Annotated in this window: 46 protein-coding genes; 22 read left to right on the forward strand and 24 right to left on the reverse strand. The window is 69.6% G+C overall.

The features are described from left to right. Positions 1–179: 179 nt before the first annotated feature. Entirely contained in the window at positions 180–524 is a 345-nt protein-coding gene (locus E4V01_RS22330; RefSeq protein WP_135299880.1) for a hypothetical protein, read from the reverse strand. Between the two features lie 720 nt (positions 525–1,244). Between E4V01_RS22330 and E4V01_RS22335 the strand changes: the two genes are divergently transcribed. Both E4V01_RS22335 and E4V01_RS22340 read left to right on the forward strand, forming a co-directional pair. Beyond that, entirely contained in the window at positions 1,245–1,472 is a 228-nt protein-coding gene (locus tag E4V01_RS22335) for a hypothetical protein (protein WP_060770421.1), read from the forward strand. Between the two features lie 308 nt (positions 1,473–1,780). Further along, positions 1,781–2,053: a hypothetical protein gene (locus E4V01_RS22340; protein ID WP_060770422.1), complete on the forward strand. Its 273-nt coding sequence runs from the start codon at positions 1,781–1,783 to the stop codon at positions 2,051–2,053. A 121-nt stretch (positions 2,054–2,174) separates the two neighbouring features. On the opposite strand, the gene ilvA is transcribed toward E4V01_RS22340, so the two are convergent. Together ilvA and E4V01_RS22350 are read right to left on the reverse strand one after the other, a co-directional pair. Next, positions 2,175–3,707, reverse strand: a complete 1,533-nt coding sequence (gene ilvA, locus E4V01_RS22345) for a threonine ammonia-lyase, biosynthetic (RefSeq protein ID WP_060770423.1) — start codon at positions 3,705–3,707, stop codon at positions 2,175–2,177. A gap of 102 nt (positions 3,708–3,809) precedes the next feature. Continuing rightward, positions 3,810–4,385 carry a PilZ domain-containing protein gene (locus E4V01_RS22350; RefSeq protein WP_060770424.1) on the reverse strand — a complete coding sequence of 192 codons (576 nt, stop codon included), beginning with the start codon at positions 4,383–4,385 and terminating at the stop codon, positions 3,810–3,812. A 451-nt stretch (positions 4,386–4,836) separates the two neighbouring features. On the opposite strand from E4V01_RS22350, the gene E4V01_RS22355 reads away from it, so the two are divergent. Both E4V01_RS22355 and E4V01_RS22360 read left to right on the forward strand, forming a co-directional pair. Continuing rightward, entirely contained in the window at positions 4,837–5,055 is a 219-nt protein-coding gene (locus E4V01_RS22355) for a SlyX family protein (protein WP_060770425.1), read from the forward strand. A 35-nt stretch (positions 5,056–5,090) separates the two neighbouring features. Next, complete coding sequence (locus E4V01_RS22360) at positions 5,091–5,399, forward strand: porin (protein ID WP_083530863.1); 309 nt, start codon at positions 5,091–5,093, stop codon at positions 5,397–5,399. Between the two features lie 21 nt (positions 5,400–5,420). Here E4V01_RS22360 and dksA read toward each other — a convergent pair whose 3' ends face one another. The 3 genes from dksA to E4V01_RS22380 all read right to left on the reverse strand — a co-directional run bounded on the left by dksA (position 5,421) and on the right by E4V01_RS22380 (position 8,504). Then, positions 5,421–5,840: an RNA polymerase-binding protein DksA gene (dksA, locus tag E4V01_RS22365; RefSeq protein ID WP_060770427.1), complete on the reverse strand. Its 420-nt coding sequence runs from the start codon at positions 5,838–5,840 to the stop codon at positions 5,421–5,423. 269 nt (positions 5,841–6,109) lie between these two features. Further along, complete coding sequence (locus tag E4V01_RS22375; protein WP_135299881.1) at positions 6,110–7,129, reverse strand: hypothetical protein; 1,020 nt, start codon at positions 7,127–7,129, stop codon at positions 6,110–6,112. Position 7,130: 1 nt separating this feature from the next. After that, positions 7,131–8,504, reverse strand: a complete 1,374-nt coding sequence (locus E4V01_RS22380) for an MBOAT family protein (protein ID WP_135299882.1) — start codon at positions 8,502–8,504, stop codon at positions 7,131–7,133. A gap of 341 nt (positions 8,505–8,845) precedes the next feature. On the opposite strand from E4V01_RS22380, the gene E4V01_RS22385 reads away from it, so the two are divergent. Next, positions 8,846–9,136, forward strand: a complete 291-nt coding sequence (locus E4V01_RS22385) for a GCG_CRPN prefix-to-repeats domain-containing protein (RefSeq protein WP_060770430.1) — start codon at positions 8,846–8,848, stop codon at positions 9,134–9,136. Between the two features lie 45 nt (positions 9,137–9,181). On the opposite strand, the gene E4V01_RS22390 is transcribed toward E4V01_RS22385, so the two are convergent. After that, complete coding sequence (locus E4V01_RS22390; protein WP_060770431.1) at positions 9,182–9,622, reverse strand: flagellar assembly protein FliX; 441 nt, start codon at positions 9,620–9,622, stop codon at positions 9,182–9,184. Positions 9,623–9,875: 253 nt separating this feature from the next. Here E4V01_RS22390 and E4V01_RS22395 point away from each other — a divergent pair, with 253 nt between their 5' ends. The 5 genes from E4V01_RS22395 (at position 9,876) to E4V01_RS25865 (ending at position 13,080) form a co-directional block, all read left to right on the forward strand. After that, positions 9,876–11,006 carry a flagellar basal body P-ring protein FlgI gene (locus tag E4V01_RS22395; RefSeq protein WP_060770432.1) on the forward strand — a complete coding sequence of 377 codons (1,131 nt, stop codon included), beginning with the start codon at positions 9,876–9,878 and terminating at the stop codon, positions 11,004–11,006. A 26-nt stretch (positions 11,007–11,032) separates the two neighbouring features. Further along, the gene (locus E4V01_RS22400; RefSeq protein WP_135299883.1) at positions 11,033–11,392 is read left to right on the forward strand and encodes a rod-binding protein; all 360 of its coding nucleotides are present in this window, start codon (positions 11,033–11,035) and stop codon (positions 11,390–11,392) included. After that, positions 11,382–11,861 (forward strand): hypothetical protein, encoded by a 480-nt coding sequence (locus tag E4V01_RS22405; protein ID WP_060770434.1) that lies wholly within the window; start codon positions 11,382–11,384, stop codon positions 11,859–11,861. The genes E4V01_RS22400 and E4V01_RS22405 overlap by 11 nt, the downstream gene beginning before the upstream one ends. A gap of 232 nt (positions 11,862–12,093) precedes the next feature. After that, the gene (locus tag E4V01_RS22410) at positions 12,094–12,726 is read left to right on the forward strand and encodes a hypothetical protein (protein ID WP_245517653.1); all 633 of its coding nucleotides are present in this window, start codon (positions 12,094–12,096) and stop codon (positions 12,724–12,726) included. Between the two features lie 177 nt (positions 12,727–12,903). Beyond that, positions 12,904–13,080 carry a hypothetical protein gene (locus tag E4V01_RS25865; protein WP_193763280.1) on the forward strand — a complete coding sequence of 59 codons (177 nt, stop codon included), beginning with the start codon at positions 12,904–12,906 and terminating at the stop codon, positions 13,078–13,080. A 226-nt stretch (positions 13,081–13,306) separates the two neighbouring features. Here the strand turns inward: E4V01_RS25865 and flgH are convergent, their stop codons facing one another. The 4 genes from flgH to flgF are packed head-to-tail and all read right to left on the reverse strand — an operon-like array spanning position 13,307 to position 16,737. After that, complete coding sequence (gene flgH, locus E4V01_RS22415) at positions 13,307–14,059, reverse strand: flagellar basal body L-ring protein FlgH (protein ID WP_060770436.1); 753 nt, start codon at positions 14,057–14,059, stop codon at positions 13,307–13,309. A 58-nt stretch (positions 14,060–14,117) separates the two neighbouring features. Further along, positions 14,118–15,164 carry a flagellar basal body P-ring formation chaperone FlgA gene (flgA, locus tag E4V01_RS22420; RefSeq protein ID WP_135299903.1) on the reverse strand — a complete coding sequence of 349 codons (1,047 nt, stop codon included), beginning with the start codon at positions 15,162–15,164 and terminating at the stop codon, positions 14,118–14,120. 14 nt (positions 15,165–15,178) lie between these two features. Continuing rightward, entirely contained in the window at positions 15,179–15,970 is a 792-nt protein-coding gene (gene flgG, locus E4V01_RS22425) for a flagellar basal-body rod protein FlgG (protein ID WP_060770438.1), read from the reverse strand. A gap of 26 nt (positions 15,971–15,996) precedes the next feature. After that, on the reverse strand, positions 15,997–16,737 hold the full coding sequence (flgF, locus tag E4V01_RS22430; protein WP_135299885.1) for a flagellar basal-body rod protein FlgF: 741 nt from the start codon (positions 16,735–16,737) through the stop codon (positions 15,997–15,999). 274 nt (positions 16,738–17,011) lie between these two features. Here flgF and fliL point away from each other — a divergent pair, with 274 nt between their 5' ends. The 4 genes from fliL (at position 17,012) to E4V01_RS22450 (ending at position 20,132) form a co-directional block, all read left to right on the forward strand. Next, positions 17,012–17,530: a flagellar basal body-associated protein FliL gene (gene fliL, locus E4V01_RS22435; protein WP_003606770.1), complete on the forward strand. Its 519-nt coding sequence runs from the start codon at positions 17,012–17,014 to the stop codon at positions 17,528–17,530. A 79-nt stretch (positions 17,531–17,609) separates the two neighbouring features. Next, positions 17,610–18,830, forward strand: a complete 1,221-nt coding sequence (fliM, locus tag E4V01_RS22440; protein ID WP_060770440.1) for a flagellar motor switch protein FliM — start codon at positions 17,610–17,612, stop codon at positions 18,828–18,830. 13 nt (positions 18,831–18,843) lie between these two features. Further along, complete coding sequence (locus tag E4V01_RS22445; RefSeq protein ID WP_135299886.1) at positions 18,844–19,338, forward strand: DUF6468 domain-containing protein; 495 nt, start codon at positions 18,844–18,846, stop codon at positions 19,336–19,338. Beyond that, positions 19,335–20,132 carry a MotE family protein gene (locus E4V01_RS22450; RefSeq protein WP_060770442.1) on the forward strand — a complete coding sequence of 266 codons (798 nt, stop codon included), beginning with the start codon at positions 19,335–19,337 and terminating at the stop codon, positions 20,130–20,132. Before E4V01_RS22445 ends, E4V01_RS22450 begins: the two co-directional genes overlap by 4 nt. A gap of 98 nt (positions 20,133–20,230) precedes the next feature. Here the strand turns inward: E4V01_RS22450 and E4V01_RS22455 are convergent, their stop codons facing one another. Beyond that, a complete protein-coding gene (locus E4V01_RS22455) occupies positions 20,231–20,731 on the reverse strand; it encodes a glutathione peroxidase (RefSeq protein ID WP_135299887.1) in 501 nt (166 codons plus the stop codon). Between the two features lie 332 nt (positions 20,732–21,063). Between E4V01_RS22455 and E4V01_RS22460 the strand changes: the two genes are divergently transcribed. The 3 genes from E4V01_RS22460 to E4V01_RS22470 are packed head-to-tail and all read left to right on the forward strand — an operon-like array spanning position 21,064 to position 23,650. Then, positions 21,064–21,774 (forward strand): invasion associated locus B family protein, encoded by a 711-nt coding sequence (locus E4V01_RS22460; protein ID WP_135299888.1) that lies wholly within the window; start codon positions 21,064–21,066, stop codon positions 21,772–21,774. 45 nt (positions 21,775–21,819) lie between these two features. Continuing rightward, on the forward strand, positions 21,820–23,061 hold the full coding sequence (locus E4V01_RS22465; RefSeq protein WP_135299889.1) for a lytic murein transglycosylase: 1,242 nt from the start codon (positions 21,820–21,822) through the stop codon (positions 23,059–23,061). Between the two features lie 4 nt (positions 23,062–23,065). Beyond that, positions 23,066–23,650: an NAD(P)H-dependent oxidoreductase gene (locus tag E4V01_RS22470; RefSeq protein WP_135299890.1), complete on the forward strand. Its 585-nt coding sequence runs from the start codon at positions 23,066–23,068 to the stop codon at positions 23,648–23,650. 6 nt (positions 23,651–23,656) lie between these two features. Here the strand turns inward: E4V01_RS22470 and E4V01_RS22475 are convergent, their stop codons facing one another. Next, the gene (locus E4V01_RS22475) at positions 23,657–24,052 is read right to left on the reverse strand and encodes a GFA family protein (RefSeq protein ID WP_135299891.1); all 396 of its coding nucleotides are present in this window, start codon (positions 24,050–24,052) and stop codon (positions 23,657–23,659) included. Positions 24,053–24,267: 215 nt separating this feature from the next. Continuing rightward, the gene (locus E4V01_RS22480) at positions 24,268–25,611 is read right to left on the reverse strand and encodes a dicarboxylate/amino acid:cation symporter (protein ID WP_060770448.1); all 1,344 of its coding nucleotides are present in this window, start codon (positions 25,609–25,611) and stop codon (positions 24,268–24,270) included. A gap of 311 nt (positions 25,612–25,922) precedes the next feature. Between E4V01_RS22480 and E4V01_RS22485 the strand changes: the two genes are divergently transcribed. Then, positions 25,923–27,800: an ATP-binding protein gene (locus E4V01_RS22485; protein ID WP_135299892.1), complete on the forward strand. Its 1,878-nt coding sequence runs from the start codon at positions 25,923–25,925 to the stop codon at positions 27,798–27,800. Beyond that, positions 27,797–29,149, forward strand: coding sequence for a sigma-54 dependent transcriptional regulator (locus E4V01_RS22490; protein WP_135299893.1), 1,353 nt, complete (start codon positions 27,797–27,799; stop codon positions 29,147–29,149). Before E4V01_RS22485 ends, E4V01_RS22490 begins: the two co-directional genes overlap by 4 nt. 13 nt (positions 29,150–29,162) lie before the next feature. On the opposite strand, the gene E4V01_RS22495 is transcribed toward E4V01_RS22490, so the two are convergent. From E4V01_RS22495 to E4V01_RS22530, 8 genes are all read right to left on the reverse strand, one after another. After that, on the reverse strand, positions 29,163–30,221 hold the full coding sequence (locus E4V01_RS22495; RefSeq protein ID WP_135299894.1) for a GGDEF domain-containing protein: 1,059 nt from the start codon (positions 30,219–30,221) through the stop codon (positions 29,163–29,165). Between the two features lie 155 nt (positions 30,222–30,376). Next, positions 30,377–32,941: an EAL domain-containing protein gene (locus E4V01_RS22500; protein ID WP_245517654.1), complete on the reverse strand. Its 2,565-nt coding sequence runs from the start codon at positions 32,939–32,941 to the stop codon at positions 30,377–30,379. Between the two features lie 334 nt (positions 32,942–33,275). Next, positions 33,276–34,748 carry an Asp-tRNA(Asn)/Glu-tRNA(Gln) amidotransferase subunit GatB gene (gatB, locus tag E4V01_RS22505; protein ID WP_135299895.1) on the reverse strand — a complete coding sequence of 491 codons (1,473 nt, stop codon included), beginning with the start codon at positions 34,746–34,748 and terminating at the stop codon, positions 33,276–33,278. A gap of 252 nt (positions 34,749–35,000) precedes the next feature. Then, on the reverse strand, positions 35,001–35,786 hold the full coding sequence (locus E4V01_RS22510; RefSeq protein WP_135299896.1) for a bifunctional 2-polyprenyl-6-hydroxyphenol methylase/3-demethylubiquinol 3-O-methyltransferase UbiG: 786 nt from the start codon (positions 35,784–35,786) through the stop codon (positions 35,001–35,003). Between the two features lie 31 nt (positions 35,787–35,817). Next, entirely contained in the window at positions 35,818–36,705 is an 888-nt protein-coding gene (locus E4V01_RS22515; protein WP_060770453.1) for a cation diffusion facilitator family transporter, read from the reverse strand. A 73-nt stretch (positions 36,706–36,778) separates the two neighbouring features. Beyond that, a complete protein-coding gene (locus E4V01_RS22520; protein ID WP_135299897.1) occupies positions 36,779–37,054 on the reverse strand; it encodes a hypothetical protein in 276 nt (91 codons plus the stop codon). A gap of 32 nt (positions 37,055–37,086) precedes the next feature. Next, on the reverse strand, positions 37,087–37,335 hold the full coding sequence (locus tag E4V01_RS22525; RefSeq protein ID WP_060770455.1) for a hypothetical protein: 249 nt from the start codon (positions 37,333–37,335) through the stop codon (positions 37,087–37,089). 66 nt (positions 37,336–37,401) lie between these two features. Continuing rightward, positions 37,402–38,862 (reverse strand): FAD-dependent monooxygenase, encoded by a 1,461-nt coding sequence (locus E4V01_RS22530; RefSeq protein WP_135299898.1) that lies wholly within the window; start codon positions 38,860–38,862, stop codon positions 37,402–37,404. 103 nt (positions 38,863–38,965) lie between these two features. Here E4V01_RS22530 and queA point away from each other — a divergent pair, with 103 nt between their 5' ends. Genes queA through tgt form a run of 3 tightly spaced genes read left to right on the forward strand, consistent with a single transcriptional unit; the run spans position 38,966 to position 42,070 of the window. Then, entirely contained in the window at positions 38,966–40,087 is a 1,122-nt protein-coding gene (queA, locus tag E4V01_RS22535) for a tRNA preQ1(34) S-adenosylmethionine ribosyltransferase-isomerase QueA (RefSeq protein WP_135299899.1), read from the forward strand. After that, positions 40,080–40,922, forward strand: coding sequence for an aminoglycoside adenylyltransferase domain-containing protein (locus E4V01_RS22540; RefSeq protein ID WP_135299900.1), 843 nt, complete (start codon positions 40,080–40,082; stop codon positions 40,920–40,922). The genes queA and E4V01_RS22540 overlap by 8 nt, the downstream gene beginning before the upstream one ends. Next, the gene (tgt, locus tag E4V01_RS22545; RefSeq protein ID WP_135299901.1) at positions 40,919–42,070 is read left to right on the forward strand and encodes a tRNA guanosine(34) transglycosylase Tgt; all 1,152 of its coding nucleotides are present in this window, start codon (positions 40,919–40,921) and stop codon (positions 42,068–42,070) included. The genes E4V01_RS22540 and tgt overlap by 4 nt, the downstream gene beginning before the upstream one ends. Positions 42,071–42,093: 23 nt before the next feature. On the opposite strand, the gene E4V01_RS22550 is transcribed toward tgt, so the two are convergent. Together E4V01_RS22550 and E4V01_RS22555 are read right to left on the reverse strand one after the other, a co-directional pair. Next, positions 42,094–42,351, reverse strand: a complete 258-nt coding sequence (locus tag E4V01_RS22550) for a hypothetical protein (protein WP_060770459.1) — start codon at positions 42,349–42,351, stop codon at positions 42,094–42,096. Between the two features lie 217 nt (positions 42,352–42,568). Continuing rightward, positions 42,569–43,636 carry a hypothetical protein gene (locus E4V01_RS22555; RefSeq protein WP_135299902.1) on the reverse strand — a complete coding sequence of 356 codons (1,068 nt, stop codon included), beginning with the start codon at positions 43,634–43,636 and terminating at the stop codon, positions 42,569–42,571. Positions 43,637–43,803 lie beyond the last annotated feature (167 nt).

Raw genomic sequence — 43,803 nt, forward strand, 5'->3', positions numbered from 1 at the left:
GATGCGCGCCCCCGTCCTCGTCGATCTGCGCAACGTCTACGCGCCGGAAGAGGCTCGCCGCCAAGGACTGCGCCATGTCGGCGTCGGTGCCCTGGCCCGCTTCGACTGATCCGGCCGTCGTTCGGTCGGTCTCCGGAACATCGTCCCGAAAGCCGGCAACCACCTTTCGGGATGATGCTCTAACGCGCCGCGCGGCGGGCGAGCAGGAGATGCATCCCCTGCGCCGCGAGCCCGCCGGCCAAAGCCGCGCCGCCCTTCACCAGAAAATCGATGAGCCGGCCATGCCGGCTCACGGTCAGGCCCTGTGCCGCCTCGAGCCCCCCGGCGAGGACCACGGCCGCGACGAGCGCCCATCCCCAGCGCCGCGGATACGAGAGCACGAGCAGGAAGCCGAACAGCGCGTAGGCGCCGGCCCGCTCCAGGGTCGGGGACGCCAGGACCGGACGCGCTTCGAGCGGCGAAAGCGTCACGGCGACGAGGCCGATGGCCACGACCCATGCCATCAGGCGAACAAGCGTCAGCATAGGATCTCGTGCGCGCAAGCCGGCACCAAGGTCAAGCAGGCCGGTCGCGCACGCCGCCGGAAGCCCGATGCCACCCATCAGCCTCACTCCACCGAAGCCGCGATCAGCGAGAAGATCAACCCGAGGGCAAGGTTGCCGGCGAGCAGGATCACGAACAGGGTCATGACCGCGTCACGCCGTGCAGGTCAGGACGATGTAGGGCCAGCGCGGAGGGCACGAGGTCCGTGGCGCCTCCGGCGCGCGTGTCGCGCTCCGGACATCGCCCCGCCCACCGACGGCACCGACATCCGCGGAGCGAGCCTCCGGTACGGCCCCACGCGCCGGCAGGCAGGGAACAATGCAGAATCCGATCAGGATGATCGAGGCGGCACGGGCGGCAACGACGATCTTCGGCATCTTTCCCCTCGCGACATCTCACGTTTCGCAGGAAGCTCGTTAGCCTTGGCTGTTTGCGGGGATGTTGCGTCGACTGTTGCGTCGAATGCACGGCCAATCGGATGCGGTGACGGGCAGGGCATCATGCGCTTCGCGGCCCAAAAATATCTTTGAGGATGCCCGCGGATACTTAAGTGCAAATGATGCCGGATATCCCTAATTTGGAGGATGCAATTGTCCCGAAACCGTTGCCTGCTACGTCCCGAGGGGCCGAGGCCGCAGTGAGACCGGGGCGCACAAAGGGGGCGCCGGCTGCGACGCGACGCCCCCGAGGGGGACGGGGTCATGGTGAGGAATGGGGCGGTTCATCCGCGCTGGGTCTTGCGCAGGGACGAGCGGCGGACCGGGCGATACGACGGCAACAAGGTGGTGCGGTGGATCGCACGCCCGACGCTGATGAAGGGGCGCAAGAAAGGATCGGCCACGGCCGACGCCGAGGACGGCACGGGAAGCTACGCGCCACCGTCCCGCCCGAACGGATACGGGGGCCTGCGGATCGTCTCCGACATGTGATGTGACGGGAGAGGCCGGGGGAATCGCCGAGTCCATCGGGCATGCGCTCGATTGCTCGCGCGAGGCCCCCGCCGCGAAATCACGCCACCGCCGTTCCGTACCTTGCAACCAAGGTCGGCATGCGATGCTCATGTCGGAGCCGACGGCAGACCGGGCCGGTTCTCGCAGCGGCTCCGGGAGGGTTTGCGCGAGATCCGTGAGGATTGACGCTGCACGCGAGCCGGGAATCTCTTGGCAAGGCCTTCGGCGCGGTACATGCTCGCCTTCGAAAGCCGCCGGACAACGCGGCGGCATCGGAGGGTCGTCCCATGCTCGCCGCCAACCGCTTGGTCAAATCGGCCTGGATCGCCGTCGATGTCACCAAGGAGCGCACCGAACGGGTGCTCGTGGTCGAAGCCTATATCGCCGTCAGTCCGCTGGAGAAGAATTTCGACGCCCACCGCTACGACAAGGTCGTGGAGGATGTGCGCCGCGTTCTCGCCGAGCATCCCGAGATCGACCGTGCCTCGATCCTGAGCATGCATCGGGATGCCGGCTGCACGGCCCTGTTCCGCAGCCAGCCCGCTCCCGCCACGGCGTGACGCGATCCGGTTCGCTCCGGTGGACCGGCAAAGGCCGACGTGACGAGAGCGAGCCGGGCGGGAAACACCCGGCGCATTGGTCACTGCCGGTCAGGCGGCCTTCGCTCCGTGCGACGGTGCGTCAGTGGCCGTGCGCTCCAATGCCGTTGTCGAGGAACAGCCGGTAGGCCGGGTTGTCGGTCTCGTCGACATAGGGATAGGCGAGCATTTCGAGGGCGGCGTCGAAGCGGGCGCGTTCCGCCGCCGGCACCTCGATCCCGGCGAGCACCCGTCCGTAATCGGCGCCGTGATTGCGGTAGTGGAACAGGCTGATGTTGAAGCCGTCACCGAGCGCTTCCAGGAACTTCATCAGCGCGCCCGGCCGCTCGGGGAACTGGAAGCGGTAGAGCCGCTCGTCGGCGAGCCCCGCCGCGCGCCCGCCCACCATGTAGCGGACATGCACCTTGGCCATCTCGTTGTCGCTCATATCGGCGACGCGGTAGCCGGCGCTCTCCAGGGCGGCGATCAAATCGCGCTTCTCGGGCTTGCCGCCGGGCAGGTTGATGCCGACGAAGATGCGCGCCTCGCTGCCTTGCGCGTAGCGGTAGTTGAATTCGGTGATCGCGCGGGGGCCGAGCGCGCCGATGAAGGCGCGGTAGGCGCCCGGCCGCTCGGGGATGGTGACGCCGAGCAGCACCTCGCGTTCCTCGCCGATCTCCGCACGCTCGGCGATGTGGCGCAGGCGGTCGAAGTTGAGGTTGGCGCCCGACGAGATCGCGACCAGCGGCCCGGCTCCGGGATTCCGTGCCGACCAAGCCTTGGCCCCGGCCAGACTCAGCGCGCCGGACGGTTCGGAGATCGCGCGGGTGTCGTCGAAGATGTCCTTGACGGCGGCGCACATCGCATCGGTATCGACGGTGATGACCCCGTCGAGATGCTCGCGGCAGAGCCGGAAGGTCTCCTCGCCGGCCTGCCGCACCGCGACGCCGTCGGCGAACAGGCCGACGCTCGGCAGCATCACCCGGTCGCCCGCCCGAAGCGCCTCGGACATGGTGGCGGCGTCGTCCGGCTCGACGCCGATCACCTTTGTCTCGGGGCGCAGATATTTCACGAAGGTGGCGATGCCGGCCGCCAACCCGCCGCCGCCGATCGGCACGAAGATCGCCTCGATCGGTCCGGTATGCTGATGCAGGATCTCCATGCCGATCGTACCCTGTCCGGCGATCACCTCGGGATCGTCGAACGGGTGCAGGAAGGTCAGGCCCCATTGCGCTTCGAGGCGCCGGGCCTCGGCCAGAGCCTCGTCGAAGGCGTCGCCGTGCAGGACGACCTCGGCGCCGCGGGCCCGGCAGGCATCGACCTTGATCGCGGGGGTCGTGCGCGGCATCACGATCACCGCCCGCACGCCGAGTTTGGCCGCGGCCAGCGCGACGCCCTGTGCATGGTTGCCGGCCGAGGCGCAGATCACCCCGCTCGCGAGCCGCTCCTGGGACAGCGAGGCCATCTTGTTGTAGGCGCCGCGCAGCTTGAACGAGAAGACCGGCTGCAGATCCTCGCGCTTGAGGAGGACGGGGCGGCCGAGCCGTTTCGTCAGGCGGGGCATCGGATCGAGCGGGCTCTCGATCGCCACGTCGTAGACGCGAGCGGAGAGGATCTTCTTGATGTAGTCGGTCACGGGCAGGCTTTCGGCCGCGTCATCGGGCAGGGCACGACCGGGACTTAGTCCTTCCGCGGCCGGGATGCGAGAGCGGGATACTCGGGGGAGGGGCGCGCACCGTCAGAGTCGGATCCCGGCATGGACTTGGCCCGGATCGAGAGGAGAGGCGAAGGCCGCGCCGATGCCGTCGCGGAAGATGCGCACCACCTGCGCGGCCGTGCCGCCGATGGTGATGCGCGCCCCGCGCGAGAGCGTGTGATCGAGGGCGAGCGCCGCGCCGGACGCCGAGATGTTGATGAGCCGCCCCGGCAGGACGCGGCCGTCTTCGAGGGTCACGAGCACGTCCTTGCGGGCCGGATTGATCCGCGGATGCGCCCGCGCCGCCTCGAAGGTCCGCCCCTGCTCGCGGGCCAGCGCCAGCAGGGCGCGGGCGACCTCGGCCGTCCGCTGCCGCGATGCCATGAGGCGGACGGCGAACAGGTTGTCGCCGCTGCTGACCACGCGGGCCTCGACTTGGCCGACATAGCGGATGCTGCAGGTGAGCGGCTCATCGACCGCCGGCTCGGAGGCCGAGCGGAAGGTGATGCCGGCCCGTGAAAGATCCTGGGTCACCGCGTAGAAGTCGGGCTGCCGCCGGCCCCAGCACAGCGCCGGGAGGAATACCGTATGGAGGTGGGAAGCTGGACGCTCGATCATGGTGCCGCGTGTCATCGTCGCACGACAATGGCCGCACGGCCCTGAACGGAAAACGCCGAAAATCCCTCGAATTTTTCCGAAAATTCCGCGGGCGAACCACCGGGCCAAGTGCTCGAATGTGAAGACGAACCGACTCGTCTTACCATCAGCCCGATCCTGCTCTCCCCACTGTCGAAGAAATTCGACTTCAGAGGATTTTGCTCAGTATCCTGCCTGAAATCGGCAAAGATTTATACGCGAAACTTCTATTGGATGACGAAAGCTGCGACACCACTACGAAGCGGGATTCGACATTGCGCTTTCCAGCGGGATGAATTCTGATCCCATCCGACAGCCATTCCAGGAGAGCATAACGCTCATGCTCAGATAGGAAGGCGAATGGGGAGTGGATCATCCGGCTCTCTCGTCAGGCCGGTTGTCAGGTGGCGGCCGCTCCGGGCATGGTCGGGCGATGAGCGACCCGCCGCCCGACACCGATCGCATTGCACGTCTCGAGATTCGGCTGACCGAGCAGGAGGCCGTGATCGAGGATCTGAACGCAGCCATCACCGCGCAGTGGACGGTGATCGACCGGCTCACCCGGCAGCTCGGCCGGTTGCAGGAGCAGGTCGAGGACAGCGCCTTCCGGAGCGCCAGTGGCGCGCCGGAGCCGCCGCCACCGCATTACTGAGGCGAGTTGGCCTCGTGCGGGCAGGGGAGAGCGTAATGCGGAGGGTGATGCGCTGCCTCGGCCTGTGCCTCGCACTGGTGCCGTTCTGCGCGGGCGCGTTCGAGCGCGCGCCGCACCCTTCCGAGGCACCGATGGAACCCTGTCCGAGCCAGGGGGCGGGCTTCTTCCGGATTCCGGGCACGGCGAGCTGCATTCGCCTGTCGGGCCGGGTAACGGCCGGTGCCGATATCGGCCCGCGCCGTAGCACCGTCCCCGTGCAGGGCCGCATCGCGGTCGAGACAAGGAGCGATTCCGCCCTGGGGCCCGTGCGCAGCTTCGTCCGGATCGAGGCGGGACAACGCTGAGGACCGCCGAAGCGCGCCGGATCAGTCGTCGCGATAGACGCGCTCGCGGCGCTCGTGGCGTTCCTGCGCTTCCAGCGACAGGGTCGCGATCGGCCGCGCATCGAGGCGCTTGAGCGAGATCGGCTCGCCGGTCTCTTCGCAGAAACCGTAGGAGCCGTCCTCCAGCCGGGCCAGGGCCGCGTCGATCTTGCTCGTCAGCTTGCGCTGGCGGTCGCGGGCGCGCAGCTCGATCGCCCGATCCGTCTCCGAGGAGGCGCGGTCGGCGATATCCGGATGGTTCTCGTTCTCGCTCTGAAGCGCGGTGAGAGTCCCCTGCGCCTCGCGCAGGATCTCGCTCTTCCAATTGAGCAGCTTGCGCCGAAAGTACTCGCGCTGCCGCTCATTCATGAAGGGCTCGCCGTCGGAGGGCCTGTAGCCGTCCTCGATCGTGACCTTCGCCATCGTCTTATCCTCGCGCTCCCTGCCGGTCAGCGGCGATCGTCGGCGAGGCTATAATCGAGCTGGGCAAGCTCTACAACGCGCGGATGCCGCCTCGCACCGTCGCGCGTGAAAAGCTCTCGCAATGCGGCAAAGACGACACGCTCAAGTGGCCCCCGACCCGACATCAGGTTGAGCCCGTGGGTCCGCGGCCGCAGGCGTGCGGGGAGCGCCGCCCTCGAACGCAAGGCATGCTCGACTTCGCCCGACCCACTTCCTTCCGGTTTCCCGGTTCAGGGCGCACCGCGCAGCCGGACGATGGCGGCGGCGATCTCGTCGGTCAGGGGGCGGGCGAGAGCGTGCCTGTAATGGGTCTGGTCGAAGAACAGGCCGGGATCGTGCAGGGCCGGCCGCTCAAGCCGCGCGTCGAGGAGCGCGCTGCGCCCGTGCCGTTGCAACGCCGCCGCCGCGGCGTTCCGGCACGCGGCCTCGGCGTGGGCACGCGGCGTGCCGGGCCGGGGGAGGCCGGCGGCGTAGACCGGCGGGAAGACCATGACCACGGCGGTCTCGGCCGGCAGCGCGGCAAGGGCATTGCCGAGACGGTCCGCGGCGGGAAAGTCCGGCCCTGCTTTGCCCGGAGCCGCCGCGTCGGGCGCCGGTGTTTCGCGCATGACGCGGAGGCGGTCGTCGTCGAGCGTGCCGCGCTTCAGGTAATCCAGCTCGTAGTCCCACCAGCCGTCGGCAACCGCCCGCTTGCGGCGCGCGCCGACGAGCCAGCCGATGCGGCCGACGACTTCCTGCGCCACGGAAAAGCGCAGGAGCCCCCGCAGATAGGCAAGCGGATCGGGGCTGTAGAGCCAGAACGGGAACGGCTTGTCGTTGGGCAAGGCCGGATCGTCGGTGCACCAGTACTCGTCCACCGAGAGGATCACGGCCTTCGGCGCCGGATGGTGGCGCAGGAACCAAACGAGCAGCGCGAGCTGCTCTCCGGGGCCGGTCGCGGGCACGGAGAGCTGCACGAAGGGAATGCCGGTCGCCGCCGTGAGCCGCGCGGGCTCGATCAGCTGGATGTGCGAATTGCCGAATACCGCGCCTGCGAAAGCCGGGTCGCGCCCGCGTGACGCGGCAGCGGTGCGTGGGCCCTGCGGACGCACGGCGCCGGCCGAGAACAGCGTCGAGCGCCCGCTGTCGTAGGGATCGATCAGGAAAGCGAGCGTGAGATATCCGGCGAGCAGGCCGATGGCGGTACGCAGGAACAGGCGCGCGAAGGCCGCCCAGTCCTGCCGCGCGAAGCTGCCGGAGGCGGGTACCATCTCAGAACTGGAAGTAGATGAATTCGTAGTTCGCATCGTCCCCGATCTTGAGGAGCACGACGACGAACAACAGGGCGAAGGCGGCCGCGAGCCAGCGGTTCGGCGGCAGCCGGTGCACGGCGGCCCAGGCGGTCGGGCCGATCATCGCGACGGCGGCGGCGATGAGAATCGTGCGCCACTTGAAGCCCGCCCCCGTGGGCGCCAACCCGAACAACCCCTTGTAGATCGCCAAGGCCGCCTCGAACGAGGATGCGCGGAACAGGACCCAGGTCAGGACCACGAATCCGGCCGTCAGCGCCCAGCCGAGGAGGTGCGGCAGCCGTCCGCCCGCCCGGCGCCAGAGCACGCCTGCCCCGAGGCCCACACCGTGCGCGGCGCCCCAGGCGACGAAGGTCAGCCCCGCCCCGTGCCAGAGGCCGCCGAGCGTCATGGTGGCGAAGAGCGCGCCGACCTGGACCGCGAGACCGCGGCGGTTTCCACCCATGGCGATGTAGAGATAGTCGCGCAGGAAGCGCGACAGCGTCATGTGCCAGCGTCGCCAGAAGTCGCGCAGCGAGGTGGCGCGATAGGGCACGTCGAAGTTCTGCGGCAGCACGATCCCGAACAGCAGCGCCAGTCCCAGCGCCATGTCGGTGTAGCCGGAAAAGTCGAAATAGATCTGGAAGGTGAAGCCGAGCGTCGCCTGCCACGCCTCGGCCATCGTCACCGCCTTGCCCGCGGCCGCCGCCTGGAACACGGGGTTGACGTAGACCGAGAGCGGATCGCCGAGGAACACCTTCTTGGAAAGCCCGACCGTCAGCAGCATCAGCCCGCGCCCGATCCGCTCGGCCGCGTCGGGACGCGCGTAGGGGCGCTCCTCGAACTGGTGCATGATCTCGCTCCAGCGCACGAGCGGGCCGGCGAGAACCTGCGGGAAGAAGGCGATGTAGAGGGCGTAGCGGGTCAACCCGAAGGACGGGGCGCGTCCCGCCCTCAGGTCCGTCAGGTACATGATGTGGTGGAAGGTGAAGAACGAGATCCCGAGCGGCAGGGCGAGGTCGATCCGCGGAAGATCGATGCCGGGGATCATGTCGGCGAGATCGGTGAGGAAGCCGAGATACTTGAAGGCGCCCAGCACCGCGAGGTTGCCGGCGAGCGCCACGGGGAACAGCCAGCCGGTGCGATCCCGCGGCAGGGCGCGGGCCACGAGCCAGTTCACGCCGATGGAGGCGAGAAGCAGCGGCAGGAAGCGCCAATCCCACCACGCGTAGAAGACGAAGGACAGCCCGACGAGAAGCGGCAGCCGCGCCTGCGGCCGATAGCGTTCGGCGGCGGCGTGAAGCAGCAGAGCGGCCGGCAGGAAGGCGAGCAGGAAAACGAAGGAGTTGAACAGCATCGCGGCGCGGACGATTCCCCTGACGATCCGGCGAGACCGGCGCGCGCCCGCTCACGCGGCCAGCCTTGTCGGGGATCGAAGCGCAACCGTCAATCGCGCCGAAGCGGCGCGTGGGCGCAGTGGGATCCTCCGCGCGCCCCCAAGGCTACCGTGAGGCGCCCAACGGAAGTACCGGCAAGCAACCAAGCTCCGCACCAAAATTGACCTCGATCTGTGCAAGGGCCGCCGGCAGTGGGCGTACAGCACCGCGATTGAGACGCGTCAGTCAGCTTCGGTTCATCGAGGCAGACCTAGCTTCCGGCATCGGCCGTATGGTCCGGCCGCAACGGAGAAATCGTACGATGACGCACGCGAAGGCGTTCGCATTGGCTGCGGTGATCGCCGGCAGCCTTGGTGTCGCGGGAAGCGCCCAGGCGGCGCCCTTCAGCCCAGCCCCTCTCGCGACGGACAGCGCGCTCGTGGAGCGCACCGCCGGCGGCTGCGGGCCGGGCTTCCACCCCAATCCCTGGGGCATCTGCCGCCCGAACTGGGGTCCGCGGCGCTACTGGGGCGGCCCGCCCCCCGGCTATTATCGCCCGCGGCCGCTCTACCGGCCCTACGGCTACTACCGCCCACGGCCCTATTACTGGTGATTGTACGGGCCGGACCTCGCAAAGGGGGTCCGGCCCTTTTCGTGTTCAGGCGCCGCGCGCCGCTTCGAGCTTGGCCAGTTCCACCGCCGCGCGCAGTTCGATCTCGGCCACCAGCCCGTCGAGGCGGGCGTCGCCGCTCTCCGCATTCCGCTCGGCGAGGCGGCCGGCGATGGCCTGAAGGTCGCGCGTCGCTACCCGTCCGCCGATCAGCGCGGCTTTCAGGCGGTCGAGCCCGTCGAGCAGGTCGTGCCCGCGCTGCACCGAGCGGCGGCGGCGCTCCTTCTGCGCGTCGGCCCCGTCCTGTCCCTGGAGCGTGAGGAGGGCATCGAGCCCGGTGAGCATGCCGGTCTGGCTCGCGCCCGCGGTCGCCGCCCGGGGCGTCTCTTCCGCTCCCGACGTTGGGGCGAAGGCGCCCGGCGCCGCGGCGCGGCGGGTGGCGTTGAGCGCACCCGCGGCGGCGGCGGCAAAGCGTGTGTCGACGCGCATGATGGTCCGAAACCTTTTCGCACCCGACGATGCACGGCGGGTTCCGATCTCCGAAGACATCGGCCGACAGGGTTAAGCGCGGGTAAACAGCCCGGCAGAAGCTGCCGGGGCGGCAGGAAACGCTCTCGTCCCCACGCCGCTCCGGCAGCACCAAAAAAGAAAAATTTCCTTGTCCTCAGTATCTTAGCGTTTGGCACGGCCCTGGCAGAGATCGAACCGGCGTAAAGTCGCCTGGTCCGGCTGCCGAGTTCCGATGCCCCTGCCTCGTCCCCTGTTCGCCCGCCGTCTCGTCGCGGTGCTCGCCTGCCTCGCGGTCCTGCTGCCGCCGGCCCCGGCCAGCGCCCTGTCGCGGGTCAAGGATCTCGCCGCCGTCGAGGGCGTGCGCACCAACCAGCTCGTCGGCTACGGCATCGTGGTCGGCCTCAACGGCACCGGCGACACGCTCAACAACATCCCGTTCACCAAGCAGTCCCTGCAGGCGATGCTGGAGCGGCTCGGCATCAACACCCGCGGCGCGACCATGCGCACCCAGAATCTTGCGGCAGTGATGGTGACGGCCAACCTTCCCCCCTTCGCGACCCAGGGCACGCATATCGACGTGACCGTCTCCTCGCTCGGCGACGCCAAGTCGCTTCAGGGCGGCACCCTGGTGGCGACCTCGCTGCTCGGCGCCGATGGTGAGATCTACGCCCTGGCGCAGGGCTCGGTGGCGATCGCCGGCTTCGCGGCGGAGGGCGAGGCCGCCAAGATCACCCGCGGCGTGCCGACCAACGGGCGCATCTCCAACGGCGCGCTGGTCGAGCGCGAGATGGCGTTCAAGCTCAACGAGGCGCGCTCGCTCCGGCTGTCGCTGCGCAACCCCGACTTCACCACCGCCAAGCGGATCGCCTCGGCGATCAACGACTTCATGGGCGCCGACACCGCCGAGCCGACCGACCCGGCGACGATCACGCTCCAGATCCCGGCCAAGTACCGCGGCAACATGATCCGCCTCATCACCGAGGTCGAGCAACTCAAGGTCGAGCCCGACCAGACCGCGCGGGTGGTGGTGGACGAGCGTTCCGGCATCATCGTGATGGGCCGCGACGTGCGCGTCTCCACGGTCGCCATCGCGCAGGGCAACCTGACGGTGACGATCACCGAGCAGCCGATGGTGAGCCAGCCCGCGCCGCTGTCGAACGGCCAGACCGCCTTGGTGCCGCGCACCGGGGTGAAGGTGGATACCGGCGACGGCAACAAGCTCGCCCTGGTGAAGGAGGGCGTGAGCCTGCGCGAACTGGTCGACGGCCTCAACGCGCTTGGGGTCGGCCCGCGCGACCTGATCTCGATCCTTCAGGCGATCAAGACGGCCGGCGCACTCCAGGCCGACATCGAGCTGATGTAATTTCTTTCCCATCGGGAGACCGCACCATGCTGCCCCTCGCAACCTTCGCGGCCTCCGCCGCCTTCGGCGTCGGCAAGAACCTGCTCAACACGCTCGCGAAAACCGACGCGAACACGATGGACACGGCCAAGTCCACCGCCTCGACCAAGGCGCGCAAGACCGCCGACGACTTCGAGAAGATGTTCCTGGAGGACAGCTTGGAGAAGCTGACGCAGAGCGAGGGCACGGAAGGGCCGATGGGCGAGAACGGCACCGGCGGCGGCGTCTGGCGCTCGATGATGACCAAGGAATACGCCAACGCCATCGTGAAGACCGGTGGCGTCGGCATCAGCAATCAGGTCTATTCCGAGATGATGCGCATGCAGGAGGCAGGCAATGGCCGCTGATCGGACCCTCGCCCTGCGCCTCACCGACCGCCCCTCGGCCCAAACCTTCGTGCGCGGGCTGCTCGCCACCATGATCGAGCTGGAAGCGGTGCTCACCCGCGAGAGCGACGGCGTGCGAGCCGGGCGGATCGCCCAGGCGCTGACGGAATCCGTGTCGAAATCCGAACTCGCCTCCGCCTACATGAACGGCCTGGAGGCCGCCAAGGCCAACGCGATCGCGCTCGCCCGCTTCGCACCGGAAGGTCTGGAGGCGCTGAAGGCGGCCCAGCACCGCTTCGCGGCCGTGGTGGAGACCAACCAGCAGGTGCTCGCCACGGCCCGCGCCGTCTCCGAGGGGCTGATCAAGGCGCTGGCCGAGGAGGTCGCCAAGGCGCGCACGCCCACCGTCTATGGCCGCCCCTCCGTCTCGCCCTCGCCCTACGGCCGGGGTGCGCAGGGCGGGCCGCTGGTGTTCTCGCGCAGCCTTTGAACACTTCGGGAGAAGACTCCGGGACGCCGCAACCCGCGCGGCGATCTTTACGGTTTCGTAACGCCGATCCGATCTTCTGGTTGTATCGCCTCGATGCGGCGAACGGCCCGCGGCCTTCTGGCGCCCTGTTGCCGGCAATTCGAGGAGGCACGGAATGTCGAGGATCAGCGCGAGCCGCGAGCCGAGCCTTCCGCTCCACCGCGGCACACTTCCCGCAACGGATGCAACCGGATTGAATCGCTCAGCGGCCGGCCGGAAAGCCGCCGCCGATCCCGCCGCCACCGTCCAAGTCTCCGGCAAGGTCTCCGAAAAGGCGCAAGCCGCAGCGGACAAGCTGAAGGCGGATCAGGAAGCCGCCGCGGTCGCGGCGCGAACCTTCGACGAACACCTGAAGGCCCGTTCGGACGCGTTCGCCGCCAAGCTCGGCACGGCCTTCGAGCGGGAAGGCATTCCCCTCGACGAACCGATCGCGCTGCGGGTCGAGTCCGGGACGCTCGTCACCGACAGCCCTTACCGCAAAAAGGTCGAGAAGGTCCTCAAGGAGGATCCGGAGCTCGCGAACGAGTTCGAGGCCATCGCCTCGCTCAAGTCGATGCGGGCCGCGCAGAAGTCGCTCGAACTCTACAACGAGGAGAAGAAGAGCGCGCGAAGCCGGGACGAGCAGGATCAGGCCTATGGCCGATACACGACCCGGATGCTCGACATCCAGCGCCTGTCCGGCACGATGGTGCTCGAGGACGGAGCGTTCACCTCGGCGGCCGAGGACTACATGGCCGTGATGTCCGGCGAGCGCCTCTCCACCAGCGCCGATCCGAGGAAAGAGGTGCTGAAGCGGTACGATTCAATCCTGCAGGCGGCCCGATAGCGGGCGGCAAATTATCCGCCTCCCGCACCGCCTGAAAGAATTTGATCTTATGCCGTCATGAAAGTTCCCATCCGATTCGGACGCATGGTTTTGGGAAATCGTCCGAAGATCTGACCGATCGGAACTTCCCGCCTGCGTGCCGCTTGCCTCCGAACACAATCATCGGAGGAAATGCCCATGTCGAACGACGTGCTTATTCCGCTGCTCGCCATCGTCACGATTGTCCTCGTCGCGGCCTTCGCGGTCTGGCAGCGGGCTCGGGTGGCGCAGTCGAAGAACGACCCGAACCGCTCGGCCTTCACCCAGGCCCACGGAGAAGCGCCTCGCCCGAACCGGCCCGGCACCGAGCACTGACGCGTCCGGAGCAGCGGCCCGAAAGGGATTGCCGGCTCTTGGATGACGACGTTGCAGAACGACAGGCGAGAGCCTCGTCCTGGATCCGACATCCAAGACGAGGCTCTCGCTTTCTGCCGGGTGAGGGCGCCTGCGCCGTCCAGCTTGAAAACACTTCAGTAAACGCCCGGTCACCGATCGTTTCCCTTCGGTCACGGCGGTGGAGCGGGCGTTTTGCGAGGGTCGTTTAAAACGGCAACAGGATGTCCACGAGCTGCTGGCCGTAGCGGGGCTGCTGCACGTCGGTGATCTGGCCGCGGCCGCCATAGGCGATGCGGGCCTGGGCGATCTTGCTGGAATCGATGGTGTTGTCGGACTCGATGTCCTCGGGCCGCACCACGCCGGCGACGATCAGCTCGCGCACCTCGAAATTGATGCGGATCTCCTGCTTGCCCTCGACCACGAGGTTGCCGTTGGGCAGCACCTGCGTGACGACCGCGGCGACGTTGGTGGTCACCGTTTCGGCGCGCTGCACCGAGCCGGCTCCGTCGCTCGACGAGGTCGAGGTGCCGTTGATAAGCTTGTCGGGGGTGATGCCGGCCGCGGCCACGCCGGCATTCTTCTCGAGGCCGAGGGCGTTGGGTAAACCGAAGGCTTCCGCGTTGGTGCGCGAGCGCTTGGTCTCGTTGTTGAGGTTGGCCCGGTCGGTCACATTGACCTTGATGGTGAGCAGGTCGCCGATCCGCGCCGCGCGCTGGTCCTTGAAGAAGGCCCGCGAACCCGTGCGCCACAGGGAGTTCGGTGCGTAGGAGACGGGGCTCACATCGGGCATCGCCATGCGCACCGGCCGGTAGCCGGGCTGGGCGGTCGGATCCTCGATCGCCGAGAGCGTCGGCGTGGCGCCGACCTGGGAGAGGCGGTCCACGGTGTTGCAGGCGCCGAGCGGCGCGAGCGCCAGGATCACGGCGAGGCGGGAGAGGCGGGGACGGCGAGCGGTCATCGGATGGGTCCGGCGCTGGCGGGAAAGGGAGGAAGACGGAAGCGACGGGGCGCGCGGCTCACGGCGCCGCGCTGGCCTGGAGGATCGGCTGAGGCTGCGGGACCGGGCCGACCGAGACCCGCCCCGGGGCGATCACCACGGCTTGCAGCACCTTCTTCGAGGCGGCGTTCATCACCGAGACGCTGGCGCCGAGCCGGCCGCTCTCGTTGGCGATGCCGCGCAGCGACAGCGACACGCCGGCGGTCTCGAACACGATGGCGACGCTGTCGCCGCGGGCGACGAGATCGGGCGGTGCCACGTCGCCGGAGCGCAGGACGGCGCCGGCGCTGAGGGGACGCTGCGCCACCTGCCCGACGACCAGGGTCGGCGCGCCCTGCACGTCGTTGGGCACCCCGTCGCGCGGGCGGCGCTCGACGGTAAGGTCGGCGCTGGCGACCGCTTCGCCGCGGTTGAGGCTGCGGGTCAGCACCGCCACCTCGCGGGTCTCGACCGCTACGCCGGCCACCCGCAGCGACGCCTGACGCTCGCCGAGCACCACGAGGCCGGCGACCCGGCGGGTGCGCGGATCGTAGGTGACATCGACCGCCGCCGCCTGCCCGTCGAGGTCGAGCGGGGCGAGTAGCATCGGCGCATCGCCGTCGAGGCGCACCGAGAGGGATTTCGGATCGAGGCCGTAACCGGTCTCCAGCGCGCGCTTCAGCGCCGCCTCGATCTCCGTCGCCCCGACCCGGCGGGCGGCGCGCTGCACCGTCACCTGGAGCCGCCCGCCGGTCTCGATTCCGGTCAGGCCGAGGGAGGCCGCCGCCTCGATGATCCGGCGGGCCTGGATCGTGCCGACCGCGCCGAGGGCCGGCGCGCGGAACAATGCGCGGGCGGCGAGATCGGCGGGGGCGCCTTCCACAAGGTCGCCGAAGCTGAGGGTGTCGCCGCGGGCGGTGACGTCGCCCCGCAGGCGCAGCGTGGTGCCGGCGGCCATCAGCGGCAGGGCGAACAACGTCACCGCGAGGAAGCCGGCCAGCGCGAGGACGGTCCGGCCGATCATGCCGCGCGAGAGCGGGGTGACGGCCAGCGGGACGGGACGGCGGATTGGCCGGAGGGCGTGCATCACGGGTCGAATCCTCAACCGCGGAACATCTGCGAGGTGGTGGAGAGCATCTGGTCGGCGGCGGTGACGACCTTGGAGTTCATCTCGTAGGCGCGCTGCGCCGCGATCAGCGACGAGATCTCGGTGACCGCGTTGACGTTGGCCTCTTCGAGGTAGCGCTGCTGCAGATTGCCGAAGCCTTCCGAGCCCGGCAGGCCGGTGATGGCGGGGCCCGAGGCCGCGGTCTCGACGAACAGGTTGTCGCCGATCGATTCGAGGCCGACCTTGTTGACGAAGCGGGCGAGCTGGAACTGGCCGAGCGCCTGCGGCGCGGTCTGGCCCGGCAGGGTCGCCTGCACCGCGCCGGTGGCCGAGATCGTCACCGAGGTCGCGGTGTTCGGCACCGTTACGCCCGGATCGAGCAGGTAGCCGTCGCGGGTGACCATCTGCCCTTGCGCGTCGAGGTCGAACGAGCCGTCGCGGCTGTAGGCGGTGCGCCCATCCGGCAGGCGAACGCGAAACAGGCCCTCGCCGCGGATCGCGACGTCGTAATCCTTCTCGGTCTGCGCCAACGGGCCCTGGCCCATCGCGCGGGCGGTCGAAGTGGTCTTCACGCCCGAGCCCAGCGCGAGGCCGGCGGGCAGCATCGTGTTCTGGTCCGAGGTCGAGGAGCCGGAGCGGCGCAGGTTCTGGTAGAGCAGATCCTGAAAATGCACCTGCTGGCGCTTGTAGCCGGTGGTGCGCAGGTTCGCGATGTTGTTCGAGATGACCTGAACGTTGAGTTCCTGGGCCGCCATGCCCGTGGCGGCGGCGTAGAGGGCGCGCATCGGCGTCGGTCCTTAAAGCCGGGGGGTCAGGCGACGTCGGCGAGACGGCGGATCGCCGTGCCGCGCAGGTCGTCGAGGCGCGAGATCACGCTCGAGACCATCGAGTAGGTGCGGTTCACGTCCATCAGCCGGGTCATCTCGACTACCGGCTTCACGTTGGAGCGCTCCAGCGCGCCGGGCTCCAGATGGGCACCGGGGCCGGCGGGCCGGGCGGGCGCCTCGGACGAGAACAGATTGGCGCCCTCCGACTTCAGCGCCTGCGCGTTGGCGAAGTTGACGAGGCGCAGGCGGCCGCGGATGCCGAGATTGGTCGAGATCGTGCCGTCGGGGGCGATGGCGAGCCCCGTCTCCTGCTGACCGATGGTGATCGGGCCGCCGTCGCCCTGCACCGCGTGGCCGTCCGAGGTGACGAGGTTGCCGCCTGCGTCGAGTTCGAAGGCGCCGTTGCGGGTGTAGCGCAGGCCCTGCGGCGTCTGGACGGTGAGGAAAGCGTCGCCGCGCAGGGCCACGTGCATCGGGTTGCTGTCGGGCTCCACCGGCCCCTGCGTGAGGTCGAGCGGGCTGCCCTGGTCGATGACGTAGGAGAGGCGGCGGTCGCTCCGCTGGAAGCTGTCGGCGGAGGCCACCGGCATCAGATATTCCTGAAAGCGGGCCGAGCGCGCCTTGAAGCCGGTGGTCGAGACGTTGGCCATGTTGTTGGCGATGACGTCGAGTTCGCGAGCCAGGGCGGTCTGGGCGGAGACTCCGACGAAGAGCGCGTTCTGCATGGTGTGCCTCGGATGGCGACGGGTTCGTGCCCTCCACCGCAGGGGCCGTGCCAATCCCGGAAACTTCGTTTTTACCTTAACAATCAATCGTTTGTCCGAAGCGAAGCCTGGCGCCGGCACCGGCCCGCCGGGGGACGGCGGCAAGTCCGACCCGGCAAGTTCTGCCGCCTTAACCGAGGGTTAACCACGTCGGCCGAGAACGGAGGGAAGGGGATTGCGCGTCACGCGCGAGCCCCGCCCCATCGCCCCGATCCGGTTTGCCGACGAGCAGCACATGGCCAAGAAGCCGAAGAAGGCGCCCGCGGCGGAAGGCGAGGAGGGCGCGGCGGAAGCGCCGAAGTCCAAGAAGAAGCTCATCATCATCGCCGCCGCGGTGCTGCTGCTCGGGGGCGGCGGAGGCGGGTTCTTCTTCATGAAGAGCCGGGCGGCGCATGCCGACGCCCACGGCGAGCACGGGGCCGAGAAGCTCGACCCGAAGGCGCAGGCCGTGTTCCTCGACATGCGCGACATGCTGGTGAACCTCAGCCCCGATCCGGGGGCGACCAAGTCCAACGTGCTCAAGCTGCGCGTCGCGCTGGAGTTGAAGGACGCCAAGGTCGAGGCGACGGTCAAGCCGCTGATGCCGCGGGTCGAGGACGCCTTCCAGACCTATCTGCGCGAGATCCGGGCGAGCGATCTGGCCGGCTCCGCCGGCCTCTACCGCCTGCGCGAGGAATTGCTGCGGCGGGTCAACATCGCGCTGCACCCGGCCAAGGCCGAGGCGGTGCTGTTCAAGGACGTGATCGTCCAGTGAACCGCGCGGTCGCCCCGTCCCGAAACCCGGCTCTCCCCGAATCCCCCATCGTCAAGACAACCGCGAGCGCGCGACCGGCATGATCGGCCCCGAAGACGAGATGGAGGACGATTGGGCGGCCGCCTTTGCCGAGCAGGGCGGCGAGGGCGGCGGCGGCGACGCGTCGCTGGCCGAGGAATGGGGCGCGGCGCTCGCCGAGCAGGGCACGACCAAGAGTGCCGGCGACGTCGCCGCCGAATGGGCGACGATGATCGAGGACGGGGAGACCGAGAATCTTCCCGAACTCGCCGGCAACGACCGCATCCTGAACCAGGACGAGATCGACGGCGTCCTCGGCTTCTCCCTGCGCGAACTCTCCGCCTCCGGCGCGGGGGGCGTGCGCGCCATCGTCGATTCGGGCGTCGTCCAGTACGAACGCCTGCCGATGCTGGAAATCGTCTTCGACCGGATGATCCGGTTGCTGTCGACGAGCCTGCGCAACTTCTTCCAGGACAACGTCGAGGTGACGCTCGACAACATCACCTCGGTCCGCTTCGGCGACTATCTCAACGCGATCCCGCTCCCGACCCTGCTCGGCGTGTTCAAGGCCGATTCCTGGGAGGGCTCGGGCCTCGTCACCGTCGAGCAGACGCTCGCCTACTCGACCATGGACCTGCTGCTCGGGGGCAAGCGCGGCGGCTCGTCGAGCCGGCTCGACGGACGGCCCTTCACCACGATCGAGATGAGCCTCGTGCGCCGCCTCGTCGAGATCATCCTCACCGACCTCGAACTGTCGTTCCAGCCGCTCTCGCCGGTGCGCTTCGGCATCGACCGCATCGAGACCAACCCGCGCTTCGCCACCATCACCCGGCCCGGCAACGCCGCGATCCTGATCACGCTCAAGCTCGACATGGACGGGCGCGGCGGCGGGATGCAGATCCTGTTCCCCTACGCGACGGTCGAGCCGATCCGTGACCTGCTGATGCAGAGCTTCATGGGCGAGCGGCTCGGGCGCGATCAGGTCTGGGAGAGCCACCTCGCCACAGAGATCTGGCAGGCGGATGTGGACATGGAGGCGGTGCTCCACGAGGTGACGCTGCCCCTGAAGCGGGTGCTCAACCTCAAGGTCGGCGACACGCTGATGTTCGACCGCAAGCCCTCTGATCTCATCACCGTGCGCTGTGGCGACTGGGCGCTGACGCAAGGGCGGATCGGCCGGATCGACGACGCGATCGCGGTGCAGATCGCCCGGCCGCTGCGGCAGTCCCGCACCACGCTGCAGGCCTACGAGATCTCGATGCAGAACCGTAACGACGGGTAGCGGCAGGAAGACCATGATGACCTTCTTCGTCTCGATGGCCGCCGACGTGCTCGTCGCCGTTCTTCTGGTCGCCACCATCGCCTCCTCGGTGAAGCTGTCGGGGCGCATCAACCGGCTCAAGGCGGACGAGGCGGCCCTGCGCTCCACCATCGGCGACCTCATGGTGGCGAGCGCCACCGCCGAGCGGGCCATCGCCGGCCTGCGCGCCACCCTCGACGAGTGCGACCGGACGCTGACCGAGCGCCTCGCCGGCGCCGAGCGCACCAGCACCGATCTCGCCGCCCATGTGCAGGCGGGGGAAAGCGTGATCAGCCGCATCGCGGCCATCGTCGGCCAGGCGCGGACCACCGCCACGGCGGCGCCCGCCGCGGCCCCCGCCGTGCCGCGTCCGGTGGCCGTCGAGGCCGTGCCCGCCATCGGCAACGGCGAGCGCGTCGGCGCGGCGCTCGCCGCGGCCCAGGCCCTGTCCGAACGCGCCCTCGATCGCCTCCGGGCCAGGGCCGCATGACCCTTCCCGCGCGCCGACTCGCACGTCTCGCGAGCCTTCCGGCGCGCCCCTTCCGGCTGCGCCTGATCGACGCCGTGACCCTGGCGGCGATCGGGCTTCTCGTGCTCAAGCTCACGGCGCTGGTCGCCGCGGACGAGCCGGCGCCCGGCGCACCGCTGCCGGATTTCGCCCGCGTGCTGGCCAAGGCGCGCACCAATTACGAACCGACCGACCCGACGACCACGGGCTCCGTCTCGGCGCCGCCGAAGAAGGCCGAACCCGCCCCGCCGCCGGTCTACCAGCCGCAGGTGCCGGAGCCGGTCTCGGACAGCGAGCGGGCGATCCTGGAAAAGCTTGCGGCCCGCCGCGACTCGCTCAAGCAGCGCCGTGACGAACTCGACCTGCGCGAGCAGATGCTCAAGGACGCCGAGCGCAAGCTCGAAACCGGCGTGGCCGACCTGAAGGGGGCCGAGGACAAGGTCGGGTCCGAGGGGACCAAGCGGGCCGAGGCCGAAAAGGCCGGGATGAAGGGCATCGTCCTCATGTACGAGACGATGAAGCCGAAGGACGCGGCCCGGGTCTTCGACCGCCTGAACCTCGAGACGCTGGTGCCGATCGTGACGGCGATGAACCCGCGCAAGATGGCCGAGGTGCTCGCTCTGATGGGCTCGGAGCCGGCCGAGAAGCTGACCGTGGCGCTCGCCAACCGCGCCCGCGGCCTCGAAGCGCCGCAGGCGTCCGCCGCGATCCCCGGCCTGCCCCCCGGCGAGCTGCCGGCGATCGATCCGGGACCGACGGCACGGACGGCGCGCTAGAGCGCCTTCCGACGAAGCGGTCACCGGTTCGTCGAAAGGAGGTGCATCAAGACAAGGGGTTAGACGCCGGCCTGACGCAATCAGGTCGAATACGGCTCTCAGGGCGACCCGGCCGGCTCCGCCAGGGCCCGCTCGATCGCACCGTCCAGGGCCTCGGGCTTCGTGGACGGGGAGAATCGGCCGATCACCCGGCCGTTCCGGCCGATCAGGAATTTCGTGAAATTCCATTTGATGGCGTGCGTGCCGAACAGGCCGGGCTTCTCGCGCTTGAGATCGACGTAGAGCGGGTCGGCGCCCGAGCCGTTGACCTCGACCTTGGCGAGGACCGGAAAGGTCACGTCGTAGGTCAACGAGCAGAACTGCTCGATGGCGGCGGCATCGCCCGGCTCCTGCGCACCGAACTGGTTGCAGGGCAGGCCGAGCACCACGAGGCCGCGGGCACGATGGCGCCGCCACAGGGTCTCCAAGCCCTGATATTGCGGCGTGAACCCGCATTTCGAGGCGGTGTTGACCACCAGAAGCACTTTGCCGCGATACTGCGACAGGGGATGCGGTCCACCGCGCGCGTCGCGCGGGACGTGATCGTAGAGGTCGCTCATGACCGCTCCCAACGCCGTCGATTGCTCAATAGTCCCGTCTCCAAGGGTGATATTATCCTAAATTTCCTAGAACGATTCCAGGCTCGACTGTAAATCCCATTGTCGCCGTGCCGTGCGGCGTCCCTGCAATTGCATCCTTGAGCAAGCGGGGCTAGAGCCCTCTCCGCTGGGCAGCAGACCGGCCCGGCGTAAGAGAGCACGTTAAAACAAGGGCTTAGTGTCTCCCACGCAACTCTCGCCGTGCCAACCGTGTCCGGTGGGGAGACGATCGGTGATCGGGCATTGTGTGAGGCACTTCCAGAGGCCCGGACGACACTCGCAGGAGCTCCACCATGCCGTCCCTGTCCCGCGGAACCGCGTCCTCCACGGCGCTTCTGCTCGCCGGATTGATGGCCCTGGTCGGGCCGAACATCGCCTCCGCTCAGGAGGCCGCCCCCGAGGCCGCACCGGAGGCCGCCCCCGCGGAGCCGGCCGCGCGACCGAAGCCGCGCCCGCGCAAGCCGGCACCGAAGAAGGAAGAGGCGAAAGAGCCGGCGAGCGCCGCCCCCTCCGGCACGGTGCTGGAGCCCGCAGCGGCCTCCGGATCGGCCCAGTGGCCGCCCGGCGCGACCTCGGTCAGCGAAAGCTACGGCGATTGGACGATGAACTGCAACCGCGCCGAGGCGCGCACCGATTGCGTGATCATCCAGTCGCAGGGCGACCGGCGCACCGGAAAGCGGCTGTTCAGCGTCGAACTGCGGCCGCCCAAGGACGGCAAGAGCGAGGGCCTGATCCTGATGCCTTTCGGCCTTCAGATCGAACCCGGCGTCTCGTTCAAGCTCGACGACCGGCAACTCGGCAAGGGCGCGCCCTTCTCGTTCTGCGTCAGCGACGGCTGCCTCGTGCCGGTCAGCCTGCCGACTCTGGCCACCGACACGATGAAGACGGCCACCAGCCTCACCATCACGGCGACGAAACCGGACGCCAAGGAGCCGACGATCATCACCGTGCCGCTCTCCGGCTTCGCGGCCGCCTTCGCCCGGGCGAGCGCCTTCGGAAGCTGACGCGCCCGGTCTCGCGATCGGCCGGAGAAATGGTAAGGCTGCCCCATGCAGCCCTTTGCCAAAGCGCTCCTTCTCGCCACCGCGATCCTCGCCGGGCCGATCCCGGCGCGGGCCGAGGCACCGACCGACCCGGCGCAGCCGGATTTCGCGCGATGCCTCGGTGAATTGAAGACGCTCGCCGAGGAGCGCGGCGTGCCGCGTACGGTGGCCGAGACGGCCCTGTCGGGGATCGCGCCCGATCCCTCGGTGGTGCCGGCGACCCAATCGCAGGCCGAGTTCGTCAAGCCGATCTGGGAGTATATCGAGGCGAGCGTCACGCCGGAGCGGATCGCGACGGGCCAAGCCAAGCTCGCCCAGTGGTCCGAGGTGCTGGGGCGGATCGAGGCGGCCTACGGCGTCGATCGGCACATTCTGGTCGCCTTCTGGGGCGTCGAGTCGAATTTCGGGGCCGCCCTCGAAGGCTCCGGCATCCGTCCCGTCGTGCCGGCGCTGGCGACGCTGGCCTGCGGCGATCCCGCCCGGCCCGGCCTGTGGCGCGACGAACTCGTCGCGGCCCTGAAGATCCTCGGCGACGGCGATGCCGACGCGGAACGGATGCGCGGATCCTGGGCCGGCGCCATGGGCCACACCCAGTTCATGCCGACCGCGTTCCTGCGCCACGCGGTCGATTTCGACGGCGACGGCAAACGCGACATCTGGCACTCGGTGCCCGACGCGCTCGCCTCGACCGCCAACTTCCTGAAGCAGTCCGGCTGGCGCGCGGGCGAGGGCTGGGGCCTTGAGGTGCGCCTGCCCGACGGGTTCGACTACCGGCTCGCCGACGAGACCACCGAGCGGCCTTTCACCGAGTGGCAGACGCTCGGCCTCAAGCCGGCCAACGGCGCCTTTCCCGATGGTGCGGAGCGCGGCGCCGCCCTGCTGCTGCCGACGGGCGCGAAGGGGCCGGCCTTCCTGCTGGAACCGAACTTCCGGGTGATCCTGCGCTACAACACGGCGCTCGCCTACGCGCTGACCGTGGCGCATCTCTCCGACCGGCTGCGCGGCGCGCCCGGCTTCACCCGCGACTGGCCGCGGACCGACCGCATGCTCACGACGGAGGAGCGCACCGATCTGCAGACCCGGCTCGCCGCCCTCGGCCACCCGGTCGGCGGCGCGGACGGGAAGATCGGGCCGAAGACCCGTGCCGCGATCCGGGCCTTCCAGGAAGCTAAGGGCCTCGTCCCCGACGGCTATGCCGATGCCGCGCTGCTCGATCGGGTGCGGGCGACGAACGCGCCGGCCCCGTGAGCCGATGCGCGTCCTGCTGGTCCATTGCCATCCCCGCCGCGACAGCTTCAACGCGGCGCTGCGCGACACGGCCGTCGCCGCGCTCGAAGCGGCGGGCCACACGATCGAACGGCTCGATCTCTACGGAGAGGGTTTCGATCCGCGGCTGAGTGCGGAGGAACGGGGCGCTTATTACGACGAGGGTGCCGAGCGGCCGGATCTCGCCGGCCACATCGCCGCCCTGCGCCGGGCCGAGGCACTGATCCTCGTCTACCCGACATGGTGGTTCGGACCGCCGGCTATGCTGAAAGGCTGGTTCGACCGGGTCTGGCTGCCCGGCATGGCCTTCGCGCTGGGCGGGGCGAAGGTGCTGCAACCACGCCTCACCAACATCCGACGAATTGCCGTGGTGACGACCTACGGCTCGCCGCGCTGGCTGCTCTGGCTCGTCGGCTGGCCCGATTGGCGGCTGTTCCGCTTCGGCATCCGCCCGCTCTGCGCCCCGCGCTGCCGGCTCGACTGGATCGCGCTCACCGGCATGGATGGAGCCTCGGAGCCGATGCGCGCGCGTTTCATCGAGCGGGTTCGCCGACGGCTGTCGGCGTTCTGAGCCGTATCAACCGCCCGGGAAGCGCTCGAAGCTCGGCAACTGGTGCGCCTCCTCCATCCAGGCGACGCGCTCGGCCACCTGGATATGTGCCTGCGGCGGCAGGGCTTCGGGCGTGTCGAGGGTGCCGGTCTGCACGTCGATCATGCCCGGCAGCATCTGCTCGTTGACGTAGAATAGGCCCGTGCCGCACTTCCCGCAGAAATGCCGCCGTCCGTGCTCGGAGGAGGCGTAGACCGTGGGCTCGCCGGAGATCGTCACGCGCGCGGCCGGCACCATCGCCCAGCCGACCATCGGCGCGCCGGAATGGCGCCGGCAATCCGAGCAGTGGCAGAGCGCACTATGGGCCACCTCGGTCGGCATCTCGTAGGTGATGGCCCCGCAATGGCAGCGTCCCGTGAGCATGAAACCTCCTCGAATCGCGAAGCAGCGATGCGCCGGAGGATAGAGCATCGTCCCGAAGGAAGGGGTACCGGCGTTCGGAAAAACAGACGCTGCGAAGACGAAAGTCCGGGACCCGATGAAGCCTCAGAATGCGAGAAGCCGCGGCAGCCCTCTTCCGGCTGCCGCGGCTCCCATACCGGACGAAGGACGCAGGACGGTGCGCCCTCCTGACCGGATCACTCAGCCGGCTGAAGGACCGGGGCAGGGGTCGCCTCGGCGACCGGCTTGCCACCCAGCGCGGCGTGAAGCTTGGCCTCGTCGACCTCACCTTCCCAGCGGGCGACGACGATGCAGGCCACCGCATTGCCGATGAAGTTGGTGAGGGCGCGGCATTCCGACATGAAGCGGTCGATGCCGAGGATCAGCGCCATGCCGACGACCGGCACGGAGGGGACGACGGCGAGCGTCGCGGCCAAGGTGATGAAGCCCGAGCCGGTCACACCCGCCGCGCCCTTCGAGGAGAGCATGGCGACGAGCAGCAGCAGAACCTGCTCGCCGAAGGTGATCGGGGTGTCGGTGGCCTGGGCGATGAAGAGCGCCGCCATCGTCATGTAGATGTTGGTGCCGTCGAGGTTGAACGAGTAACCGGTGGGGACCACGAGGCCGACGACGGGGCGCGAGCAGCCGGCCTTCTCCATCTTGTCGATGAGCGAGGGCAGGGCCGATTCCGAGGAGGAGGTGCCGAGCACCAGCATCAGCTCTTCCTTGATGTAGCGGATGAGCTTGAGGATCGAGAAGCCGTTGTAGCGGGCGACCGCGCCGAGCACGCCGAGAACGAAGATCGCCGAGGTCAGGTAGAAGGCGCCGACGAGGTAGGCGAGGTTGGCGAGCGACGAGATGCCGTACTTGCCGATGGTGAAGGCCATCGCGCCGAAGGCGCCGATGGGGGCGACCTTCATGATGATGTTGACGACACCGAAGATCGCCTCCGACATCACCTTGATGATGTCGAGAACCGGCTTGCCGCGCTCGCCGAGGAAGGCGAGGCCGAAGCCGAACAGCACCGAGAAGAACAGAACCTGGAGGATCTCACCGCCCGCGAACGCACCGACGGCCGTCGTCGGGATGATGTTCATCAGGAAGTCGGCGATGTTCTGCTCCTTGGCCTTGCCGGCATAGGTCGCCACCGCCTTCGGATCGAGCGAGTTCGGGTCGATATGCAGGCCGTGGCCGGGCTGGAGCACGTTGGCGACGATGAGGCCGACGATCAGGGCCAGCGTCGAGAACGTGATGAAGTAGATGAGCGCCTTGCCGCCGACGCGGCCGACCTTCTCGAGATTGGTCATGCCGGCGATGCCGGAGACGACGGTGAGGAAGATCACCGGCGCGATGATCATCTTGACGAGCTTGATGAAGGCGTCGCCGAGCGGCTTCATGTCGGCGCCGAGCTTCGGGTAGAAATGCCCGAGGGCAATGCCGATGGCGACGGCGACCAGCACCTGGAAGTACAGCGTGCGATAGAGCGGCTTGGGTGCGGGCGGCGCGTGGGGCGCGGTCAAAGGGGACGGCACGGTGGCCATGGGCGTTGCTCCCTGTCGGACGGTGGATGGTCCGTCGGATCGGTTCGACGAACGCCTCCCGAGGAGGATTCCGGTCCCGTCCGCTCTTGCTTTTGGCCTCGCGGCACACAGCTCTGCAGTTCAGTCATGGCTGCGTTACGATCAGGGAATGGCAACGGGCATGCCAAGCCAAGGGCGCCGGTAACTTTTTATTAAAGCACTGAAATGAATGATATTTCACGTTTGCACGCGCAAGGTGCCCGAATGCCTGTTGCGGTGATCCGCACGCGGGGCCCCGGATCGTTCCGGAGTTTCGCACTGGACGTGCCGCGGTGATCGTCGCCGCTCCGGTTTCCGCGAAAGATTACCGGCGCGCGCTCGTGGTGCTGGCGGGACTCGCGGCTCTGTTGCTGTCGGGATGGCTCGGCGGGCGGGTGGCGGAACGGTGGGCGCTCGCCGATCTCAGACGTTCGGCCTCCTCGACGCTCGGACTCCAGGTCGCGACGCTTCGGGCCGAGATGCAGACGCAGAGTTCGCTGCCGCTCGCGCTCGCCGCAGACCCCGAGATCTCCCGTGTGGTGGAACCCGCGCCCGAACGCGGTCTCGTGGAGGGGGTGAACGATCGCCTCGCACAGATCGCCGAGGCGACCGGTGCGGCCGTGATCTACGTGATCGGCGCCGACGGCGTGACGGTCGCCGCGAGCAACGCCACGGCCGAGAAAAGCTTCATCGGCCGCGACTACGGCTTTCGCCCCTATTTCAAGGAATCGATGGCGACCGGCTCCGGCTCGCAATTCGCCCTCGGCACCGTCAGCGGCCGGCCGGGGTACTATCTTGCTCGCCGGCTGCCCCGCGCGGCTGGGGTCGTCGTGGTCAAGATCGAGTTCGACGCGATCGAGGCCGCATGGCGCACGAGTCGCGAGAGCGTGTTCGTCACCGATGCCCGCGGCATCGTTCTTGTGGCGAGCGAGTCGAGCTGGCGCTTCAAGGCGCTGCGCACCGTCGATGACGCGGAGCGCAAGCGCATCCGCGAGGCGCTCGAATTCGGCGAGGCGCCGCTCTCGCCCCTGCCACTCTACGCCGATCCGGGTGCGGACGATCTGGTCCGGGTCGGCGGCAGCGCCAAGCCCGCTTGGCCGGCATTGATGCTCGACGCCCCGATACCCGGCACCGAATGGCGCCTCCACACCCTGACCCCGATCGCCGCCGCGGTTCAGCGCGAGCGGGCGCAGGGCCGGGTGATCGCCCTCCTGACGACGAGTCTCGCCTGGGCCGGGCTCGCCATGCTGATGGGAAGGCGGCGGCGGATGCGGACACGGCTCGCCGAGGCCGCCGCCCGGCGCGAGGAACTGGAAGCGCGGGTGGCCGAGCGCACGCACGCGCTCAGTGGGGCCAACCGGCAGCTTCTCGCCGAGATCGAGGAGCGCCGCCGCGCCGAGGCCGAGCGCGAGCGCCTCGGCCGTGAACTGGCCCAGGCCGGGCGGCTCGCGGCGCTGGGGCAGTTCGCGGCCAGCATGGCCCACGAAATCAATCAGCCGCTCGCCGCGATCCGCTCCTATGCCGACAACACCGCGATTCTCGTGCGCCGCGGGCGCGTCGAGGATGCGGCGGAGAACGTCTCGGCGATCGGCCGGCTGACCGAGCGCATCGGCACCCTGACCCGCCAGCTCAAGGGCTTTGCCCGCCGCGCCTCGGGCCGGCGCGAGCCGGTGCGCCTCGCCGATATCGTCCGCGGAAGCCTCGAAGTCGTCTCCTGGCGCGCCGCGCAAGCCGGCATCGCCCTCGATGCGCCGCTTCCCGCGCCCGATCTCGCCGTGCTCGGCGACGGGCCGCGCCTGGAACAGGTCGTCGTCAACCTGCTGCAGAACGCCCTCGACGCCGTGACCGGCCGCCCGGACCCGTCGATCGCCCTGCGGGTCGAGGCGAGCGAGGAGCGGATCGCGGTCGAGGTCGCCGACAACGGACCGGGGATCCCGGAAGCCGTGCGGGCGCAGGTGTTCGACCCGTTCTTCACCACGAAATCCGAAGGCCTCGGGCTCGGTCTGGCGATCTGCCGCGGCATCGTCGAGGAATGCGGCGGAACGCTCGGGCTGCGCTCGGGCGCCGACGGCACGACCTTCCGGATGGAGCTGACCCGCGCCCCCGCCACGGCGGACGCGGCACAGGACAAGCGGAACGCAAAACCGGTCGGGAGCCTGGAGGCCATATGAGCAGCGAGCCGGACGGCGCGTCCGAGCGGATCGTCTTCATCGACGACGAGGAGGACGTGCGGCGCGCCAACCGCCAGAGCCTCGAACTCGATGGCTTCCAGGTCGAGACCTTCGAGGCGGGGGAACCCGCCCTCGCGGCGATCCGGGCCGAGCCACCGGGAGTGGTCGTCACCGACGTGCGCCTGCCGGGTCTCGACGGGCGCGCCCTGTTGGAGCGGATCCAGGCCGAGGACCCGGACCTGCCCGTGATCCTCATCACCGGGCACGGCGACATCTCGATGGCGGTCGCCGCGATGCGCTCGGGCGCCTACGATTTCCTCGCCAAGCCCTACCCGGCCGAAGCGCTGATGGGTTCGGTGCGTCGCGCCCTCGACCGCCGCCGGCTCGTTCTGGAGAACCGCAGGCTCGTCGCCCGACTCGACGCGGCGATCGAGGAGGATCCCGCCTTCCTCGGCATCTCGCCGGAAATCGTGCGCCTGCGCCGCCTCGTTCGCGACGTGGCCGGCGCCGACGTCGACGTACTCGTGCTCGGGGAGACGGGCTCCGGCAAGGAGGTGGTGGCCAACGCCCTCCACCGATGGAGCCGACGCGCCTCGAAGAACTTCGTCGCGATGAATTGCGGCGCGCTGCCCGACAGCGTGGTGGAGAGCGAACTCTTCGGTCACGAGGCCGGCGCCTTCACCGGGGCGCTCAAGCGCCGTGTCGGGCGCATCGAGCACGCCCAGGGCGGCACGCTGTTCCTCGACGAGATCGAGAGCATGCCGCTGGCGCTTCAGGTGAAGCTGTTGCGGGTGCTGCAGGAGCGGGTGGTCGAGCCGCTGGGCACCAACGAGCGGCGGCCGATCGATATGCGGGTCGTCTCGGCCACGAAGGTCGATCTCGGCCAGGAGGCCGCTGCCGGCACGTTCCGCGACGACCTCTACCACCGGCTCAACGTCGTCACGGTCGTGATCCCGCCCCTGCGGGAGCGGCGTGAGGACATTCTGCTGCTGTTCCAGCACTTCCTGGCCCGCGCCGTCGCCCGGTTCGGCCGCGAGGCGCCGCCCGTGACGGCGGCGATGCGCGACCACCTCCTGCGCCATTCCTGGCCCGGCAACGTGCGCGAACTCGATCATTTCGCCGAACGCTGCGCGCTGGGCCTCTCCGGCCAAGCCGCCCCGGAGGCGGCCCCGACGGCGGTTCTCAGCCTGTCCGATCAGGTCGAGCGGTTCGAGCGCGGGCTGATCCGCGAGGAGCTGATCATGGCCGGCGGCGACGTGCGATTGGCCGCCGAGTCCCTCGGCGTTCCGCGCAAGACCCTCTACGACAAGATCGCCCGCTACGGCCTCGCGCCGACCGATTTCCGCTGAACGCGGCGAGACCTCACGCGACCGCGGCCCGCGGCGTCGGACACACACGGTCGCGGCCGGTCCGCTTGGCCTCGTAGAGCGCGCGGTCGGCCCGCTCGATCACGTCGCGGGCGGCTTCGCCCGGCCGGTACTGTGCGACGCCGGCCGAGATCGTGACCTGTGCCACGACATCGCCGGTGCCGCGCTTGACCAGCCGCTGACCCCGCAGCCGGGCGCAGATCTGCTGAGCGAGCGCGACGCCGGCACCGATGCCGGCCTCGCCGAGCACGATCGCGAATTCCTCGCCGCCGTAGCGCGCGGCGAGGTCGCGATCCGTCGTCTTCGCGCTGAGCAGCCGTCCGACGAGGCGCAGCACCTGATCGCCGAAGCGGTGGCCGTGCCGGTCGTTGAGACCCTTGAAGTGGTCGATGTCGAGCATGAGCAGCGAGAAGGTGCTGCCGGAATCGCTCCGGGTCCGGGCGATCGAGTCGCGCAGGAACCCGTCGAAGGCCTTGCGGTTGGCAAGCCCCGTCAGCGCATCGGTCGCCGCCGCGCGCTGCGTCTCGACGAGATCCCGGTGCAGCTTGGCGATGTGGGCGGCGGAGGCCGAGAGCTGCTCCTCCAGCAACTGGTTGCGGGTCTGCGCCTGCTCGGTCTCGCCGATCAGGGCGACGAGCGCCGTCATCAGCTCATCGGCGGTCGGACGCGCATTCAGGCGGCCGGACCAATGGGTCAGGGCGTCACCATAGCCGGCGAGCGCCCTCCGGCTGCCTGCGACGCGCTCTGCCAGGGTACCGGCCGCCTCTGCCAGCCGCCCCGCTCCATCGAGCACGGAGGCCTCCGTCGCAGTCCCGGCGATGCAGGTGTCGTAGAGCGCGCTCGCCTGCTCCTCGCTCAGCGTCCCACCGGGGGCGAGACAGGGCGCGAGGTGTTCGCTCAGCGGCGGATTGGCGCCGGTGAAGAAGGTGTGCAGCAATTCGTAGTTCCGCGGGGAGGGCGGCAGCGCATGCTGCCGCAGCGCCTCCCAGGCCCGTTGCGCGGGAGCCAGAGTGCGGTCGAGGTCCGGATCCGCCTGCTGCATCTGTCCCGGCATCAACGCCTCTAGCCCTCGGAGTCACGGCGGGAGGGATAGCCGGTTACTGTTAAATTTCAGTCTTTCGCATCGACGCGCCGGTTCGCTCTCCGCTCGAGACTGATGCCGATCCGTCCTCGACAGGTGCCACCCGCCGACCGTCCTCGCGCATCGGCTCAGGCTGCCACCCGCCCCGCGACAAGGGCCATGGCCTGCGCGGCGGGCAGCGGCCGGCCGAGCAGGAAGCCCTGCACTTCGGTGCAGCCCTTGCGCCGCACCCGCGCCAGCTGCTCCTCCGTCTCCACGCCCTCGGCGGTGATGGTCATGCCGAGGCGCTCGCCCAAGCCCACCACCGCGCGCACCACCGCCGCCGCTACGGGCTCATCGATGTCGCGGATGAAGGAGCGATCGATCTTGATCTTGTCGAAGGGGAACCGGCAGAGGTAGCTCAGGGACGAGTAGCCCGTGCCGAAATCGTCGAGCGCGATCCGCACGCCCATGGCACGCAGGCGGTGGAGAGAGCCGATCACGGCGTCCGAATCCTGCATCAGCACGCTTTCGGTGATCTCCAATTCGAGCCGCCCGGCCGGCAAGCCCGAGGCTGCGAGCGCGCGCATGACGCTCTGCTCCAGCCCGGACTTGCGGAACTGCACCGCCGAGACGTTGACGGCGACCCGTAGATCGCCCGGCCAGGAGGCCGCCTCGCGGCAGGCTGCGTGCAGCGCCCAGGCGCCGAGTTGAGTAATGAGGCCGCTCTCTTCCGCCAACGGGATGAAGGCCGCCGGCGAGATCGGCCCGCGCAGGGGATGATTCCAGCGCAGCAGTGCCTCGAAGCCCTGCGGCGCACCGTCCGCGAGGGCGAAGATCGGTTGGTAATGCAGCGCGAACCCGCCGGAACGGATCGACTCGCGCATGTCGATTTCCAGGAGGTTGCGGGTCGCGACCGCGAGAGCCATCCCGCTCTCGTACAAACGGAAGGTGTTACGCCCGGAATCCTTGGCCCGGTAGAGTGCGATGTCGGCGTTCATGAACAGGGTATCGGCGCTGTCGCCGTGCTTGGGCCAGACCGCCACGCCGATGCTGACGCCGACGGTGGTGGCGCGGCCGCCGAGATCGACCGGACGCCCGGCGGCCTGGATCAGCCGGCGGGCGACGGCGGCGATGCGGCGAGGTTTACCCCTGCTGGGCAGGATGATGGCGAACTCGTCCCCGCCGAGCCGAGCCACCACGTCGTCCTCGCGCAGAGCACCGCGGAGACGGCCCGCGACGACGCGGAGCAAGGCGTCGCCCGCGGGATGGCCGAAGGTGTCGTTGACCGCCTTGAAGCGGTCGAGGTCGCAGCACAGCACCGCCACCCAGCCGCCGTCCCGCCGGGCCCCCTCGATCTCGCGGCTCAGGGTTTCCTGGAACAGCCGGCGGTTGGGCAGCCCGGTCAACGCGTCGTGGCGGGCCATGTGCTCGATCAGCGCCTGGGCGCGCTTGCGCTCCGTCGCATCGGCGACGGTGCCCTCAAACCAGATCGGCCGACCCGCCGCGTCGCGCACGACCCAGGCGGTCTCGGCGACCCAGATGCGTTCTGCGCCGACGTGACGGCGCACCTCGGACACGAAGTCCTCGACATGGCCCTCCGTCTCCAGACATTCCAGGAAGGCGGCATGCCGGTCCGGCTCGACATACCAATCGTGGTTGAAGCCCTCGCCCGGCACTAGCCCGGCGTCATAGCCGTGCAGCCGGGCCAGCGCCCGGTTGGCCTGGACGATGCCGCCGTCGAGCCTGGCGCGGTAGACGCCGATCACCGCGTTCTGGAACAGAGACTGGTAGTCGGCCTCGGCCGAGCGCAGAGCCGCCTCGCCCTGTCGGCGCTCCGTCAGGTCGGTATAGGTGCAGACGAGGCCGCCGGAGGCCATCGGCGCGAGCCGCGTCTCCAGGATCGTCCCATTGGGCCGCGTGCCCTCGTAACCCTGAATCCCGGGCGGCGGTGTCCCCCGTTCTAGCCATTCCCGGGCTTCGGGCGGGGCATTACCGAACTCGCCGCGTTGCGCGAGGTGACGCCGGACCGCCTCGAAGGACGCGCCCTCGTGCAGAACCTCGTCCGACAGGTCGAGAAGGGCGCGGGCGCGCTGGTTGTGGACTTGGACCCGATCGTCCGGGCCGATCATCACGAGGCCTTGGTCCATCGCTTCGAGCGCGGCCCGCATCGCCTCGCCGGTCTCGCGCAAGCGCCGCTCGGAGCGGTCCATGTCGGTGACGTCGAGGCAGACGCCGAAGATCGAGACGAGGCGGCCCGCGTCATCGTATTCGCCGATCCCGTAAACGGCCACCACCCGCATCTCGCCATCGGGACGAAGGAGGCGGGAGCGATGCTCGTATCCGCCACCCAGGGTCCGGCTGCGGCCCGCGAGCGCCTCGTCCATGGCGGCCCGGACGCCTTCGCGCTCATCCGGGTGGTAGAAGCCAAGATGAGTATGGAGCGGCAGCGTCGCGCGTTCGGCGTTGCGCCCGAAGATGCGGGCGATCCCGTCCGACCACGCGATGGTGCGGGTGGCGGCATCGATCCGCCAATGGCCGAAGGCGGCGATCTGCTCGGCCATGGCGTGGGCCGCCTCGATCGCCCGCAGGCGCGCCTCCCATTCGACGAGATGCGCCTCCGCCCGCCGAAGCTCCGCAGCCTCCCGCGGCGCGCCCTGGACGGGTGCGGCGGCTCCACGGTCGCGGCGTGGCACGGGACGGGACGCGGACATCGCTTGGCTCCCCCGCAAGCGCTCGGCCGAGGCCGGCGCCCGAGGCTGGTGGGGTCAGCGAAGCTTCGCAGCTTGAAGTTAAAGGAGATTGGATACGTCGAGACAATTTCCGGAAGGCTTTTCGTTCTCGCGCTCCTCAGCGCGCGAACCGCGAATTGCCTCAACGGAGATCCGATGGCCGCCGGGCGACCATCGAACCACCATTCGCCGTGACGACGCGAATTCCGATGAGGCTTAGTGTCTCTCACGAAACTCCCGCCGCGCTGTCATCGCCAGAGCGAGAACGGTCAGAGACCAGGAGTTTTGTGAGGCACTCTTCGCGCGACCGCCGGCTCTACTTGATACCGAGCTTGTCCTTCAGCAGCGCGTTGACGGCGGCCGGGTTAGCCTTGCCGCCCGTCGCCTTCATGGTCTGGCCGACGAACCAGCCGAGCAGGGTCGGCTTGGCCTTGGCCTGCTCGACCTTGTCGGGGTTGGCGGCGATGATCGCGTCCACCGCGGCCTCAATGGCGCCGGTATCGGTGACCTGCTTCATGCCGCGGGCCTCGACGATCGCGCGCGGGTCGCCGCCCTCGGACCAGACGATCTCGAACAGGTCCTTGGCGATCTTGCCCGAGATCACACCGTCGCCGATCAGATCGACGATGGTGCCGAGCTGCTCGGCGGAGACGGGCGTGTCCTCGATGCTGCGCCCCTCCTTGTTGAGGCGGCCGAACAGCTCGTTGATGACCCAGTTCGCGGCGGCCTTGCCGTCGCGCCCGCGGGCCACCGCCTCGAAGTAATCGGCCGAGGCCCGCTCGGCGACGAGCACGCCGGCATCGTAGGCGCTGAGGCCGAAATCCTTGATGAAGCGCGCCTTCTTGGCGTCCGGCAGTTCCGGCAGGCCCGCGGCCAGCGCATCGACGTAGGCCTGATCGAATTCGAGCGGCAAGAGGTCGGGATCGGGGAAGTAGCGATAGTCGTGCGCCTCTTCCTTCGAGCGCATCGAGCGGGTCTCGCCCTTGGCCGGGTCGTAGAGGCGCGTCTCCTGATCGATCTTGCCGCCGTCCTCCAAGATCGCGATCTGGCGGCGCGCCTCGGTCTCGATGGCCTGACCGATGAAGCGGATCGAGTTGACGTTCTTGATCTCGCAACGCGTGCCGAGCAGCTCGCCGGGGCGGCGCACGGAGACGTTCACGTCGGCGCGAAGGCTCCCCTTCTCCATGTCGCCGTCGCAGGTGCCGAGATAGCGCAGGATCGTGCGCAGCTTGGTCACGTAGGCCCTGGCCTCCTCGGACGAGCGCAGATCGGGCCGGGAGACGATCTCCATCAGCGCCACGCCGGAGCGGTTGAGATCGACGAAGCTCTTGGTCGGATCCTGATCGTGAAGGGACTTGCCGGCATCCTGTTCGAGGTGCAGGCGCTCGATGCCCACCGTGATCGACTCACCCTCGGGCAGATCGACCAGCACCTCGCCCTCGCCGACGATCGGGTCCTTGTACTGCGAGATCTGGTAGCCCTGCGGCAGGTCCGGATAGAAGTAGTTCTTCCGGTCGAACACCGAGCGGAGGTTGATCTGGGCCTTGAGCCCGAGGCCTGTGCGCACGGCCTGGGCGACGCATTCCTCGTTGATGACCGGCAGCATGCCGGGCATGGCCGCATCGACCAGCGAGACGTGGTCGTTGGGCTCGCCGCCGAAGGCGGTCGAGGCGCCGGAGAACAGCTTGGAGCGGCTCGTGACCTGGGCGTGGATCTCCATGCCGATCACGACCTCCCAATCGTGGAGGCCGCCTTTGATGAGCTTCTTCGGATCGACGCGCTCGGTCATTCTCTTCGACTTCAGTGCCGGCGCCGCCGGATCGGCGCCTGTCCGAGTGTGTAGGGAGCCCGTGCCGGACGGGTCAAGCGGGCGGAGCAACCAGCGCGGGGCAATCCCTCGAAGCCGCATCAGCGGTTTCGCGGCGCGAAGAGCGGGCTCGTCAGGTCGCCCGTCGCGATGAGCATCGAGCGCAGCGAGATGCCTGAGCCCGCGGAGGCGGGCGCGGGCGATCGAGGCCGGCAAAAACGCGGAGTGATCGCTTCAGGCGATGGCCCCGGCGGCGGCCGGCCGCTGCGCGGCGATCGTTACGGCCGGGCCGTTCACGAAGTCGGGGTCGTCGGCGATGATCGTCGTCTCGGTCAGCCCGTGATGGGCGAGCACCCGGATCAGATCGGGCCGCTCGATCCAGCGGGTCCGGCCCCGGTTGCCACCCCAGAAGGTGGCGAGCCCGCGGTCGCGATAAGTCAGTTCGTGCAGGGTGAGGCGCAATCCCGCGTGCTCGACGGCGCGCGGCACGTGGCGGCGCAGACGCGGCTGCGAGGCGTAGTAATGCGTCCAGATGAACAACCGGTCGGAGCGCGCGGCGGCGAGCCGGATCAGTTCGAGCGGGTCGAGCATGTGATAGAGGATGCCGCAGGCGAAGATCAGGTCGTAGCGCGGCCCCGGAGCGGCGAGGTGCCGGCTGACGTCGCCGAGCAGGAAGGTCGAGCGGTTCAGGCCGGCGATGTTCTTGACGATGAGCGACTTGAGGAAGGCCTCCGAGTTCGACTCCACCGCCGTGACGCTGCCCGCCCCCAGCGCTTCGAGCTGGCAGGTATGGGCGCCTTCGAGCGGCCCGAGCTCGAGGATGTCGTAGCCGTCGAAGCGCCCGTCGCGCCCGAGGATCTCGGCTGCCTGGCGCGGGCGCGGATCGGCCCGGAAGCCCGGAAGCCCGCCGCCCACCGGCAGATCGGGCACGAGTTCGCTGAGATCGCTCGCCCAGCGCCCGTCGAACAGGTCGTAGGCGTTGCGGTGGCTGGGTGTGGAGGTGAGGAAGACCCGCTTCATGCAAGCCCCAATATCGCGCCTGAAGCCGGCTTCAAATCACGGGCACGCCGCGCAGCTTGGCCTGATCGCCCGGCTCGACATGGATCACCACGACCGCCCCCTCGATCCCCGCTTCGATCACCCCCTCAAGCCGGTCGCAGATCGCGTGGGATTCGAACACGGTCATCTCGCCCGGCACGACGAGGTGGAAGTCGATGAAAGTGGCGCTGCCGGCATGGCGGGTGCGCACGTCGTGGGCCTCCAGGGCGCCCTCGCTGTGAGCCGAGATCAGGGCGCGGATGCGCGTGACCATCTCGGGCGAGGCCGCCTGATCCATCAGGCCGTTGACCGAATCGCGCACCATCGTCCAGCCCGACCAGAGGATGTTGAGGGCGACGAGGCCCGCCACCACGGGATCGAGCACCGGCGTTCCCGTGGCGAGGACGAAGCCGAGGCCGAGGAGCACGCCGCCCGACGTCACCACGTCGGCGAGGATGTGGCGGGCATCGGCCAACAGGGCGGGCGAGCGCAGCCGCCGGCCGCGCCGGAACAGCATCATCGCCCAGACCGCGTTGATGACCGTGGCGACGCCGTTGACGGCCAGACCGAGCGCGGGCGCGTCGAGGGGCTTCGGGTCGAGGATGCCGAAATACGCCTCGCGCAGGATCAACAGGGCGGCGACGATGACGAGCGCACCCTCGATCACCGCGGAGAAATACTCCGCCTTGTGGTGGCCGTAGGGGTGATCCTCGTCGGCCGGCTGCGCGGCGACGCGCACGGCCAGGAACGCGCAGGCCGCGGCCACGACGTTGATGATGCTCTCCAGCGCATCGGAATAGAGCGCGAGGCTGCCGGTGAGCCAGTAGGCGGTGAATTTCAACGCCGTGACGAGCACGCCCACGGCGGCGCTCGCCAGGGCGGCCTTTTCGGTTCCTGTCATGCAGCTCAAGGGGGCGGGGAGGGGACGGCCCCGCCCTTACGATCCGTGGCCCCGGAAGGCCACGGCAAAGGTTTTAGCTCGGGCTATCGCCGTCCCGATCGGGCGCCCGCGCCGATGCGGGCAGGCGGCCGCGGGCGACCTCCTTGGCACGGCTGCGTTCGGCTTTCTCGCGGGCGCGCTGCGCCCTGCGGGCATAGTTGCGGCTGATCCAGCCGAAGCTCGCCCGCGCCGACAGCTCGTCGAAGCGAGCGGCTTCCCGCTCCCAGTAGCGCAGGAGCTGCGCGTCGAGGGTCTCGTGCGGGGAGCGTCTGCCGGTTTCGGTCGTGGTTTCGGTCGTGGTTTCGGTCATGGCGCGAAGATTCCTGTGGCCGGCGGCACGGCTCACGCCTCCGGCGCGGGCGGCGTGTCGGTCTCCTCGACAACCAGCGCCTCCGCATCGCCCCGGAAACTGCCGGGTCCGACATCGCCGGTGGGATGGCCCGGCGTGCCGAAGGGCTCGCTCGGATAGGCTTCCTCGAAGCGGCGGCGGGCGTCGTCCGCGTTTTCGGCCTTGAGGGTGATCCTCGGCGTTTCCGGAAGCGGCCAGCGCGGGTCGGCGGGATCCCGTGGGCTCAAGGCAAACCATTTCATTGTGGGCAGCGTCCTGCATCGAATCGGGGCTTCAACGCGCGAACGGGCGCCTCGGCTGCACCACATTCAGGCCGGTCCACATTCTTTCAGGTAGTGCGCCGCTTCATCCCAATCGGCCGCGCCGGCCGCGAGGCCGACATACCCGTCGGGGCGCACCAGATGCAGGCGCCCCGGCTCGGGGTTCGTTCGCGGTGCGGGCTGAACCAGACCGGGGAAGCGGGCGGCGAGGGCCGTCCCACGCTCGGCATCCGCCGCGTAGAGGACGAAGCGCGGGTCGGTGCCCGCGCCCGGCGGTGGGCCGGCCGCATCCTCCGGCCGCCAGCGCCGGCCGGCGCCGGGCCCGACCGAGAGCGGAGAGGCGGGATAGCCGATCGCGATCTCGCTCATCGCCGCCGCCATCCGGCGCCGCACGGTGTGAAAGCCGAGGAGCCCATGCAGGGCGCGGTTGCGGACGGCCTGGGCGAGGGGATGGGTGAGCGTCGCCAGGGCGGTGAGCCGCCCGGCATTGCGCAGAACCATCTCGCCGACGGCGTTGCGCTCCGAACTGTAGCTGTCGAGGAGCCTCGGCACGGCGGCGCCGCGCCGGACCAGGGCGAGTTTCCAGGCGAGGTTCACCGCGTCCTGCATGCCGGTGTTCATGCCCTGGCCGCCGGCCGGGCTGTGGATATGCGCGGCATCGCCCGCCAGGAACACGCGGCCCCGACCGTATTCCGAGACCTTTCGCTCATGGATGCGGAAGCGGCTGAGCCAAACCGGATCCGACACCCGGATGCCGGGCCCGGCCCGTGCGGCGACCAGGGCCTGCACCTCGGCCAGCGTCGGATCGGGCCTCGGCCGCCCGTCCGCGCGTCCGACCGTGGCGACCACCCGCGCCCGGCCGCCGGGAATCGGGAAGATCACGAACGGACCGTCCCGGTGGAGATAGACCGCGATCGCGTCGCCGGGCGGGGCCCCCGCGCCGTCGAGGCGGAGGTCGGCGAGCAGCCACTCGTCACCCTGCGCCGTGCCGCGGAAGGGCAGGCCGAGCCCGTGGCGCACGGCGCTGTGGGCGCCGTCGCAGCCGATCAGGAAGGCTGTCGCCACCCGCTCCTCGCGCCCGTCGGCGTGGGAGAGCCGTGCCTCCACCCCGTCGGGCGTCTGCGCAAAGCCCGTGAGTTCGACCTCGCGCTCGACCGTGACTCCGAAGCTGCGCAGATGCTCGGCCAGCAGCCGCTCGGTGTCGCTCTGCGGAATCATCAGCCCGAAGGCGTAGGGGCTGGCGATGTCGGAGAAGTCCGGGCCGCCGAGCACCCGTCCGCCGCCGCGCAGGGTCGCGCCGCGGGCGCGCAGACCCGCCGCGAGGAAGGCCTCGGTGCAGCCCATCCGGTCCATCAATTCGAGGGTGCGGGACCAGACGACGAGCGCCTTGGAGGTCTGCGTCGCTTGGCGAGCGCGGTCGATCAGCCGGACGCCGACGCCGTAGCGCGTCAGTTCGCAGGCGAGCGTCAGGCCGACCGGCCCGGCGCCGACGATCAGGACGTCCGACACATGCACCGCCTCTGCCCTGCCGACCGGCTCATGCTGCTCCGGCCGGCCTCTCCGATCAATCCGCCATTTGCGTCGGGCGCCCATCCGTGCTGATGGCCCTGGGATGCGTGTGGACCTGTTCGATTTCGAGTTGCCGGAGGCTGCGATCGCCCTGCGGCCGGCGAGCCCGCGCGACGCGAGCCGCCTTCTCGTGGTGCGCCCCGGCGACCCCTTGGCGGATCGCGGAATGCGCGATCTGCCCGCCCTCCTGAGCCCCGGCGACGCCCTCGTCTTCAACGACACGCGGGTGATCCCCGCGCGGCTCTCAGGCATCCGTCACCGGGCCGGCGGCTCGGGACAACGTTGCGAAGCGATGCTGCACCTGCGCGAGGCGCCCGACCGATGGCGCGCCTTCGCCCGCCCGGCCAAGCGCCTCGCTCCCGGCGACCGCATCCGCTTCGGCAGCGAGGGCGCCAGCCCAAGTGCCAGCGAAGTCTGTGCCCTGTCGGGACTCGACGCCACGGTGGAGGAGCGGGGGGAGGGCGGCGAGATCCTGCTGCGCTTCGACCTGTCCGGGCCGGCGCTCGACGCGGCCATTGCCGGGCTCGGCGCCCTGCCGCTGCCCCCCTACATCGCGGGCAAGCGCGCCACCGACGCCCAGGACACGACCGACTACCAGACCGTCTATGCCCGCGAGCCCGGCGCGGTCGCCGCCCCCACCGCCGGCCTGCATTTCTCGGACGCGCTGCTCGCCGGGATCGACGCGGCGGGGATCGAGCGGGTCCACGTCACCCTGCATGTCGGGGCCGGCACCTTCCTCCCCGTGAAGGCGGACGACACCGACGCCCATCGGATGCACGCCGAGATCGGCATCCTCGATGCCGCCGCCGCCGCGCGGCTCAACGCCGTGCGGGCGAGGGGCAATCGCGTCGTCGCCGTCGGCACCACCGCCCTGCGTCTGCTGGAGAGCGCGGCCGACCCGGACGGCACGATCCGCCCGTTCTCAGGGGCCACCGACATCTTCATCACGCCGGGCTACCGCTTCCGCGCGGTCGACGCCCTGGTGACGAACTTCCACCTGCCGCGCTCGACCCTGTTCATGCTGGTCTCGGCCTTTGCCGGCCTCGACACCATGCGCGCGGCCTATGCCCACGCGATCCAATCCGGCTATCGCTTCTACTCCTACGGCGATGCCAGCCTGCTGTTTCCTGAGGGTGCCCGGTTTCGGAGTCCATCACATGAGTAGCCGGCGCCCGCCGCTCCGGGTCGACGTCGCCCGCACCGTCGATCGCTTCCTCGGCCTGATCGCGAGCGAGGGCGGCCCGAAACTGCGCGGCCTCTATCTCGTCGGCTCGGTGGCGCTCGGTGATTTCCGGCCGGGCCGCAGCAACATCGATTTCGTCGCCCTCCTAGAGGGCCCTCTCGGCGGGGCGGAGACGGACGCGCTGGCGCGGGTCCACGCCGCCCTGGCGCGGGCCGGCGGCCCGCATTTCGACGGCTTCTACTTGGCCGTCGAGGCCCTGCGGCACCCGCCGGAGCCCGGCGCCGTGGTGCCCTTCAGCGTGGACGGGCAGCTTCGCAGCGGCGAGCCCTGCCACGCGGTGAATCCGGCCGCCTGGCGGTGCCTTGCCCGTTCCAGCCGTCCGATCCTCGGGGCGACGCCGGCCGCGCTAAACATCGCCGACGACGACGCGACGCTGCACGCCTACGGCCTCGCCCACCTCGAGGCCCATTGGCGCCCCTGGCTTGAGCACCACGAGACGGCGCTGGCCGGCAAGGCGCCCGACGACGCCTGCGATGCGGGGGCCCTGGAATGGGGCGTGCTGGGGGTGGGCCGCATCATCGAGACCCTCGCCAGCGGCCGGATCGTCTCGAAGACCGAGGCCGGACGCCGCCTGACGGTCCTGCTTCCCAAGGCCTGCCACGAAGCGGTCGAGGACGCCCTCGCGGCCCGTTTCGGCGACTTGGAAGCGGTGTCGCAGGCGACGATGCGGGCCGGCCTCGATGCGATGCGTTTCCTGATCGACGCCGCGCCGGGCTATCACGCCCGTCCCGAGCCTCCCACATCCCCGGACCGATGACCGAACCGCTCGATCCCCCGACCGACTTCTCCTTCACGGTCTCCGCCACCGACGGACAGGCCCGCACCGGCCATATCGCCATGCCGCGCGGAAAAATCCGCACGCCGGCTTTCATGCCGGTGGGCACGGCCGCGACCGTCAAGGCGATGTATCCGGAGCAGGTGCGCGATCTCGGCGCCGACGTGGTGCTCGGCAACACCTACCACCTGATGCTGCGCCCCGGCGCCGAGCGCATGGCGCGGCTTGGCGGCCTCCACCGCTTCATGCGCTGGGACGGGCCGATCCTCACCGATTCCGGTGGCTTCCAGGTGATGTCGCTCTCCGCGCTGCGAAAGATCGACGAGGCCGGCGTCACCTTCCGCTCCCATATCGACGGCACCGCCCACCGGATGAGCCCGCAGCGCTCCATCGAGATCCAGGGCCTGCTCGGCTCCGACATCCAGATGCAGCTCGACGAATGCGTGCGCCTGCCGGCCGAGCGGCTGGAGATCGAGAAGGCGATGCACCTCTCCCTGCGCTGGGCCGAGCGCTGCCGCGTCGCCTTCGGCGAGCAGCCGGGCAAGGCACTATTCGGCATCGTCCAGGGTGGCGACGTGCCCGAATTCCGCGTCGAGAGCGCGCGGGCGCTGACCGAACTCGACCTCAAGGGCTACGCCATCGGCGGCCTCGCGGTCGGCGAGCCGCAGGCCGTCATGCTGGCGATGATCGAGACGGTCGAGCCGCATCTGCCGGCCGGCAAACCGCGCTACCTCATGGGCGTCGGCACCCCCGACGACCTGATGCAGTCGGTGATGCGCGGCATCGACATGTTCGATTGCGTGATGCCGACCCGCGCCGGACGCCACGGCCTCGCCTATACCCGGCACGGCCGGATCAACCTGCGCAACGCCCGGCACGCCGAGGACACGCGACCGCTGGACGAGGCCTCGGACTGCCCGGCGGCGCGGGACTATTCGCGCGCCTATCTCCACCACCTCGTCCGTTCCGACGAGATCCTGGGGATGATGCTGCTGACCTGGAACAACCTCGCCTACTATCAGGCACTGATGGCCGGCATGCGCGCGGCGATTGCGGCCGGGCGGCTCGCGGATTTCGTGGCCGAGACCAAGGACGGCTGGGCGCGGGCAGAGGCCGCCGCGAAGGCGTGACGGCCCGCCGGCCTGAGCCGGCTTCAGCGCAGATCGGCGCGCTTCTGGGCCTTGTTGTAGCTGGTGATGGCCGCCTGGCAGCCCGGCGAGAGCTTGGCCTTGTTCTGCTTGAAGCAGGCACGCACCTCGGTGCTGTCCGGCGCGAACTCGCCGCAATAGCTCAGGTAATCCCCGGTGCAGTGCTGCCGCAGGGCGTCGCGATCCCCCGCCGGTGCCGCCGCCGGGCCGGCCAGAGCCGCGCTCGTGGTGATCATCAGGGCGATGGCTGTGCGTACGATCATGGGACTCTCTGCAACTCCGATATCACGGCCCCCGTCCGCCCCCGCTTTCGGAGCAGGCGCGGCGGGTGGGACCCGACATGGCCGGGCCGCGGGGTGTAGAGCCTGCCGATCGGGCGAGAGTACGGCCGGCTCGTGGCAGGCCAAGCCACACGGACCAAGCCACTCATGCGCCACGGAGAACCCCACGTTCCGGGGCGCGGTTCATCGAATTTTCGGCCTAAGGCGCGTGCGCCAGAACCCGGTAGGTGCCCTCAGGATCGTCGCGCCCGCTCGCCTGCGCCGCCTTCAGACCGGCCACGATCCGGCCGGCGATCGGCAGCCGGTAATGCAGCGGATCCCAGTAATTCGTGTCCTGCGTCGTGATCGGCGACGGGATGCGGAAATCGACCACGGTCGCCCCATGGGCCGCAGAGATCCGCGTCACCTGCGCCTTGCAGGCGGCCTCCCGCGCCGCGGCGGGCGAGCCCGGCGCGCCCTGCTGCGAGATGTGGACGGGTGGAAAGACCACGAGCGTCCGGGTCTCGGGCGGGGCTTGCGCCAGGAGCGCGTCGAGCCAGCCGAGCGCCGGCATCGGCGCCTCGGCGGGCGTCGGCCGGTAGCCCGGCGCGGCCTCGGCGGCGGCCTGGATCGCCCCTGCGCTGCGGATATGCGCCTGCGCGCGGGCCGCGTCGTACAGCGCCTCGGGCGGGGTGAAGACCGCGTAGCCGTTCTCGGCCAGCCGCGCGCGCACGAGCCCGAGCCGGTGCAGCGCGGCCTCGAATGCGGTGCCGAGGCTCTGCCAGTTCACCTGCCGCAGCGCATCCCACAGGGTGATCGGTCCGTAGAGCCAGGCGGGAAAGGCGAGGAAGGTCAGGCGGCGCTCGGCCGCATCCGGCTCGCACCATGTCGGGTCGATGCCGAACAGCAGCGTTTTCGGCCGCTCGTGGCGCAGGTAGAGCCGGGCCAATTCGCTCTGCTCGTAGGGGGTCGCCGCGTTCATCGACAGATTGGCGAAGCGGCCCCCGAAGGTGCGGCCGAGATCCGCCGGATCGAGCAGGCGCAGGGTCGAGGTGCCGAACACCGCCGCGTCGTAGGCGCCGCTGCGCGCGATCTGCGGGTACATGAAGCGCTGGTTGCCATCCATCAGCGGCCCCTGCGCCCGCCCCGGCCCGGCCCGCAACCCGTAGGGGTCGAGGGCGGTCACGAAGCCGATGCAGACGGCGCCGAGAACGGCCGCCACACTCAGGAACAGCAGGACGAAGCGCCGCCATTCCGGCGGCGCGCCCGCCGGGTTCGCTCTCGTCATCGGGTTTCGTATCGACTCAGCGGTTGGCACCATGCGGAAGCCGTGTTGACCCTCCCGGCTCGACCCCCTATTGCGAGCCCCACGCCCCGAGCGCAACCGGCCCGCCCCCCGGCGGCCCCGCGCGAACCGGGTGCGAGCGCGTAGCTCAGTTGGTAGAGCAACGGACT

Origin of the sequence: Methylorubrum sp. Q1, assembly GCF_004683995.1 — a bacterium.
Taxonomy (GTDB): domain Bacteria; phylum Pseudomonadota; class Alphaproteobacteria; order Rhizobiales; family Beijerinckiaceae; genus Methylobacterium.

Excerpts from the sequence above, each read along its gene's own strand:
- E4V01_RS22330 (WP_135299880.1), bottom strand. The coding sequence starts at position 524 with ATGCTGACGCTTGTTCGCCTGATGGCATGGGTCGTGGCCATCGGCCTC.
- E4V01_RS22335 (WP_060770421.1), top strand. The coding sequence starts at position 1,245 with ATGGTGAGGAATGGGGCGGTTCATCCGCGCTGGGTCTTGCGCAGGGAC.
- E4V01_RS22340 (WP_060770422.1), top strand. The coding sequence starts at position 1,781 with ATGCTCGCCGCCAACCGCTTGGTCAAATCGGCCTGGATCGCCGTCGAT.
- E4V01_RS22350 (WP_060770424.1), bottom strand. The coding sequence starts at position 4,385 with ATGATCGAGCGTCCAGCTTCCCACCTCCATACGGTATTCCTCCCGGCG.
- E4V01_RS22355 (WP_060770425.1), top strand. The coding sequence starts at position 4,837 with ATGAGCGACCCGCCGCCCGACACCGATCGCATTGCACGTCTCGAGATT.
- E4V01_RS22360 (WP_083530863.1), top strand. The coding sequence starts at position 5,091 with ATGCGGAGGGTGATGCGCTGCCTCGGCCTGTGCCTCGCACTGGTGCCG.
- dksA (WP_060770427.1), bottom strand. The coding sequence starts at position 5,840 with ATGGCGAAGGTCACGATCGAGGACGGCTACAGGCCCTCCGACGGCGAG.
- E4V01_RS22375 (WP_135299881.1), bottom strand. The coding sequence starts at position 7,129 with ATGGTACCCGCCTCCGGCAGCTTCGCGCGGCAGGACTGGGCGGCCTTC.
- E4V01_RS22380 (WP_135299882.1), bottom strand. The coding sequence starts at position 8,504 with ATGCTGTTCAACTCCTTCGTTTTCCTGCTCGCCTTCCTGCCGGCCGCT.
- E4V01_RS22385 (WP_060770430.1), top strand. The coding sequence starts at position 8,846 with ATGACGCACGCGAAGGCGTTCGCATTGGCTGCGGTGATCGCCGGCAGC.
- E4V01_RS22390 (WP_060770431.1), bottom strand. The coding sequence starts at position 9,622 with ATGCGCGTCGACACACGCTTTGCCGCCGCCGCCGCGGGTGCGCTCAAC.
- E4V01_RS22395 (WP_060770432.1), top strand. The coding sequence starts at position 9,876 with ATGCCCCTGCCTCGTCCCCTGTTCGCCCGCCGTCTCGTCGCGGTGCTC.
- E4V01_RS22400 (WP_135299883.1), top strand. The coding sequence starts at position 11,033 with ATGCTGCCCCTCGCAACCTTCGCGGCCTCCGCCGCCTTCGGCGTCGGC.
- E4V01_RS22405 (WP_060770434.1), top strand. The coding sequence starts at position 11,382 with ATGGCCGCTGATCGGACCCTCGCCCTGCGCCTCACCGACCGCCCCTCG.
- E4V01_RS25865 (WP_193763280.1), top strand. The coding sequence starts at position 12,904 with ATGTCGAACGACGTGCTTATTCCGCTGCTCGCCATCGTCACGATTGTC.
- flgH (WP_060770436.1), bottom strand. The coding sequence starts at position 14,059 with ATGACCGCTCGCCGTCCCCGCCTCTCCCGCCTCGCCGTGATCCTGGCG.
- flgA (WP_135299903.1), bottom strand. The coding sequence starts at position 15,164 with ATGCACGCCCTCCGGCCAATCCGCCGTCCCGTCCCGCTGGCCGTCACC.
- flgG (WP_060770438.1), bottom strand. The coding sequence starts at position 15,970 with ATGCGCGCCCTCTACGCCGCCGCCACGGGCATGGCGGCCCAGGAACTC.
- flgF (WP_135299885.1), bottom strand. The coding sequence starts at position 16,737 with ATGCAGAACGCGCTCTTCGTCGGAGTCTCCGCCCAGACCGCCCTGGCT.
- fliL (WP_003606770.1), top strand. The coding sequence starts at position 17,012 with ATGGCCAAGAAGCCGAAGAAGGCGCCCGCGGCGGAAGGCGAGGAGGGC.
- fliM (WP_060770440.1), top strand. The coding sequence starts at position 17,610 with ATGATCGGCCCCGAAGACGAGATGGAGGACGATTGGGCGGCCGCCTTT.
- E4V01_RS22445 (WP_135299886.1), top strand. The coding sequence starts at position 18,844 with ATGATGACCTTCTTCGTCTCGATGGCCGCCGACGTGCTCGTCGCCGTT.
- E4V01_RS22450 (WP_060770442.1), top strand. The coding sequence starts at position 19,335 with ATGACCCTTCCCGCGCGCCGACTCGCACGTCTCGCGAGCCTTCCGGCG.
- E4V01_RS22455 (WP_135299887.1), bottom strand. The coding sequence starts at position 20,731 with ATGAGCGACCTCTACGATCACGTCCCGCGCGACGCGCGCGGTGGACCG.
- E4V01_RS22460 (WP_135299888.1), top strand. The coding sequence starts at position 21,064 with ATGCCGTCCCTGTCCCGCGGAACCGCGTCCTCCACGGCGCTTCTGCTC.
- E4V01_RS22465 (WP_135299889.1), top strand. The coding sequence starts at position 21,820 with ATGCAGCCCTTTGCCAAAGCGCTCCTTCTCGCCACCGCGATCCTCGCC.
- E4V01_RS22470 (WP_135299890.1), top strand. The coding sequence starts at position 23,066 with ATGCGCGTCCTGCTGGTCCATTGCCATCCCCGCCGCGACAGCTTCAAC.
- E4V01_RS22475 (WP_135299891.1), bottom strand. The coding sequence starts at position 24,052 with ATGCTCACGGGACGCTGCCATTGCGGGGCCATCACCTACGAGATGCCG.
- E4V01_RS22480 (WP_060770448.1), bottom strand. The coding sequence starts at position 25,611 with ATGGCCACCGTGCCGTCCCCTTTGACCGCGCCCCACGCGCCGCCCGCA.
- E4V01_RS22490 (WP_135299893.1), top strand. The coding sequence starts at position 27,797 with ATGAGCAGCGAGCCGGACGGCGCGTCCGAGCGGATCGTCTTCATCGAC.
- E4V01_RS22495 (WP_135299894.1), bottom strand. The coding sequence starts at position 30,221 with ATGCCGGGACAGATGCAGCAGGCGGATCCGGACCTCGACCGCACTCTG.
- E4V01_RS22500 (WP_245517654.1), bottom strand. The coding sequence starts at position 32,941 with ATGTCCGCGTCCCGTCCCGTGCCACGCCGCGACCGTGGAGCCGCCGCA.
- gatB (WP_135299895.1), bottom strand. The coding sequence starts at position 34,748 with ATGACCGAGCGCGTCGATCCGAAGAAGCTCATCAAAGGCGGCCTCCAC.
- E4V01_RS22510 (WP_135299896.1), bottom strand. The coding sequence starts at position 35,786 with ATGAAGCGGGTCTTCCTCACCTCCACACCCAGCCACCGCAACGCCTAC.
- E4V01_RS22515 (WP_060770453.1), bottom strand. The coding sequence starts at position 36,705 with ATGACAGGAACCGAAAAGGCCGCCCTGGCGAGCGCCGCCGTGGGCGTG.
- E4V01_RS22520 (WP_135299897.1), bottom strand. The coding sequence starts at position 37,054 with ATGACCGAAACCACGACCGAAACCACGACCGAAACCGGCAGACGCTCC.
- E4V01_RS22525 (WP_060770455.1), bottom strand. The coding sequence starts at position 37,335 with ATGAAATGGTTTGCCTTGAGCCCACGGGATCCCGCCGACCCGCGCTGG.
- queA (WP_135299899.1), top strand. The coding sequence starts at position 38,966 with ATGCGTGTGGACCTGTTCGATTTCGAGTTGCCGGAGGCTGCGATCGCC.
- E4V01_RS22540 (WP_135299900.1), top strand. The coding sequence starts at position 40,080 with ATGAGTAGCCGGCGCCCGCCGCTCCGGGTCGACGTCGCCCGCACCGTC.
- tgt (WP_135299901.1), top strand. The coding sequence starts at position 40,919 with ATGACCGAACCGCTCGATCCCCCGACCGACTTCTCCTTCACGGTCTCC.
- E4V01_RS22550 (WP_060770459.1), bottom strand. The coding sequence starts at position 42,351 with ATGATCGTACGCACAGCCATCGCCCTGATGATCACCACGAGCGCGGCT.
- E4V01_RS22555 (WP_135299902.1), bottom strand. The coding sequence starts at position 43,636 with ATGACGAGAGCGAACCCGGCGGGCGCGCCGCCGGAATGGCGGCGCTTC.